This window comes from Pedobacter sp., assembly GCF_037719805.1.
Lineage (GTDB): Bacteria > Bacteroidota > Bacteroidia > Sphingobacteriales > Sphingobacteriaceae > Pedobacter.
Window position 1 is genome coordinate 634387 of record NZ_JBBJLZ010000001.1, and the last position, 57671, is coordinate 692057.

Annotated in this window: 49 protein-coding genes (2 of these 49 only partly in view); 17 read left to right on the forward strand and 32 right to left on the reverse strand. The window is 39.7% G+C overall.

All coding sequences use genetic code 11. The annotated features are described in order from the left end of the window. Positions 1-855 carry the 3' portion of a pyruvate dehydrogenase complex dihydrolipoamide acetyltransferase gene (locus WKF66_RS02905; RefSeq protein ID WP_489672901.1) on the forward strand. Its footprint begins 819 nt before the window's first position, so 855 of the gene's 1674 nt are visible here — the last part of the coding sequence; the start codon falls outside the window, past its left edge; the stop codon is at positions 853-855. 132 nt (positions 856-987) lie between these two features. Beyond that, the gene (gene hisS, locus WKF66_RS02910; protein WP_489672902.1) at positions 988-2385 is read left to right on the forward strand and encodes a histidine--tRNA ligase; all 1398 of its coding nucleotides are present in this window, start codon (positions 988-990) and stop codon (positions 2383-2385) included. Here the strand turns inward: hisS and WKF66_RS02915 are convergent. From WKF66_RS02915 to WKF66_RS02925, 3 genes are all read right to left on the reverse strand, one after another. Next, entirely contained in the window at positions 2382-2774 is a 393-nt protein-coding gene (locus tag WKF66_RS02915) for a response regulator transcription factor (protein ID WP_489672903.1), read from the reverse strand. The two genes, hisS and WKF66_RS02915, sit on opposite strands and share 4 nt — an antisense overlap. Positions 2775-2986: 212 nt before the next feature. Then, entirely contained in the window at positions 2987-4288 is a 1302-nt protein-coding gene (locus tag WKF66_RS02920; RefSeq protein WP_489672904.1) for an ABC1 kinase family protein, read from the reverse strand. A gap of 3 nt (positions 4289-4291) precedes the next feature. After that, positions 4292-4945, reverse strand: a complete 654-nt coding sequence (locus tag WKF66_RS02925) for a TetR family transcriptional regulator C-terminal domain-containing protein (RefSeq protein WP_489672905.1) — start codon at positions 4943-4945, stop codon at positions 4292-4294. Positions 4946-5500: 555 nt separating this feature from the next. On the opposite strand from WKF66_RS02925, the gene WKF66_RS02930 reads away from it, so the two are divergent. Further along, a complete protein-coding gene (locus tag WKF66_RS02930; protein WP_489672906.1) occupies positions 5501-7837 on the forward strand; it encodes a TonB-dependent receptor in 2337 nt (778 codons plus the stop codon). A 112-nt stretch (positions 7838-7949) separates the two neighbouring features. Further along, entirely contained in the window at positions 7950-8954 is a 1005-nt protein-coding gene (locus WKF66_RS02935) for an alpha/beta fold hydrolase (protein ID WP_489672907.1), read from the forward strand. Here the strand turns inward: WKF66_RS02935 and WKF66_RS02940 are convergent. Continuing rightward, positions 8940-9956: a Gfo/Idh/MocA family oxidoreductase gene (locus WKF66_RS02940; protein WP_489672908.1), complete on the reverse strand. Its 1017-nt coding sequence runs from the start codon at positions 9954-9956 to the stop codon at positions 8940-8942. The two genes, WKF66_RS02935 and WKF66_RS02940, sit on opposite strands and share 15 nt — an antisense overlap. A gap of 81 nt (positions 9957-10037) precedes the next feature. Here WKF66_RS02940 and WKF66_RS02945 point away from each other — a divergent pair, with 81 nt between their 5' ends. Then, positions 10038-10388, forward strand: coding sequence for a hypothetical protein (locus WKF66_RS02945; RefSeq protein ID WP_489672909.1), 351 nt, complete (start codon positions 10038-10040; stop codon positions 10386-10388). A gap of 59 nt (positions 10389-10447) precedes the next feature. Here WKF66_RS02945 and WKF66_RS02950 read toward each other — a convergent pair whose 3' ends face one another. From WKF66_RS02950 to WKF66_RS02980, 7 genes are read right to left on the reverse strand one after another with little or no spacing between them, the layout of a single operon-like run. Then, positions 10448-11128 (reverse strand): YiaD family glycine zipper/OmpA-like lipoprotein, encoded by a 681-nt coding sequence (locus WKF66_RS02950; RefSeq protein ID WP_489672910.1) that lies wholly within the window; start codon positions 11126-11128, stop codon positions 10448-10450. A gap of 58 nt (positions 11129-11186) precedes the next feature. Then, on the reverse strand, positions 11187-11885 hold the full coding sequence (locus tag WKF66_RS02955) for an ABC transporter ATP-binding protein (protein ID WP_489672911.1): 699 nt from the start codon (positions 11883-11885) through the stop codon (positions 11187-11189). Positions 11886-11887: 2 nt separating this feature from the next. Then, complete coding sequence (locus WKF66_RS02960; protein WP_489672912.1) at positions 11888-13360, reverse strand: DUF5687 family protein; 1473 nt, start codon at positions 13358-13360, stop codon at positions 11888-11890. A 53-nt stretch (positions 13361-13413) separates the two neighbouring features. Then, positions 13414-14694 (reverse strand): replication-associated recombination protein A, encoded by a 1281-nt coding sequence (locus WKF66_RS02965; RefSeq protein ID WP_489672913.1) that lies wholly within the window; start codon positions 14692-14694, stop codon positions 13414-13416. Positions 14695-14716: 22 nt separating this feature from the next. Next, positions 14717-15964, reverse strand: coding sequence for a DEAD/DEAH box helicase (locus WKF66_RS02970; RefSeq protein ID WP_489672914.1), 1248 nt, complete (start codon positions 15962-15964; stop codon positions 14717-14719). A 43-nt stretch (positions 15965-16007) separates the two neighbouring features. Then, on the reverse strand, positions 16008-16760 hold the full coding sequence (locus WKF66_RS02975; protein WP_489672915.1) for a DUF4197 domain-containing protein: 753 nt from the start codon (positions 16758-16760) through the stop codon (positions 16008-16010). Then, the gene (locus tag WKF66_RS02980; protein ID WP_489672916.1) at positions 16732-18696 is read right to left on the reverse strand and encodes a YfbK domain-containing protein; all 1965 of its coding nucleotides are present in this window, start codon (positions 18694-18696) and stop codon (positions 16732-16734) included. The genes WKF66_RS02975 and WKF66_RS02980 overlap by 29 nt, the downstream gene beginning before the upstream one ends. Positions 18697-18793: 97 nt before the next feature. On the opposite strand from WKF66_RS02980, the gene WKF66_RS02985 reads away from it, so the two are divergent. Further along, complete coding sequence (locus tag WKF66_RS02985; protein ID WP_489673333.1) at positions 18794-19372, forward strand: RNA polymerase sigma factor; 579 nt, start codon at positions 18794-18796, stop codon at positions 19370-19372. Beyond that, complete coding sequence (locus tag WKF66_RS02990; protein WP_489672917.1) at positions 19362-20690, forward strand: carboxypeptidase-like regulatory domain-containing protein; 1329 nt, start codon at positions 19362-19364, stop codon at positions 20688-20690. The genes WKF66_RS02985 and WKF66_RS02990 overlap by 11 nt, the downstream gene beginning before the upstream one ends. On the opposite strand, the gene WKF66_RS02995 is transcribed toward WKF66_RS02990, so the two are convergent. The 8 genes from WKF66_RS02995 to WKF66_RS03030 all read right to left on the reverse strand — a co-directional run bounded on the left by WKF66_RS02995 (position 20687) and on the right by WKF66_RS03030 (position 27909). Next, complete coding sequence (locus tag WKF66_RS02995) at positions 20687-21697, reverse strand: inorganic phosphate transporter (RefSeq protein WP_489672918.1); 1011 nt, start codon at positions 21695-21697, stop codon at positions 20687-20689. The genes WKF66_RS02990 and WKF66_RS02995 overlap by 4 nt on opposite strands. A gap of 11 nt (positions 21698-21708) precedes the next feature. Next, positions 21709-22350 carry a DUF47 domain-containing protein gene (locus WKF66_RS03000; RefSeq protein ID WP_489672919.1) on the reverse strand — a complete coding sequence of 214 codons (642 nt, stop codon included), beginning with the start codon at positions 22348-22350 and terminating at the stop codon, positions 21709-21711. 84 nt (positions 22351-22434) lie between these two features. Next, complete coding sequence (locus tag WKF66_RS03005; RefSeq protein WP_489672920.1) at positions 22435-23460, reverse strand: sensor histidine kinase; 1026 nt, start codon at positions 23458-23460, stop codon at positions 22435-22437. A 23-nt stretch (positions 23461-23483) separates the two neighbouring features. Continuing rightward, positions 23484-24248: a TIGR03915 family putative DNA repair protein gene (locus WKF66_RS03010; RefSeq protein ID WP_489672921.1), complete on the reverse strand. Its 765-nt coding sequence runs from the start codon at positions 24246-24248 to the stop codon at positions 23484-23486. Positions 24249-24255: 7 nt separating this feature from the next. Continuing rightward, a complete protein-coding gene (locus WKF66_RS03015; protein WP_489672922.1) occupies positions 24256-25512 on the reverse strand; it encodes a putative DNA modification/repair radical SAM protein in 1257 nt (418 codons plus the stop codon). Between the two features lie 51 nt (positions 25513-25563). Next, positions 25564-26217 (reverse strand): HD domain-containing protein, encoded by a 654-nt coding sequence (locus WKF66_RS03020; RefSeq protein ID WP_489672923.1) that lies wholly within the window; start codon positions 26215-26217, stop codon positions 25564-25566. Between the two features lie 88 nt (positions 26218-26305). Next, a complete protein-coding gene (locus WKF66_RS03025) occupies positions 26306-26623 on the reverse strand; it encodes a helix-turn-helix domain-containing protein (protein ID WP_489672924.1) in 318 nt (105 codons plus the stop codon). A gap of 92 nt (positions 26624-26715) precedes the next feature. Next, positions 26716-27909, reverse strand: coding sequence for a THUMP domain-containing class I SAM-dependent RNA methyltransferase (locus WKF66_RS03030; protein WP_489672925.1), 1194 nt, complete (start codon positions 27907-27909; stop codon positions 26716-26718). Between the two features lie 72 nt (positions 27910-27981). Between WKF66_RS03030 and WKF66_RS03035 the strand changes: the two genes are divergently transcribed. From WKF66_RS03035 to WKF66_RS03045, 3 genes are all read left to right on the forward strand, one after another. Next, positions 27982-28350 carry a DUF3127 domain-containing protein gene (locus WKF66_RS03035; RefSeq protein WP_489672926.1) on the forward strand — a complete coding sequence of 123 codons (369 nt, stop codon included), beginning with the start codon at positions 27982-27984 and terminating at the stop codon, positions 28348-28350. Positions 28351-28874: 524 nt separating this feature from the next. Continuing rightward, on the forward strand, positions 28875-30722 hold the full coding sequence (locus WKF66_RS03040; protein ID WP_489672927.1) for a sensor histidine kinase: 1848 nt from the start codon (positions 28875-28877) through the stop codon (positions 30720-30722). A 3-nt stretch (positions 30723-30725) separates the two neighbouring features. After that, positions 30726-31421, forward strand: a complete 696-nt coding sequence (locus WKF66_RS03045) for a response regulator transcription factor (RefSeq protein WP_489672928.1) — start codon at positions 30726-30728, stop codon at positions 31419-31421. Here the strand turns inward: WKF66_RS03045 and WKF66_RS03050 are convergent. Beyond that, positions 31418-32188 carry a GLPGLI family protein gene (locus WKF66_RS03050; RefSeq protein ID WP_489672929.1) on the reverse strand — a complete coding sequence of 257 codons (771 nt, stop codon included), beginning with the start codon at positions 32186-32188 and terminating at the stop codon, positions 31418-31420. The two genes, WKF66_RS03045 and WKF66_RS03050, sit on opposite strands and share 4 nt — an antisense overlap. Positions 32189-32195: 7 nt before the next feature. Continuing rightward, the gene (locus tag WKF66_RS03055) at positions 32196-34991 is read right to left on the reverse strand and encodes an outer membrane beta-barrel family protein (RefSeq protein WP_489672930.1); all 2796 of its coding nucleotides are present in this window, start codon (positions 34989-34991) and stop codon (positions 32196-32198) included. 86 nt (positions 34992-35077) lie between these two features. Between WKF66_RS03055 and WKF66_RS03060 the strand changes: the two genes are divergently transcribed. Then, on the forward strand, positions 35078-37372 hold the full coding sequence (locus tag WKF66_RS03060) for a helix-turn-helix domain-containing protein (protein WP_489672931.1): 2295 nt from the start codon (positions 35078-35080) through the stop codon (positions 37370-37372). A gap of 6 nt (positions 37373-37378) precedes the next feature. On the opposite strand, the gene dapF is transcribed toward WKF66_RS03060, so the two are convergent. Continuing rightward, positions 37379-38164: a diaminopimelate epimerase gene (dapF, locus tag WKF66_RS03065; RefSeq protein WP_489673334.1), complete on the reverse strand. Its 786-nt coding sequence runs from the start codon at positions 38162-38164 to the stop codon at positions 37379-37381. A gap of 184 nt (positions 38165-38348) precedes the next feature. Between dapF and WKF66_RS03070 the strand changes: the two genes are divergently transcribed. From WKF66_RS03070 to WKF66_RS03085, 4 genes are all read left to right on the forward strand, one after another. Then, positions 38349-39875, forward strand: coding sequence for a trypsin-like peptidase domain-containing protein (locus WKF66_RS03070; RefSeq protein WP_489672932.1), 1527 nt, complete (start codon positions 38349-38351; stop codon positions 39873-39875). Positions 39876-40085: 210 nt separating this feature from the next. Next, positions 40086-40766, forward strand: a complete 681-nt coding sequence (locus WKF66_RS03075) for a succinate dehydrogenase cytochrome b subunit (protein WP_489672933.1) — start codon at positions 40086-40088, stop codon at positions 40764-40766. A gap of 17 nt (positions 40767-40783) precedes the next feature. Beyond that, positions 40784-42763 (forward strand): fumarate reductase/succinate dehydrogenase flavoprotein subunit, encoded by a 1980-nt coding sequence (locus tag WKF66_RS03080; RefSeq protein WP_489672934.1) that lies wholly within the window; start codon positions 40784-40786, stop codon positions 42761-42763. A 20-nt stretch (positions 42764-42783) separates the two neighbouring features. Next, the gene (locus WKF66_RS03085; protein ID WP_489672935.1) at positions 42784-43554 is read left to right on the forward strand and encodes a succinate dehydrogenase/fumarate reductase iron-sulfur subunit; all 771 of its coding nucleotides are present in this window, start codon (positions 42784-42786) and stop codon (positions 43552-43554) included. A gap of 74 nt (positions 43555-43628) precedes the next feature. Here the strand turns inward: WKF66_RS03085 and WKF66_RS03090 are convergent, their stop codons facing one another. From WKF66_RS03090 to WKF66_RS03115, 6 genes are all read right to left on the reverse strand, one after another. Further along, the gene (locus WKF66_RS03090; RefSeq protein ID WP_489672936.1) at positions 43629-45746 is read right to left on the reverse strand and encodes a TonB family protein; all 2118 of its coding nucleotides are present in this window, start codon (positions 45744-45746) and stop codon (positions 43629-43631) included. Continuing rightward, entirely contained in the window at positions 45743-46120 is a 378-nt protein-coding gene (locus WKF66_RS03095; RefSeq protein WP_489672937.1) for a BlaI/MecI/CopY family transcriptional regulator, read from the reverse strand. Before WKF66_RS03095 ends, WKF66_RS03090 begins: the two co-directional genes overlap by 4 nt. A gap of 212 nt (positions 46121-46332) precedes the next feature. Next, the gene (locus WKF66_RS03100; protein ID WP_489672938.1) at positions 46333-47901 is read right to left on the reverse strand and encodes a M28 family metallopeptidase; all 1569 of its coding nucleotides are present in this window, start codon (positions 47899-47901) and stop codon (positions 46333-46335) included. 137 nt (positions 47902-48038) lie between these two features. After that, complete coding sequence (locus WKF66_RS03105) at positions 48039-48821, reverse strand: ABC transporter permease (protein ID WP_489672939.1); 783 nt, start codon at positions 48819-48821, stop codon at positions 48039-48041. Position 48822: 1 nt separating this feature from the next. After that, on the reverse strand, positions 48823-49728 hold the full coding sequence (locus tag WKF66_RS03110) for an ABC transporter ATP-binding protein (RefSeq protein ID WP_489672940.1): 906 nt from the start codon (positions 49726-49728) through the stop codon (positions 48823-48825). Next, entirely contained in the window at positions 49729-49905 is a 177-nt protein-coding gene (locus WKF66_RS03115) for a hypothetical protein (RefSeq protein WP_489672941.1), read from the reverse strand. It lies immediately after the preceding gene. A gap of 228 nt (positions 49906-50133) precedes the next feature. Here WKF66_RS03115 and WKF66_RS03120 point away from each other — a divergent pair, with 228 nt between their 5' ends. Further along, positions 50134-51165, forward strand: a complete 1032-nt coding sequence (locus WKF66_RS03120) for a sensor histidine kinase (RefSeq protein WP_489672942.1) — start codon at positions 50134-50136, stop codon at positions 51163-51165. Beyond that, a complete protein-coding gene (locus WKF66_RS03125) occupies positions 51162-51911 on the forward strand; it encodes a LytR/AlgR family response regulator transcription factor (protein WP_489672943.1) in 750 nt (249 codons plus the stop codon). The genes WKF66_RS03120 and WKF66_RS03125 overlap by 4 nt, the downstream gene beginning before the upstream one ends. Here the strand turns inward: WKF66_RS03125 and WKF66_RS03130 are convergent. The 4 genes from WKF66_RS03130 to WKF66_RS03145 all read right to left on the reverse strand — a co-directional run. Further along, positions 51908-52639, reverse strand: a complete 732-nt coding sequence (locus WKF66_RS03130; RefSeq protein ID WP_489672944.1) for a lysophospholipid acyltransferase family protein — start codon at positions 52637-52639, stop codon at positions 51908-51910. The genes WKF66_RS03125 and WKF66_RS03130 overlap by 4 nt on opposite strands. Positions 52640-52722: 83 nt before the next feature. After that, positions 52723-53196: an NUDIX domain-containing protein gene (locus WKF66_RS03135; RefSeq protein ID WP_489672945.1), complete on the reverse strand. Its 474-nt coding sequence runs from the start codon at positions 53194-53196 to the stop codon at positions 52723-52725. 26 nt (positions 53197-53222) lie between these two features. Continuing rightward, positions 53223-55616: a TonB-dependent receptor domain-containing protein gene (locus WKF66_RS03140; protein WP_489672946.1), complete on the reverse strand. Its 2394-nt coding sequence runs from the start codon at positions 55614-55616 to the stop codon at positions 53223-53225. Positions 55617-55627: 11 nt separating this feature from the next. Further along, positions 55628-57671 carry the 3' portion of a TonB-dependent receptor gene (locus WKF66_RS03145; RefSeq protein ID WP_489672947.1) on the reverse strand. Its footprint extends 458 nt past the window's final position, so only the last 2044 of its 2502 coding nucleotides appear in the window; its start codon lies off the right edge, out of view; the stop codon is at positions 55628-55630.

The following is a 57671-nucleotide window of genomic DNA, read 5'->3' on the forward strand; positions in this document are numbered from 1 at the left end:
GGCATTGATCTTAATCAGGTATCGGGAAGTGCAGATGGTGGACGAATCATCAAAAAAGATATAGAAAACTATAAACCTGCTGCTTCTGCTCCGGCAACTTCTAAGGAAGCCGTCCCAGTTGATCCACCTACTGCTGAAAAAGCTGCTGCTCCGCTGCCAGTTTATGTAGGCGAAGAGAAGTTTACTGAGAAGCCGGTAACACAAATGAGAAAGGTAATTGCGAAGCGCTTATCTGAGAGCTTGTTTACTGCTCCTCATTTCTACCTGACAATGAGTATTGATATGGATGGCGCTATTGCTGCCCGTACAAAAATGAATGAGTATGCTTCTATTAAGATTTCATTTAATGATCTTGTTTTAAAAGCAGTAGCTATTGCTTTGAAACAACATCCAAACGTTAATTCGTCATGGCTGGGAGATAAAATCAGATATAATGAACATGTGAATATAGGTGTAGCAGTAGCTGTTGAAGATGGGCTGTTAGTTCCTGTAGTGCGTTTTGCTGATGGCAAATCATTGTCACGCATTTCCGCAGAGGTGAAAGATTTTGCTCAACGTGCAAAAGCTAAGAAGCTACAGCCAGCTGATTGGGAAGGATCAACCTTTACTATTTCCAATCTTGGAATGTTTGGCATTGATGAGTTTACTGCAATCATTAATCCACCTGATGCCTGCATTCTTGCAATAGGTGGTATCTCGCAAGTGCCGGTTGTTAAGAACGGTGCTGTGGTACCTGGTAATGTAATGAAGGTCACCTTAAGCTGCGACCATAGAGTTGTAGATGGTGCTACTGGATCTGCATTCCTACAAACCTTAAAATCATTGCTGGAAGAACCAGTAAGGTTATTGATCTAACAAGAGAACGTTTAAAATATACTTAGGTTGTCTGCTTAGATGCAGGCAACCTTTTTTGCTTATAGCTGATTCACATCTAAAAACAATTAATGTCTCGTAACCAATACTGTTACTTTTTGTACTTTTGCCGCTATGTCAACTATCAAGCCTTCATTAGCAAAAGGAACCAGAGATTTTTCGCCACAAGAAATGGCAAAACGCAATTACATTTTTGATACCATTAAGTCGGTTTTCAAAAAGTATGGCTATGCTGAAATCCAAACACCATCTATGGAAAACTTGTCGACATTGACTGGCAAGTATGGGGATGAAGGCGATAAGCTTATTTTTAAAATACTAAACTCAGGAGATTATTTGTCAAAGGCAGATCGTGATGATTTGTCTGCTCTTGATTCCAATGCTTTAATAAAATCCATCAGCGAAAAGGCCTTGCGTTATGACCTCACTGTTCCTTTTGCGAGATATGTTGTTATGCATCAAAACGACATTCCACTACCCTTCAAACGATTCCAGGTTCAGCCAGTATGGAGGGCAGACCGGCCGCAAAAAGGTCGTTACAGAGAGTTCTACCAATGTGATGTTGATGTGGTGGGATCGGAGAGTCTGCTCAATGAGGCTGAATTCATTTTGATCTATCAGGAAGCCTTGACGAATTTGGGGATGACAGATTTCACCATTAAGATCAATAACCGCAAAATTCTTTCAGGTATAGCTGAAATAATCGGTAAGCCGGATCTGATTGTTGACATGACAGTAGCAATCGATAAGTTAGATAAAATTGGCCTTGAAGGAGTTGAAAACGAATTATTAGAACGTGGTTTTGTAGAAGCTGATATCGCCTTATTAAAGCCGGTCATTTTATTACAGGGGTCCAATGAAGAAAAGCTGCTAGCTTTAAAGGAAGTTTTGTCGTTATCGGAAATTGGCTTGAAAGGGATAGCTGAATTAGAAAAGGTTTTTGAATTTTGTGAGCAACTGCTGTCCGGAAACAGTATAAAGTATCCCAACCTTGAACTCGATATTACATTAGCCAGAGGATTAAACTATTATACCGGATGTATTTTTGAAGTGAAAACTAATGAAGTAGCTATGGGAAGTATTGGTGGAGGTGGGCGTTATGACGACTTAACGGGTATGTTTGGCTTAAAAGGCCTAACGGGTGTTGGTATTTCCTTCGGGGCAGATCGCATCTATGACGTGCTTTATGAACTTGATCTCTTCCCTATATCTGGTGCTGAAGGTACGAAGGTATTGATTAGTAACTTTGACTCTGATGCTGAAAGCTATGCTCTGCCGATGCTACAAAGACTTCGTGAACATAATATTGCTGCAGAACTCTATCCTTCCTCCGCAAAGCTTAAAAAACAAATGTCTTACGCAGATTCAAAGCTGATTCCCTATGTGATATTAATTGGTAGTGATGAGATGCGCGACGGAATCTTGACACTTAAGAAAATGGATTCTGGAGATCAGCAAAAGCTTAATATAGATTCAATAATTGCGCTTTTAAGTAAGGCGGGCGATAGCTAGTACGTTCTGCCAGCTAATATGCCTTCTATTCTATCTAATAATTCATCAATGTCAAAGGGCTTAGCTAAGAAGCCGTTTGGCTTAAATTCACCATGTTCAACATTCTCTGCTGTGTACCTCGCTGAGATCATAAGTACTGGAATGTCCTGCGTAGTTACTTCAGATCTAAGTTGTTTAAGTAATTCTCGTCCATCAGCGTCAGGTAGCATGATGTCAAGAATAATGAGATCTGGCTTAAAAGATTCAACACTGGCCATCATATCCGCACTTTTGTTAAGACCAGTCACCTTATAAGCTTCGCTTTGCAGAATCAAAGTTATTACATCTAGGATAGCATGATTGTCTTCAATAACAAGAATGTTTTTATACAACGGTATATTTTTAGCCAAAATTGATGTTTTTTAATTGAGCACAAATATATTTAAGTAGTTTCATTTGTTCATGCTTTATTTACAATTTATAAACAGATTGTTACAAAATGTCTTTAACATGAAATATAAAAAAAGATCACCAGCAAATGAAACCTTTTGTAATTATTAGAGTCATATAGATAGTTTTAGTTTTAGGTTAAAAGGGTGCGGTTGTGGCGATTGCACCCTTTTTATTTTAAATGAGGCCTGTAGTTTTGTGTGTTAACTACTGCTTTCAAATCTTGAAGTATGGTATAGAGTCCGAAATTAGTACGGTTCACGTATATAAAATGCTTTACTCCTCTGGCCTGTTTAAATTCTGGCATCTTTGCGATCTTTTCACCATAGTTATAAAGTCCAGAAAAGAACTCCGGGTTATCGAAATTAAACTCTGCGCTTGTATATGGCATAGCAAAAAGCCTGATCATCTCGAGATACATTTCATAATAGAATTCTACTTGTTTAACAGAATCTCCAGGTTGAATCATCTCTAGCTTTCTAAAGGCTTCTATAGTTTTTGCTTTATCAAATATTACATCCGATGAGATTAGAGAAAAGAAAGGATAATAAAAGTCATCTGGTAACTCTTTTATGCATCCAAAATCTATGACACCCAATTTACCGTCATGTGTAATCATAAAATTCCCTGGGTGTGGGTCTGCGTGAACTGCTCTCAATTCATGTTGCTGATAGTTGTAAAAGTCCCACAACGCCTGACCAATTTTATTTCTTAAAGACTGCGAAGGATTAGTGGCCAAAAACTCTTTCAAGTGCATCCCATCGATCCAATCCATGGTAATAATTCTAGGGCCTGACAACTCCGGATAGTATTGGGGAAACCTCAGATTTGGTATATTTTTACAAGCCTCAGAAAAAGCAATAGACCTTTTCACTTCCAGAACATAATCTGTCTCTTCCAAAAGGCGTTCTTCGACTTCTTTGACATATATGTTTAGCTCTTTTTCGCTCATCCCGAGTAAACGAAAAGCAAAGGGTTTCACAAGCTTTAGATCTGATGAAATGCTGTCTCCCACGCCCGGATATTGAATTTTCACAGCCAATTTCTTTCCATTTAGTTCTGCGGTATGCACTTGGCCAATCGATGCAGCATTGGTGGACTTCAAGTTAAACTTATCGTAAATCTGTTCAGGAGTCTTTCCGAAGTTTTTAGTAAAAGTTTTAACAATTAGTGGCCCTGAAAGAGGCGGGGCGTTGTATTGGGCCTGAGTAAATTTATCTACATATGATTTAGGAAGGATATTTTTATCCATGCTTAACATCTGTGCAATCTTAAGGGCACTTCCTTTTAGCTCACTCAAAGACTTGTAGATGTCAGTGGCATTATCTTCGTTTAATTCATCTCTGTTAAGATCCGGATTAAATAGTTTCTTTGAATAATGCTTTAAGTAATTACCGCCTATCTGAATTCCTGTCTTAACAAACTTTGCAGAACGTTCTGTTTTTGATACTGGTATACTATTTTGTTCCTTCATTAACTAAAATTTCATGTGTTCTCTAAACTTGCCATTACGAGAAAGAAACTTTCCGTAATCAAGCAAGTTGTCTATAGGAGAATGTTGAAAGAGATCAAATGTGACATTGATGCCTTTTTCGATTGCTTCATCAGTTTTCTCAAACCCAGCACTATCATCGCTTACCCAAAATCTAAGGATAAAAGCAAATTGCAACCATAAAGCGTCTTTATAACGTTTACTAAAGAACTTCCTGTCCGCCAATTCGCCGCTTTCTAAACCATCGCTAATAACATTCTCCGCGAAATTCTCAAAAATGGTCTTTGTAGCTAATAGTACTTTTGGGGTGGACAACTGGCTCCTTGACCCTTTTAAAGTGTAGATAATAAAGCTTCGTTGCTTTTTTAAGACCTCAACATAACTGTAGAAAAAAGACAGAATTTTCTCTCTTGAAGAATACTGATTCCATACTTCCTGCTGTTGAAGGGTGTCGATTGTTTCAACAGTCAATTCCACCCATATTAATTTCTCAATACTCTCAAAGGATGCAAAGAATTGATAAAAATCAATCTCGCTAATTTTAAGCTTTTTAACAAAACTGTAAACAGATTTTGGCTTCTCATCATAGGTTAGCACATAGTTGATATAGCCGGTTTTGATTTGTTCTGCTGTCGCCATTTCTTTATCTAATAAACGTTTAAATAAGATAGTTAGTTTGTTTTAAAATGTAAAGTTAGCGCAATCTTTGGTCATCAAATGTTATTAAATAACAGAAGTAAAAAAGATTATTTACTTTCGCAGTCGTTGAAAAGGAGAATAAGATATATCAATCAATTACTTGCAGCAATGTTGCTAGTCGTGTTTGCCATCGAATTAACTCCTTTCAGTACTTTTCATGATCACCATTCGCAAAGTTCCAATAAGTGTTCCAAGGGTGAAGTGAAATGTATGCACAAGCAACACATTGTTACTCATTCGGAAAACTGCCTTATTTGCTCGATGCACTTTGAGAAGACTTACACGCTACACCAATTTTCCTTACAAGTATTCTTAAAAGAAGGAAAGGTGGCAGATTATGCTTTCGAAGACAAGACTTGTTATACCAGGCTAATCCGAACTTCCCTTCGCGGACCCCCAAGTTTAAATTTAAAAGCGTCAACGTTCGTTTCAATCTGATATGGTCAATCAGGAATTCCCTGACTGAGCTATTGTCTTTTAATTTAAATCAATAACATGAAAACCTTACAAGTAACTTTAGTTGTATTATTATATACTTTTTTTTCTACTAATAGCTTTGCATCCAATTTGGCAGAGCTTAAAGGAAAAGTAACTGACGCTAGCACAGATTCGGGTCTTCCGGGCGCGACCGTATCTATTCCAGATTTACGCAAGTCTGCTTCCACAAATGAAAATGGAGAATTTACCTTAAAGAATCTTCCAGTACGTGGAAAGTTCTTGGTGCAGGTAAGCTACGTAGGTTACCAGTCACTAACCAGGGTGGTAGACTTTAGTAGTCCGGAAGCACTTAACTTCGTGCTACGGCAAAGTGTTATTGAAGGTCGGGAAGTCGTAATCACAGGCTCGCCTTCAAGTTCCGACAATCGGAAAAACAGCACCTCAGTAGCAACCTTAAGTAGAGAACAGTTGCGGTCTCACCCTTCTACAAATCTAATGGATGCCATTTCAAGATTACCTGGAGTGGCTCAGATCACAACTGGACCATCTATCTCTAAGCCTGTAATTCGAGGCTTAAGTTACAATAGAGTGGTTACGCTTAACAATGGCGTTAAACAGCAAGGGCAGCAGTGGGGTGACGAACATGGAATTGAGATCGATCAATATAGCGCCGACCATGTTGAGGTGCTTAGAGGTCCTGCAAGTCTCATGTATGGGTCTGATGCACTCGGTGGTGTAATCAACATTCTTGATGGTCTGCCTGCGAGCGAAGGTACGCTTAAGGGTGAGTTCTTAACAAACTATGCAAGCAACAATGGTTTAACCGGCAATTCCCTGATGTTGCAGGGCAATGAAAACGGTCTGATCTATAAGGTAAGGGGAACCTATAAAAATGCCTATTCTTACAAAACGCCAACGGAGTATGTTCCTAATTCCGGTTTTAGGGAAACAAATTTTGAAGGCCAGATTGGTTTAAATAAAAAATGGGGATATGCGCATTTGGACGCCTCCAGTTTCAGGAATGCCATCGGATTTTATGAGCCAGCAATAAACGAAGAAGGTCAGTTGGTTGATGAGGATGGTAACACTTACAGCGACAGCCAAAATAAAGATCGTAAACTATTGTTTCCTAAACAAGAAGTTAGGCACTACAAACTCGCTTTAAACAGTAATATCTTAATAGGTAACGGCAGTTTGAAGTCTACACTAGGTTTTCAGCGCAATTTGAGGAGAGAGCTAGAAGGGGCAGAACCAGACGGACTGGCATTGTTCTTAAACAGCCAAACTTATAGCTATGATTTCAAATACTCCTTTAGAGATTTCAATGGCTGGGCACCAGTAATCGGTCTGTCTGGTGAATTTATGCATAGTCTGAATACAACAGGAGCGGAGCAGCTGATTCCTGACTATGACTCCCAGGCATTTGGAGGTTTTGCCTTTATAAAGAAAATATGGACTAGTGATAGCTTTAATGCAGGTGCTCGATTTGATTATAGAAAGATGAATGGCAAAGCCTTTAGCGGTGATTCGGAATTTGACTCCTTCTCTAACAAATTCTCTCATTTAACAGGAGCATTGGGATACACGCACGAATTCAATGATTCATTTAATTTTAAAGCCAATGCCGGAAGTGCTTTTAGGGCACCCAATATTGCAGAGCTTGCATCTAACGGTGTTCACGAAGGGGTATTTCGTTATGAAGTTGGGAACGCTAATTTGAAGCCAGAACAAAGCTATCAATTTGATGCCTCGTTTGAGTATCAAAACCAGTATGTTAGCGGTTCCCTGGGAGGATTTGCCAATGTCCTTGATAACTATATCTACTATAATACAAGTGGAGCAACGATTGATGTTGATGACGAAGATGGAAATGTTACTCCATTTCCGGTTTATAACTTTGTTCAGGACAATGCATACCTGAGAGGTGTTGAAGCTTCTTTAACCTTACACCCTGTTAGCTTCATTCATTTTGAGAACAGCTTTTCTTACACACGCGCTACTAACCGCGCTACCAGGCAATCACTGCCCTTCATACCAGCAGCTACGTTAAGAAATGAGCTTCGTTTTGAACCAAAAATTAAGGGTACATCTAATTCATATATTGCCCTAGGAATTGATAATTTTTTCAGTCAAAACAAGATCGACAATTTTGAAACTACTTCAAGCGGCTATACCTTATTAAATGCTTCCATCGGAACTACAATAAGAGTCGGAAAGACACAGGACATCACTATTTATGCCGCAGGCAGAAACCTTCTGGATAAGGCATATTACGATCATTTAAGTCGTTTCAAACCAGGCAGACTAAGTGATGAAGACCCTAATTTAGGGATTTACAACCAGGGTCGTAACATCACTTTCGGTTTAAATATTCCTTTTACCATTAAGAAGTAGAAAGCAATTGATCCTTTAGATCCCGCCCTTTTTAGGGTGGGATTTTTACTAAATAATACCTAGCTTAGAACCTTTGCTACTTACTTAATGTTGTTATTGAAAACCGTTATTCATGCTTAGGAACCTTATCCTCCAATTCGCTTGTTCTCTTTCTCTACTTTGCTCCGCTACTGTTTGCTCATTCGCTCAACAAAAAACAGATACAATTTCAACTACTCTCGAAGGCGTTAAGTATGCGTATCCTGTAAAATATTACCCAGTTCACACTGAAGGTCAGGATTTAAGAATGGCCTACATGGATGTACCACCTACACAGCTAAATAATGGAAGAACGGTTGTATTGTTTCATGGTAAAAACTTTGGAGGCTATTATTGGACTAATGTAATTAAAGCTCTAACAGGAAGAGGGTTTAGAGTGATCGTACCTGATCAGATTGGTTTTGGAAAATCATCTAAAGCTTATATTCATTATAGCTTTCATCAGATGGCAACATGGAACAAGGGATTACTTGATACCCTGGGAATAAAGCGCGCAAATGTCCTGGGCCACTCTATGGGTGGGATGCTGGCAACTAGATTTGCACTAATGTATCCTGAAACAACTGAAAAGCTTCTATTGGAAAACCCAATTGGGTTAGAAGACTATAAAACCTTTGTACCTTTCATTACAACTGAAGAGCAGTATAAAACAGAGTTGAAAGCTACTGCTGAAAGCGTTAAAAAGTATTATCAAACCTCTTACTTCACAGTTTGGAAACCGGAATACGAAGAGCTCGTCCGCATTGCTGGTGGAATTACCAATAGTGGCGACTTTCCCAGATTCGCCAAGGTAGCAGCAATGACCTTCACTATGATTTATGAGCAGCCTGTAGCTTATGAATTTTACAACCTGAAGGTTCCAACAGTACTGTTTATTGGAAGAGAAGACAAAACTATCATAGGGAAATCACTAATAACGCCGGATCAACAAGCGATTCATGGGCAGTATAAATTACTGGGGAAACAGACAGCTGCAAAGATTCCCGGTGCAAAGATTATTGAATTTGAAGCCTGTGGACACATACCTCACATTGAAGTGCCCACAGAATTCACTGTCGCGCTACTAGGGAGCTTGTAAAATCTCCAGCTGTGCCAAGACCTGTTCTCTGCTTACAGGATAAGGAGCATTATTAACAATAGAATCGTAGATTGCGTCGAACAATGGAAGATAGTTGCCTTCCAGCGATGCGACGTGATGCACTGACTTGTTGCCTTCTTCGTCAATTAAAGTTAATTTTCCTTCATTTCCAGGAAGTTCAACACCGTATCCCTTATCTGTTAGTTTCATTCCTTTTAATAGTTGCTCTTCTTGAATATCCGAACGCTTTTTATGTAAAGATCCCAGCTCGCCATGAAGTACGAATGCGGGTAAGGCATCTAATAATAATAAGTTAGCGTGAATAAATACATTAACACTATTTTGGTAGCCAAGGTGGATAGAAAAATAATCATCTACTTTAGTCTCTTTCCTGTTCTTGCCAAGAATTTTATGGAAGGTATCTGGCTTACCGAAGATACTAATGGCCTGATCCAACAAATGGGGTCCAAGATCATACATCAATCCGCTTGCAGAAAAGGGTTCTTCTTTAAATGTTTTGGGGCCAATGACATTGCGATACCTGTCATATCTGAAGTGAACTTCATTGAGCTTACCTAAAACGCCACTTTCAATTACCTGGCGTACGGAAGAGAAGTCACTGTCCCAACGCCGGTTCTGGTAAAAAAATATCTGCCTGCCTGCTGTGTCAGCAAGCTTAAAAAGCTCTTCAGCTTCGTCTGTTGTTGCTGTAAATGGCTTTTCTACTAAGATATGCTTACCTGCCTTTAAAGCTTTGATCGCATACTCGTAATGGGTATAGTTTGGAGTATTTATAATTACAAGTTCAATGGATTGATCATTAATCAACTCATCAATGGTGTCGTAACTTATTATACCAGGGTAGTCTATTGCAGCCTGTTTTTTATTTCTCTCGGTTATCGCTTGTAATTTAAAACCTGGGTGGTTGTGAATAAATGGGACATGAAATACCTTTCCAGACATGCCGTATGCCAAAATACCTGTTATAATTTCTCTGTTCATATGGCTAAAAATACTAAAACACTTGGCTAAACACCAGAATTATTTAAACAAAAGCAGAACTGCTAATTGTATCTTTGCGTTATGAAACCAGCGGAAATACATGCGAGATGGAAAGAGCTGCAAACTAAGATTGCAGCCGAATTTGATTCAGATGTTCCAGACTTAAAGGTGATCTTGTTCCTTATTGGAGTCCAAGAGTTAGGTAAAGGGCCTGGTAAATACAGCAAACGTCAGAAAGAAGAACTGATGCACATTGCAACCTGCCGTTTGCTTAGTGAAATGGGATTTTATGAGCTGGAAGGTCTTGATCAGGACGGCTGGCCCCATTGGAAGTTAATAAAGGCTGTTCCATCGTTTGCAATGATGGAACAGGAGTTACTACTTATGTCTCTAGCCGTCCAATATTTTGATGATATTTATAGTTCAGAATAAACAAAAAGCCCGATGTAGAACTCTACAACGGGCTTTTTGTTTATATCTAACTTAAAGGATTATTTTCCTTGTTGTTGTGCTTCTTTTTTCAACGATTCGTTGGCAACAATAACAACCTCAACCCTACGGTTAGCAGTTCTGCCTGCATCAGTGGTATTGTCAGCAATTGGCTCAGAAAAACCTTTTCCTAAGGTTAATAAACGTGATGAAGGAACACCTTGAGACACTGCATATGCTTTAACAGCTGCTGCGCGTCTTTCAGACAAGCTCATGTTGTAAGCTTCGGTACCTTTGTTGTCTGTGTGCCCGATTATTTTAATGTCTGTTCCAGGATACTGATTCAATGAACTGGCTAATGATTTAACATTTGTTTTAGCCTGAGCAGTTAAATCTGCTTTATCAAAGCCAAACAAGATACCACTATCAAACTTAACGATGATACCTTCACCTTCACGAATAACTTCAGCATTAGGAATTGCATTCTGAATTTCTGCAGCTTGTTTATCCATTCTTTTACCAATGAATCCACCAGCTGTACCACCCACCGCAGCACCAATAACCGCACCTACCGCTGTGTTACCAGCTTTTTTACCTATAATAGCACCAATTACACCACCAGCTGCTGCACCAATACCTGCACCTTTCTGAGTTTTCGTTAAACTATCGCAGCCTTGAAACGCCATTGCGCTAATGGATAATGCTATACTAAATGTTGCTATTTTAAATCTCGATGTTGTCATAATATTTAATTTGTTTGTTATAACTCGTGTTACTCAAACGTAATGCCAATTTTGAAAACTATTCAGAAAAATATTCTTCCAGTTCTTTTAAGGAATTTTCATCCGTATAAAAATCTTTGATCACCAATCCTTTTTCCAGAAGAATTATGCGATCACAAACGTCAGTAACGTGATTAAGATCATGACTGGAAATAAAGGTTGTCATCCGCCGCTCGCCCTTTAAAGATTTAAGAATGCTTTTCAATCTTATTTGTGTTGTCGGATCTAGATTCGCAAATGGTTCGTCTAAAACAAGTAACTCTGGATTCTGCATCAATGCAGCGGCAATACCAACTTTATTTTGATTCCCTTTGCTAAAATCGCGAATATACTTGCCGCTGTTAAGAATTTCTCCATTAAAAAATTCAGTATACTTCAGCAGGTACGCCTGTACATCGGCTATACTTAAGTTGTGCAGGCTGCCAATAAATGTAAAATATTCTTCCGGAGTCAAGTAGTCAATTAAAAAGCCCTCATCCAAATAAGAAGCTGTATAGTTCTTCCATTGATCCGTCGACATTACATTCTCTGATTTCGATAGAATTTCACCTTCAGACGGACGGATCAGATCCAGAAGCATACGGAAAAGAGTAGTCTTACCAGCCCCATTATTTCCTACCAAGCCTACAGTCTCTCCTTGTTGAATCTGTAGATTTGCAATATTTACGACAGTCTTATCACCGTAAATCTTTTTCAGTTTATTGATTTCTAATATCATGGTTATTCTCTGTAGCCTTCAGCCATTTTATACCTCTGTAATTCTAATCTTTTTGTAAGGAAGTTCACCCAATATCCGCGCATGAGTAGCATGATCAACCCAAATAGGGCCACGGCAATCAGTCCCAGATATGGTTTACCAAACAGTCCAAAAGGAAGGTAAATCAGTATCGGTGTTAACGTATATGGAAATGCAAGAAGCCACTGCGTCGCACCCGTTCCCTGGTAATTGAAACTTGCACTTTTATTAATATCTAATCGCTTATAGTTTGAAGCACCCATGTAAAGAACGATAACAGTCCCAAATCCTATATTATAAAGATAAGCGGCCAAATGTAACAGTAAAAGTTTTGGACTTAAGAATCCATAAAAGCTTGCAAGCACAGTGATCATACTGCAGGCAATGGTGAACAATAAGAACTTGGCCTTTATATAATCTTTGAAGTTAATCTTGTTAGCTAATAGTCCGTCGAAATGTGCACTCTGCCAGGCGTAGATGAACTGGCCATAAATGATGATAGATATACCCGTCATGAAAATAGCGCCAAACATCATCTGTCCGAAGGAGTCTGTATCAATAGCTTTTTCTCTATAAAAGAAAAAACCGTAGAAGAGAAATAGAAATCCTAAAAATACACTTGAACGGGATCGTTTGTGTCTAAGTATTAGCTTCAATTCTAATGCAGCGAGCTCACCAACTTTTCCAAATCTATTTAAGAATGCGTAATCGGTACTTGCCTTCTTTTCATGAGCAGTACTTAATTCCTCCACATAAAGGTTATTGCCCAGAAATTTGGAGTTGACCTTAAAAATGCAATAAGCAGCCAGAGTTGCAACCAGACCCAAATACGGGTACATCGCGATGTGCCTGAAAATATAATCAGAAGCTGCCATCACAGAAATGATCTTCAGGTATTCAAGACCTGCAAGCGCCGCAAAGATGGACAGACCTACAACGGTGTAAGCAATGTTTGAAATTGATTTTCTCTTAATGTATAAGGCTAAGAAATTATTAAATACCGTAAGGGAAAGAATGGTAATAATGTACATCGCCGTCGCAAATCCACCATACTTGCTGGCGATTTCGATAAAACAAAAAGGTAAAAATATAAAGAAGGGCCAAAGGTTAAAAGCACTGAAGAAAGCTTTTGCGTTTAAAAAACTAATTAGCTTTCTTTTTGGTATTTTGAGATGTAAATAAGGAATGATGCTTAGTGTAGGTAATTCCTGAATCTGGATGCGCATGATAAAGTCAAACGCAAAATAATACAATATAAGGCCATTGAAGCTTGTGGTTACATCCTGAGCGGGAAACACCTGTGGCAAAAACTTGACCATACCGAAGCCTATAAATACAGCTATACCAAGAAAGTAAAGTAATAGTACGCCAAAAACTATCTCGGCCGCTATACTTCCTTTTTTGTTTCTTGAGCGCCAAAATGACTTCTGTTGGTGGCTTATAAAGGTACTGAGCATGTTAAGTATGAGTTAGTTTGTAATTTGGATACGCAGGCCTATGTTTTGTTACACTAATAATCGTATTTGTCTCCCCAGTTTGACTTAAGTTTCTCACGAAGTTTATCTTCTGCTGGATTCTTTCCCGGGTTATAAAGCTTAGTGCCGCTTAACTGTTCAGGAAAGTACTCTTGCGCAGAAAAATTACCCTCATATCCATGTGAATACTGGTAATCTTTCCCATAACCAATGTTTTTCATCAGTTTAGTAGGCGCATTTCTGATATGAAGCGGAACAGGTAAGTTACCGGTTTGCTTTACCAGGGCCTGAGCCTGATTAATTGCTTCGTAAGATGCATTGCTTTTAGGAGAGCTGGCCAGATAAGTAACACATTGTGATAGTATAATTCTTGATTCGGGAAAGCCAATTACATTTACGGCCGAAAAACAATTGTTGGCTAACAACAGGGCATTGGGGTTCGCATTGCCAATGTCTTCTGATGATAAAATTACCAGCCGCCTCGCTATAAATAGTGGATCTTCCCCACCCTCAATCATTCGCGCCAACCAATAAACCGCGGCATTTGGATCGCTACCTCTGATAGATTTAATAAAGGCAGAGATGATGTCGTAGTGTTGCTCTCCTGCTTTATCGTACAATGCAAGATTTTGTTGAGCATGGGCAAGCACGTTCTCATTTGTTAATACAAGTGTGTTGCCACCAATGCCATTAACAACGATCTCTAGTATATTTAACAGTTTACGTCCATCTCCACCAGAAAGACGAATCAGGGCTTCGTGATCTTGAATCGTTATTTTCTTTTGTTTAAGGAGTACGTCGTTTTCAATTGCAGCTTGTAATAAACCTGCCAGCTCAGTCTCATCAAGCGCTTTGAGTATATATACCTGGCATCTGGAAAGAAGAGCCGAGATCACTTCGAAAGACGGGTTTTCGGTAGTAGCGCCGATCAAAGTCACCAAACCCCTCTCCACCGCTCCGAGAAGACTGTCTTGTTGAGATTTACTAAACCGATGAATCTCATCAATAAACAAGATCGGCAAACCCAACAGGCTATTTTTGAGTAAGGCTGCCTTGTCGATAACTTCACGGATGTCTTTGACTCCCGAGTTAATCGCGCTTAAGTTAAAAAACGGCCGATCTAGGGTTTGGGAGATAATATAGGCAAGTGTGGTCTTGCCAACTCCTGGTGGCCCCCAAAATATCATTGAAGGTAATTGACCACTTTCAATAGCTTTACGCAGAACTGCCTGAGGACCTACAATGTGTTTCTGCCCAACATACTCATCCAGACTCTGTGGACGCATCCGCTCAGCTAATGGAGGTAAATTCTGCATGAAAGTAAATATACTGAAATATTTATTCTGTCTTAGGCTGACTACTAGCTGAATTCGGCTTTTTCTTCCAGAATTTCTTCTTTGGGGCGCCAGTAGGCTTAGGGCGATCAGACAAACTGGCGCTTGCTGTTTCTAATGGAGAAGCTCCTAGATCTTCCGGCATAGGAACACGGTCAATCCGCTTTTCGATCAGCTTCTCGATACTTTCCAATTTCCTTTTGTCTTTTGTATTAACCAAAGTTATTGCCGTTCCTTTGCTAGAGGCACGAGCTGTACGACCGATTCTGTGCACATAATCCTCAGCATCATGGGGCACATCAAAATTTACAACAAGGTCAATTCCTTCAACATCAATACCCCGACTTAAAACATCCGTTCCAATCAATATCGGAAGCATTCTATTTTTAAACTTTAATAGTGCTTCTTCCCTTTCTTTTTGAGTAAGATCTGAATGGAATGCTTCCGCCTTTAAACCAAGATTTCGAAAAACCTTACCTAGATTTTTTACTTTGTCTTTAGTCGACGCAAAAACAATGACGCTTTTGAAATCACCTGACTTTAGTATTCTTGTTAGCAATGGTACTTTTTGCTCATCATGAACAAGGTATATCTGCTGCAGAATGCCTTCGGCCGGTTTAGAAATAGATATGTTTATTTGCTGCGGATCTTTTAAAAGTGTGGAAGCAAGCTTCCTGATTTTCGGTGGCATGGTCGCTGAGAACAATACCGTTTGGCGAACCTTCGGTAAATAACCAACAATTTTCATGATGTCATCATAGAAGCCCATATCCAGCATCCTGTCTGCTTCGTCTAACACCAGATGCTTAAGCTGATCAAGTTTCAGTAATCCAGAAGATAGGTGTGAAATAAGTCTTCCAGGCGTGGCAATAATGATGTCCACACCTTCGCGCATTGAACTTTTTTGTTGCTCATAAGCAATACCATCCCCACCTCCATAAACAGTTAATGAACTGATATTTGTGAAGTAGGAGAGTGCCTCAACTTGTAAGTCGATCTGCTGGGCCAGTTCTCGTGTTGGTGCAAGAATTAGCGTATTATTATGTCGTTCCGGAGTTTCACTAATCATATTCATGATCGGCAAAAGGTATGCGCCCGTTTTTCCAGTGCCGGTTTGTGCACAAGCGATTAAATCTTGCTTATTAAGAATTAGTGGAATGGCTTGTTGTTGTATAGGTGTGGCATTGCGAAATCCCATTGCCAATAAACCCTCATATAAGTCAGGGTTAAAATTAAAATCTTTAAAATCCAATGTACTTTTTATTGTTAGTTTTTACTCTATAAAAGTAACCTTTTTATTTCGCTTTATTCTTATCTGCATAACCAAACACTTTCTGTAATAAAGTAGTGCTTCTTGCACCGATGTTATCGCGGATTTTCAACTCTTCCTGAGCAACCTGGATAAACATTCCATCGATTGCTTTTTGAGCAACATAAGAAGATAAGTCGGTTGAAACAGGTTTTACCAACGGAATTTTATTGTACTGGTTTGCCGCATCTCCCCAGTATTTAGTAGCACCGACTTTTGCTAAACTACTTTGAATAACGGGCCTGAATTTCTCCATAAGTTGCGCGGTAGTCACCCTTTTGAAATAAGTGGTTGCTGCATCTCTATTTCCCAGTAATATGTTTGTCGCGTCGGTTATCGTCATCTGCTTAATGGCTGAGATGAATATAGGTTTCGCTTCTTTTGCTGCATCTTCAGCCGCTCTATTGATCGTCAATATTACGTTGTCAGCTAAAGAGCCAAGGCCGATTGTACGCAATGTTTGCTCCACCTTTTGCGCTTCCGGTGGAAATAAGATCTTCACTGCCAGATTACCTAGAAATCCATCTTTAGCAGACAATTGATTCGCACCATTTGTTGTTCCAATTTCTAGCGCTTGCTTCAATCCTAATCCAATCTCTGTCGTGGTTGGATTTCCAATAGGGAGTTGCTTAATGATATTTCCAAGTTGTGCCTGACTTTGAACGTCACAGCTGCTGAAAAACATAAACACACTAAGGGCAAGGAACATACTAATAGTTCTTATCTGATTTGTTTGCATGCTCAATAGTAAGCAATTCTTTAGCCAAGAACTTTGCCGATTTTGCTAATCTTACAAATTCAGACCTGTAACCATCACTATCGTTACCTTTGGCTGCTTCTGCTGTAGTAATGACATGGTCGAAACTCGATTTCTGCGCAAAATCAGAATGTTTTAAAATTAGACCCAGCTCTGCAACCGCTGCACTGAATCTAAAATTATTACTCGTTTGACTAAATGCAATGGAATTGTCAACCACAGGTTGCTCAATTAATCTGCTCGCAGTTCCATCAGGTTCCTTATACCTTATTTTAACCGTCATTAATTCTTTTCCATTACCTTTCAAGACCAGGCGCTTCGAATCTGTTGCCTGGTATTTCAAGTCATCAATACTGCCTGAAAAACTACTTTTAATTCCAACTGGTATCACTTCATATAGTGCGGTTACCGTGTGACCTGACCCCATCTCCCCAGCATCTTTATTATCGTCGTTAAAATCTTTCGATTTAAGCATCCTGTTCTCATACCCAATGAGGCGATAAGCCTGTGTTTTTGATGGATTAAACTCTACCTGAAGCTTCACATCTTTGGCAACTGTGTATAATGTCCCTCCAAATTCAGTTACCAAAACTTTCCTTGCTTCAGAGATATTGTCTATGTAAGCATAGTTCCCATTACCCTTGTCGGCAAGTTTTTCCATTTTACTGTCCTTGTAATTTCCCATTCCATATCCGAGCACAGTTAAGAAGATATCGCTTTTACGCTTCTCTTCTATCAATTTTTCCAATGCGCCATCGCTGGAAGCACCAACGTTAAAGTCTCCATCTGTTGCAAGTATAACTCTATTGTTTCCTCCCTTAACAAAATTCTCAGTAGCAATTTTATAAGCGAGTTCAATCCCTTCACCGCCAGCCGTAGAGCCACCCGCGCTTAATTTATCCAACGCTTCTTTAATAGTTGTTTTCTCATTTCCGCGAGTAGCAGGGAGTACTGTGCCTGCATTCCCAGCATACACCACAATTGCGACTTTATCCTCTTTTCGGAGCTGGTCGGTGAGCATTTTAAAGGAGGAAACTAAGAGAGGCAATTTGTTCGCCTGGTTCATAGATCCTGAAACATCTATTAGGAATACAAGATTGGATGCAGGTAAATTGGCCGTGGAAACCTTTTTTGCCTGCAGTCCAATCATTACCAGTTTGTGGCTTGTATTCCATGGAGCATTAGAAATTTCTGTACTGATTTTAACAGGGTCATTGTCCTTCGGCTGTTCGTATTCATAGTCAAAATAGTTAACCATTTCTTCTATCCTAACGGCATCTGCCGGAGGCAAACTACCATTGTTAATAAATCTTCGAAGGTTGCTGTAGCCGGCAGCATCTACGTCAATTGAAAAGGTAGATAATGGACTTTGTATTACGTTTTTGAAATTATTCTCGGCTATTGCTGAATAACTTTCCGTATTATCCAAACTACGAACATTTAATGACCCTCTGAAACCAGGTGTCCCAGTATTGTTGGCAATTTTCAGCGGGCCCGTCCTGACTCCCTGCAGGAGCTGCTCTACATTTCCAACAGGCACATCCTGCACTTCTTTGCTGCGCTTTACATAGCCCCGGATGACCACATCTTCCCTCAAAGCGTTTTTAGTCTCTTCCAACTGTACATTGATGGTCTTCTCCTTGCCTACTTTAACCCTTACAGTAGTATAGCTGACATAAGAAAATACAAGTTCCTTTACTTCTTTTCCAATTTTTACACTGTATGACCCGTTCTGTGCAACGGAAGCCTTAACGCTTAAAATGCCGTTCTTATCCTCCGCAGATACGTACGCGCCAACCATCGGATCACCGTTCTTTTTATCAGTGACGTTTCCTTTTATGATCCTTTCCTGCGCTTTTAAAGCTTTATAAGCCGTCAGAGACAAGAGCATTGTTAAAACCAGTACTAGCTTTTTCATAACCTGTAATTTGTAAACAGGATGTATGCTTTAACCAAATTCCATAATAGTGTCAAATAATATTTTTATACTTGAGCCTGAATATCCCCTCATAAATTTGAAATTCATTAAGAACAATTCACGTATACAGGAGCAGGATGATGCAGAACTGATCAGAAGCTACAAATTAAGTGGTAATCTTGATGTGCTCGGTCAACTGTATAATAAATACATGCACCTGGTTTTTGGGGTATGTATCAATTACCTGAAGGATGAAGAGTCAAGTAAGGATGCTGTGATGCAAATTTTTGAAGAGCTGGTAGTAAAGTTAAAAGTTCATGAGGTTCAGAACTTTAAAAGCTGGCTACATGTTCTAACCAGGAATCATTGCCTCATGGCAATTCGGAAGAATTCTAAAAATGAGACTGTATCTTTAGAAGATACATTTGTGGAAAACACTGACTTTGTGCATCTGGATATTGATGATACAAAAGAAAGCAACCTTTCCATTATGGAAAAGTGTATGGAGAAACTTCCAGAGGAACAAAAAGTAACAGTGGACCTGTTTTATCTACAGGAAAAATGTTATAAGGAAGTCGCAGATATTACCGGTTATGATATGCTCAAAGTAAAAAGCTATATTCAGAACGGAAAAAGAAACTTGAAGATTTGTATAGAAAGGAATAGTGGTGAATAAGGACTGGTTAGATATAGAAGTTTTAGAGGACTACCTTGATGGTAAGTTGGATGCCAAAACGATGAACAGGGTGGAGCGGGAAGCGCTTGAAGATCCATTTGTAGCCGAAGCCCTGGCTGGCCTTACCGCTTCTCCCAAACGTGCCCTTGAATCTATCTCTTTATTGCAACAGCAACTGGCAAACCGGATTAATCAACAGCAAACTATTAAAAAGCAGTCAGTCATTACCTGGCAGCGACTTAGCATTGGCTCTGCCGCTGCAGTTCTGTTTATTACTGTTGGTATTGTTTATTGGATGAAGCAGGTCAATTATGACAAGGCTTTGAATAGCGCTAAAAAAGTTGATGTGGTGATTGCGCCCAGACAACAGCAAGACACCAATCCATCCAAATCTGTTATACCAGAAGCACTTTCTCTTCCTAAAGAAGCAATTGCTCAAAATAGGAAGGCTAAAGCAGCTGTTACCGCACCTGCTGCAATTGTTTCTCAAGATAAAGTTGCTGTCTCTCCACCGCAAGTCAACAATCAGATCGCTAGGAGTAGGGCCTCTGCAACCACTGTAGCGCTGCCTGATTCATATGGTTCAGCTATAGTTAGAGGTAAGGTTATAGATGAAGCTACTGGAAACCCAATGGTAGGCGCCTATGTTTCTGCAAAAGATTCTAAGGGAGTGCTACGAGTGATCGCTTCTGCAGATGCAAACGGTGAGTTTTCATTTAAGAAAGATGATTCAATAGTTGATTCAACACTTACTATCAGTTATGTTTCTTATGAATCAAAGGTGCTACCGTTAAAAACTGAACTGTTACTTGCAATAGCGCTTAAGGAAACCACTAACCTCCCAGGTGATCAACCAGTAATCAGAGGATATGTTAAAAGGAACAAAGAGCAGACTACAGGTTCCACATTTCTTGTCAGTGGCAAAGAAGTGAAAGATGTTCCTGTTGGCCATGTTGAACAATTAGTCCAGGGCAAGGTAGCAGGGTTAAATATTCAAAATGACACTGGTGCTCCAGGAATGAAAGGTTCCGCTAACATCAGGAGCACGGTTGTTGTACAGTCGCACCCTGTGGATGGCTGGGATCATTATTTCATGTACATTAACAATAACAGCAAGTTTAAAGGGAAGGCCAGGGTTGGTAAGTCAGTTGAACTGAGTTTCAATATTGACTCTTCAGGGCAAGCTAAAAGTGTTAAAGTAGTAGCAGGCATTAACAACAAGTACAATGAAGAGGCGATACGATTAGTTAAGGAAGGCCCAAGATGGTTACAACCCGAACCAGTAAATGCGAAAATCTCTCTGAAAATAGATTTTTAAAAGAACAGGTGAATTATCGCATAAACGATTCCTGCAAGTGTGGCTGATACTGGGATTGTTAATACCCATGCCCATAAAAGGCTTACAGTTACTCCCCAGCGAACTGCAGATACTCTCTTTAATAGCCCAACACCAACAATGGAACCTGTAATGGTATGAGTTGTCGAAACTGGAATCCCAAAATGCTCAGTAATGCCTAATGTAACTGCACCGGCAGATTCTGCTGCAACGCCTTCAAAGGCATTTACTTTAGTAATCTTAGAGCCCATTGTCTTTACAATTTTCCACCCTCCACTCATTGTGCCTAGCGCGATAGCTGCATAACAAGAGATGGGAATCCATTCTGGCATTGGATCTCCCGTGGTCAAGACATTTGAAGCTACCATCGCTACATATATAATCCCCATTACTTTTTGGGCATCATTACCTCCATGAGTAAAACTCAGTGCTGCTGATGAAACCAATTGTAATCTCTTAAACCACTTTTCAGCTACAGATGGCCTTGCATTTTTAGAAATATGGAGTATAATAATTGAAATAATTACGGAGATAACCATACCGATAACGGGGGCCAGGACAATAAAGGCAACCACTTTTAGAATGGGTGCCAGGTTGATGGCAGTCATCACATTAACCCCTAATGAAGCTGCTTTAGCCATACCTGCACCAGCAAAACCACCAATTAATGTATGTGATGAACTAGAGGGAATTCCAAACCACCAAGTAAATAAGTTCCACATGATTGCTGCGATCAAACCAGCAAGAATAACTTCTAAAGTGATGAAATTTTCAACTACTGTTTTGGCAATTGTATTTGCTACTTTATGATCGGTGAAATAGAAATAAGCAGCGAAATTGAACAAGGCTGCCCAAAGTACTGCTTGTAGTGGGGATAGGACTTTTGTAGATACGATAGTAGCAATTGAGTTGGCTGCATCATGAAAGCCGTTAATATAATCGAAAGCAATTGCCAAAACAATTACAACAACCAATAAGGTAGTTACCATTTTAAAATGTTTTAAGCGTTCTTAACCAAAATCGATTCTAATACGTTAGCCGCATCCTCGCATTTGTCTGTTGCCATCTCCAGTGTTTGAAGGAGTTCTTTTTGTTTGATCAACTCTATTGCATTTGTCTCGAATTCAAATAGGCGCGCAATTGCCAGATTACATACATAATCTGCCTGATTTTCGCCGCTATTAATCCTAACACATGCATCAGCAATGACACGGATATTCTTAAAGCTTCTTAATTCTTTAATTGCTTTTTCAAGGTCAGTACACATTTCAACCAATAGCTCGGCGAGTTTAATCATCGCATCGCCTATGTTAGTTATGTTGTACAATTCAATATTTGTGGCAGAAGCGTGAATATAATCTGCAATATCATCAACTGCACTAGCAAGTGCATGAATGTCTTCTCTATCAAATGGGGTGATGAAGTTTTTACTCAGCTCTAAAAAGATTGAATGTGTAATATCGTCCCCGACATGCTCTAAACGCTCAATCTCCTTAATGTACTCTTTTCTCTTTTCCATGTCAGATGTTGTTAGCACTAACAAAAGTGCTTCTGAAATTTTCAAGGCGTTACTTCCAGCTTGCTCAAATAGCGGTTGAAACTTTTTATCCTTTGGAGTGAAGAAATTAAAAATGCTGTTCATCTTATTGAATATATTATCGCACAAAAGTATGTGTACAATGTTAACTTAATGTTAAGTGTTAACGTTTTAATCTAGCAAATGTGTTTAATTGATCTTTTCCAATGTAAATGCAAAGGTAGTCCCGATCTGTAAAGTGCTTCTAACTGAGATTATTTGCTGGTGTGCCTCTAGAATATGCTTCACTATTGCCAGTCCGAGACCGGTACCGCCTTCTTGTCTTGACCTGTGTGAGTCGATTCGATAGAACCGCTCAAATAACCTTGCTAGATGCTTTTCTTCTATGCCTATCCCGTCATCAGTAACTTCGATAAGATATTGATCATGCAATTCAAAAATCTTAATTGCCGTAGATCCATCTTTTTTACCGTATTTTAAGGAGTTTTGTACCAGGTTAATCATTACTTGCCTGATTTTTTCACGATCTGCCTTCACATAAGCTGGAGAAGTATATTTCTCTTTGAATGAAAGCTTGATGCTCTTGCTTTTTGCATTGTCTTCCAGCCCTTCCATTACTTCTTTTGCTAACCCAACAAAGTCAAATTTTTGATAGTTAATTGGAATCTCTCCGGATTCTAACTTAGAAATGGAATCAAGATCGTTAATTAAGTAACTTAAACGGTCCACGTTATTGGCTGCCTTTTTTAGAAATTTAGTCGCCATCTCGGGGTCGTCAATCAGACAGTCTTGTAAGGTTTCAATATATCCTTGAATTGCGAATAAAGGGGTTTTGAATTCGTGCGAAACATTAGATAAGAACTCTCTTCTAAATTGTTCCTGCTTCTTCAGAACATCAATCTCCCTCTTTTTAGCGCCCGCCCACTCTTTCACTTCTTGCTCCACATCATTAATTGGATCCGAGCTCACATATTCACCCAGCGCATCCTTCAAATCTTTTCCAAGCTTTAGGTTGTGGATCATTTTGTAAATTAATACGACCTTAGAATAGATATACTTTTCCAACAAATAGTAGAAAACTATGAAACTGGTAAAGAATGAAACTCCGAATGAGATCAGCATAAAATACCAGCTGTGTTGAAAATAATAGTTTACGAGAGCGATCGATAATGCAACCGCAAAGGCCGTGACAAGGACCAATACACTTAATTTCATGCAAGCAATTTACATGTATAATATTAAACGCCCTGCTTTTCAGTAAGATATTTCCAATATCTTTTTGGTACATGTTGGGTGTGAAGTTTCATATTTTTCCTTGCAACAATATTCGTGCTTTTGAAGTAGTTTTTCCAAAGATCCGCATATACTACTTCTTTCTCAGAGATCAGCTCTTTACTTGAACAGTTTAGTCTCTTTTGATCTTCGACGCTTAGGTAAATCTCTTCTACTTTCTCTAGGTCATAAAAGATCCCATAGTGTCTCTCAAGGTCATAAATCACCCATTTTTGATCCGCGTATCGATCTTTAAAATGTTTCATTATCAGTGGCAGCACATTAAAGTCTGGATTAACAGCACAATAATAAATTCCATCCGCAGCATGTTTAAATCTAATAAACGCTTCCATTCTATGTTTTTCACGCTCTACCTTTCTAGCTATTTGTGCGATGACCAGAACATGCTCGTTGCCATAATTCTGCTCTGCACCTGGATCACTTAGAAAGAGGTAGCAGCAAAATTCAAACAAGCTTACCAGCGCCTCCGGTTTTTCGGACAAGAAAGTGCAGTAAAATTTTCTCATCCATCCTCCGTCAAGTTTCTTTTGTAATCCCTTCCAAACTCTATCGGCTTTCCTCTGATCATTGTGAATTGTTAACACTTCTTCAAATGCGTCAGGTTCAAAACTTTTAGCAGTCTTTATCATTATTTTACCGGGCTTCCTTTCGAACCATTCGTATACCGCACATAGTACGCTTTCTAAACTGCCATCAATAATATAGATCATTGTGAGGCTAGAACATAACCATTTGCTGAACGTCGTTCTTGATATACTTACTTTGGCTTTCTGCAAGTATGAAAGACTTAATCTGTGTATTTTGATAGTCTTTGAATTGAAAAGGGGTGTCAGCACATTTAATGAAATATTTTGCCCGGTTATAAGCTACGCCGATTTTTTTTAGCTGATCGATCCGCAATTTTCCGAATTTCCTTGCCTGCACTATTTTTTGTGCAGAAGTTACCCCTATACCTGGAATACGAAGAATCGTTTTATACGAAGCAACATTAATGTCAACAGGAAAAAAGTGAAGATTTCTTAACGCCCAACTTAACTTTGGATCAATGTCAATATCCAGATGTGGATTGGCATCATTCAATAATTCATTCACATGAAATCCATAAAAGCGCATGAGCCAATCTGTCTGATACAATCTGTTTTCACGAATTAGCGGGGGTTGCGTTCCAAGGACAGGTAATCGATTGTCATTGCTGATCGGGATGTAACCAGAGTAATAAACACGTTTTAAAGAAAAATCTTTATAAAAGGACGCAGCGGTTTGCATGATCTCCTGATCAGTTTCAGGAGTTGCGCCTATAACCATCTGTGTACTCTGTCCCGCAGGAACAAACTTTGGAACGCTTTTTATAAGCTTTTTTTCTTCCTTCAACTGAATAATCTGATTTTTAACGAAACGGAGAGGTTTAATAACGTCAATATGGTTTTTTTCTGGTGCCAGCAGCTTTAATCCGCTTTCTGTAGGCATCTCCAGGTTAATGCTCATTCGATCCGCATACAACCCTGCCTCCATAATCATCGCTTCACTTGCACCCGGTATGGTTTTAAGATGGATATAGCCATTGAACCTCTCTTCAAGACGAAGTTTTTTAACTACCCTTAATAGTCTTTCCATTGTAAAGTCAGCGTTCTTAAAAATTCCTGAACTCAGAAACAAACCTTCGATATAATTCCGGCGGTAGAAATTCATCGTCAACGATACTACTTCTTCTACTGAGAAGGCAGCACGCTCAATGTCATTGCTTTTCCTCGATACGCAGAAAGCACAGTCAAAAATGCAATGATTGGTAAGAAGAATCTTAAGTAAGGAAACACATCGTCCATCTTCCGTGTAGGTATGGCATATTCCAGAGGTATGGCTATTTCCAATGCCTTTGTTGTCATTTTTTCGCGTTCCACCACTCGAAGAACAAGAAACATCGTACTTAGCCGCATCGGCCAAGATGTTTAGTTTTTCTCTAATCCGTTCAGACATACTGTTTTAATTTACTAACAAATATAGTAAATAAATCTAATAATAATAGTATTAGGCGATTATTGGTTGTCCAGCTTCCTCGAAAAATTCCTTTAAATATTCAAGCATAAAGTCATGCCTTTTCTGAGCAATTTCAGACCCTGTTTGAGTCTTCATCAGATCTTTCAACAAGAGCAGCTTTTCATAAAAATGATTGATCGTTGGAGCCTTTGAATTCTTGTATTCTTCTTTCGTCTGGCCATAGGCTGGTAAAATCTCCGGGTTATACAATACCCTATTCTTAAAACCACCATACGTAAATGCCCGGGCAATGCCGATGGCTCCAATAGCATCAAGTCGATCGGCATCCTGAACAACGTCGAGTTCTTTTGAAGTAAAAGTGACATCTTCTAAACTGGATTTAAAGCTTAAATTTTTAATGATGTCCTTTACATGAGAAATAACACCCGCATCTACGCCTATCGATGCCAGGAAGTCCGAGGCTATCCTCGGGCCAATTTCCTCGTTCCCGCCATGGAATTTACTGTCTGCAATATCATGTAATAACGCAGCTAAGGATACGACAAGCAAATTCCCACCTTCTACCTCATTAATCTTAAGCGCTGATTTGTAAACCCTATCAATATGAAACCAATCATGGCCGGCCTCTGCAGTGGCCAACTCATTTTTAACAAAAGATATGGTAAGGTTGATAATGTGTTTCATAGTGATTGGATCAAGCACAAACGTACATAATAATTTTTCTGAAGGTGATATGTTCGTATTCGTTACTAAACGTAATGGGGAGCTATGTCTAAACAAGCTCCGACTGATCTAATGAAATCAATTGAAGAACTTCAACCTCCAAAACAGTACTTATCTGAAATAAGCGTTCTAAAGTAAGTTTGCTGTAACCCAGTTCAATTTTACTGTATGCATTTTGAGAAATCCCTAGTTTTGCGGCAAGATAATCTTGCGTATAGTTTCTATATTCCCTTATCTTTCTTATGTTGCCTGCTACAACTTTTATTTTAGACGCCAGTTGGTCACTCATAAACCTCCCCATTAAATTTCCTAATGAATTTAATAACGAAAAAAAAGTGCAAGCAGTTTTAAAAAAATCATCAGTCATTGCGAAGATTTTAACGGAGGTTAAACCATCATCAACTGTAACTTGATGAAATACAAGGATAACATTTGAGGGAAAGCCGTACTGGCGATTAATTACTCGGTTTTAGCTGGTAGTCTTTCTTCTTCAGGCCGTCTTGTGCCATCATACAATTCATACTCTAGCATCCGACAATCTAATTTACCATTATAAAACTCTAGTTTCCGGGTGGCTTTAAGCCCGATTTTCTTCGCTAAATCAGGATTTCCTGTGAAAATATAGCCAAAATAACCCTTACATTCCTGCTTAAGGAAGTCACCAATCCGTTTATAGGTAAGTTCTAATTTAGAGTGTACACCTAATCGTTCGCCATATTCGGGATTAAATACCACAACGCCTTTTCCATTATCAGGCACCTGTGTCTCCGCGAAATCACAAACTTCGAATGTTATAAGTGTATCAACGCCTGCTGTTTTCGCGTTTTTTCGACTCACATCAACAGCGTCTTCAGAGATATCGGTGGCAATAATTTGCAAATTGACATTTTTGATCACCTGTTCCTTTAAAATTCTTCTTTCGGCGAAAAACACTTCTTCGTCGTACCCTATGATGTGCATGAATGCATAGTTCATCCTAAACAATCCCGGTCTGCGATTCGTTGCAATCAGGGCTGCCTCTATAGCAAGTGTTCCTGACCCACACATCGGATTTACAAATGGAGACTTTTGATCCCACTGAGTGCTGAGCACAACACCTGCCGCTAAAGCCTCTAGCATAGGTGCTTTGCCAGGTATTTTGCGGTAACCATGTTTAGCCAAAGTCTCTCCGGAGGTATCTAAAAATATATCTGCATCACTGTCCTTCCAGTATAAATGGACAACAGCCTTGTTTGCATCTGAACCAGAATTTGGTCTAATGCCCTTTTTGTCTTTAATTCGATCAACTATTGCATCTTTAACTTTAAGGTTGGCAAAAAGCGGGGTAGTGATTGTCGGGTTGTCAACGTTTGACGTTACAGAGAAGTAACCTGAAAAATCGATAAGCTCTTCCCAGGGCATCTCTACCAGTTCTCTATAAAGTGCTTCAGGATCATCAGCTTTGAAGCTTTTTAAACAATAGAGAATCTGACTTGCACACCTCAAATTTAAGTTCAGCTTTATACATTCAGATAGCGTGATGTTGAGTTCAACGCCTGTCGGAAAATCCCTTTCTATGGTGTAACCAAGGGCTAAAACCTCATCTTGCAAATAAGAAGAAAGGCGTTTATTGCAGGTTATAATAACCTTGCTTTTTGTGTGGAAAACTTGCATAATTAATTGTACGAAGTTATCAATAAAAATATAGAGATTTGAACTTCGCAGTAGAATAAAATAGTATTTAATATGGAAATCAAAGGAAAAGTGCATGAAATCGGTGCATTACAACAGGTGAGTGAGACATTTAAAAAACGCGATCTTATCATCGAATATGCAGAGAACCCTACTTATCCTGAATTCATCAGGTTTGAGGCTTTACAAGATAAGACTGCATTATTCGATAGCCTAAAACAAGGTGACGATATAGAAGTTTCTTTTAACCTACGTGGTCGTCCCTGGACTGATAAAACAGGCAAGACATCTTATTTTAATAGTTTAGTAGTTTGGAGAATCAATGCACTTACAAATAGTGCAGCTGGTACCACTACTCCACAATATGCTCCACCGGCTGATTTAAGTAATGCGCCAGGAGAGGAAGATGATCTTCCATTTTAAAGATCTTTTTTAAATAAACAAATTGACCGCTATGCCGCCCTCCAAAAAGGGGCGGCATTTTTAGTTTAAGCCGGGAATTCAAAATAAAGATTGTTGTGATGCAGCTTCGTATTCGTAATGCGACCAAAGCAAGGCATTACATAAATATTGTTCATGTTCGTATGCAACCGAGTTGTATAATGCTCAATTCTTTGAAGTGGGTACAATAATATTCCTGTAAAGGCGTATATGTATGTGAGAGCGTTAATTTAGATGAGCGGGCATGGTCAGGATGATCATTCCCGCTTTTTTTATAACAGCAGTTTTTTCAAAGGTAAAAGTGCAAAGTTACATCACATCAAACCAGGTCGAGGACTTTTTAATAGTTGTTCTATAAGTTGAACGAAGTCTTTTGAGAGCGTTCATCATTGAGTTACCAGTCCATTAGTTAACTGCCAAATATAGTCGCCCGCAGGGACTTGCGTGTTAAAATATGTTAAATTGCCTGCATTCTGTAAACGCTTCATTAGTTTTGATAACCTGATATGAAGAAAAGAAGCCTTTGGCTGATAACCGCCCTGATGACTGTAGCTTTGCTCGGCGTTTTTGTGATGCAATTGTATTACATCAGGGAAGCATATAATCTTAAGTCTCAGCTTTTTGAACATGATGTTAATGAGGTATTGAACGCTGTCGTCAATAAAGTCCAAAAGCGTTATGCTGCCAACCACATTAGCAAAAAGGATACAGAAGTAAAACAAGAAAGGGAGCAGGATTTTCGAGACAAGGCGCAACAAATTGTTGACTTTAAGGAGCAGTTTAGAGCAGCGAAAGAGAAGCGGAAATTCAATCAAAAGAAAAAAATCTTTGATGATTTGAATACACGGGATAGTTTAATCCGTGTTACTTTCCTCGATCCGAGACGGATCTCGGAGGATGTTTTCTTAGATATTTCAAAAACAGACTCGAAGGGGCAATCACCCTTAAAAGTTCAAGTAGACATTTGGCGTGATGAGTTTGGCGTGATTAAAGGTGGTTCAATCAACCAGACGATTGAGCCGAGTGCGAAGCAAATACGGCCCCGTGCATTTTCATTGAATTCAAACGACCTTCCAGATAGTTTAAGATATCTGGCAATCGATCGACAAAGTTCTAGATTTATAACAATAACGCTGGAACAAGTTCGAGCGGAAATGGCGCTAAAGTTTAAAATCGAAGATAAGATTGCAGAACAAAGATACCGTGATGGGCTAAAGGAGTTGATGGATGATACCGTAGCAATCAACGGCACTAACCTTAATTTTCTTGCAGATCTTCAGAAAGAAATGCGCCAAATTTACGTTCCCATAGCCAGACGGGTTAACAAAGATGAGCTTGACACGCTTTTAAAGAAAGAGCTTCTCAACCGAAACATTACGCTTAACTACGCCTTTTGGGTAAAAACGGCAAATAAGGATTCTTTGGTTTATTGGAAAGCATCTACAGCGGTTGAAGAATCGCTACCTGGTAACACTTTTAAGACGACGCTCTTTAACAACGACATTTTTGGAGACCCTGGAGTGCTCTATGTTAATTTTCCTGATAAGAATAGCCTCATACTTGGTAATATGTGGACCACCATGGCCTCATCAGCTGGCTTATTATTAGTGCTTGTATTTATATTTTCTTACACCTTGTACGCCATTCTTCGTCAAAAGAAAATCTCCGAAATGAAGACCGATTTCATTAACAATATGACCCACGAGTTCAAAACCCCTGTTGCGACAATTATGATAGCCAGTGAAGCTTTGAAAGATCCAGAGATTGTTGAGGATAAAAAGCGAATTAGCAGACTGGCAGGTATTATATATGATGAAAATGTGAGACTTGGAAATCACATCGAACGGGTGTTAAGTATCGCAAGGCTTGAGAAAAAGGAATTGAAGCTGGAACAGGCAGAGGTAAATCTGAATGAACTTGTAATAGCAGTTTTAGACAGCATGGATCTGCAGCTACAGAAAAAGGGCGCCGAAGTTGAACTGAGTTTAGATGCTATAGATCCCATCGTTCTTGGAGACGATTTACACCTTTCCAATGTTTTATACAACCTTATTGATAATGCCAATAAATACAGTGCAGGCCAACCTAAAATTACGATTAAGACAAGAAATACTGCAAAAGGAATTATAGTAACGATTGCCGATGAGGGAATTGGAATGACGAAAGAACAAAGCAAAAGAATTTTTGATCAGTTTTACAGAGTGCCGACAGGTAATCTGCATGATGTAAAGGGCTTTGGTCTGGGATTAAATTATGTACAAGATATTATTACACAAATGGGTGGTAATATTAAAGTACACAGTGAGAAGGATAAAGGAACCGAATTTATCATAAGCCTACCCCTAATTAATTAACGCATGAAACGAATCTTATTGGTAGAAGACGATCCCAATCTGGGGCTGCTTTTGCAGGACTATTTACAACTCAAAGGAAAGTTCGATGTTGTACTTTGTGTTGACGGTGACGAAGGGTTGAGGGCCTTTACCAAACAGGATTTCGACTTGTGCATACTTGATGTGATGATGCCAAAAAAAGATGGATTCACATTAGGGAAGGAAATACGAAAGATTAATGAAAATGTTCCTATAATTTTTGCCACGGCAAAAGCAATGATGGAAGATAAGGCTTCCGCTTATGACTTAGGCGGTGACGACTATATTACTAAGCCTTTCAGGATAGAGGAATTACTGCTAAGGATAAATGCCCTACTAAAGCGGGTTCAAAGTCAAGATGGGTCTGGAACCGTTACTTCTCCAACCAATTTTGAAATTGGAGATTATGTTTTTGATTATACCACCCAACTTATTCATTTTAAAGGCCAGATACAGAAGCTGTCTACAAAAGAAGCGGAGTTGCTAAAGTTGCTATGCCTGAAAAAAAATGCGGTTCTAACCAGAGAAGAAGCCCTACTCAGTATCTGGCACGATGACAATTATTTCAACGGACGTAGCATGGACGTTTTCTTAAGCAAGCTTAGAAAATACCTGCGGGAAGATCCGAAAGTAGAGATTCTAAACGTGCACGGAAAAGGGTATAAGCTTTTAGTGAACTAAAGCATAACAGCTTTAAGTGCTGCCTGTGCATAGTCACCCCAATCCTTAAGCGCGGAGTTAATTGTCGTTCTTAATGTTTTATAGTCTGATGGTTTACCTTTTGCTGGTGCCTTGAGTTCGGTCAACGGTATTGATTTGTCGGTAACCGTCTTAGCAAACCAAGTTACATTTTCATGTGGTAGTGCAACGCCCAAAATCATTCCAGGTAGGCCATTAAAGGATTCAGGCCCTCCGGAAACAGGTATTTTGTCTGTATAAAAGGCGACTACATAAATAGAATCCAGGATAACAGCATTAGCCCGTCTGCATTCATACCCTGCAATTGTTCTCACTTCACTCGTTAGCTTCCAATTAATCTTTCTAATGCTGTCTTTCAAAAGGAAGGTTTCTTCATACACCTTCTTTTGGGCGGTAAATAAACCATTGGCGAGATCCGTATAAATTGTGCTATTTTGCTCTGACATTGGATTGTTGAAAAAGCCCCTTGGGCTCTCCGCTGGCGCTATAGGAGTGAACAGTGTCTTATCATTAGAGAAGATCAATGTGCTTTGCAATAACTTAAATTGGGGGTTATTTTTTTTATAGTTATCATATGCGTCACGTATATAGCTTTCCTTGCTGTTGTCTGCTGCTTTCTTCATCAGTGCATACACATTGATGCTTTTCTCAAATTCAATGATACCTGCAGGAGGAAACCTTACATTCTGTGCTTTCGAGCTTAAACAGCCAATGAGTAGGCTGAGCATAACAATGATTTTGTTTTTCATGGCATTATTATTTTTTGGCAGTACCGCCCATTTTGTTAAAATCCCATATGATACTTCCCATGAAGTAGCGCTGAATAGTGGTGTACCTGTTTTCAACGAACATGTTGTTGCTTGCCGATCGGTCAAAGCCGACGTTTTGATTGAGCAGGTCATTGCCAGAAATTCTGATCTGTAGGTTCTCTGACTTGAAGAACTTTTTAGCAATTGAAGCATTTATAATTGCGCGCTCAAAATCCTGATTAAAGGTCTGCGTTTTAGCAGTGTATTCGTACTGCCCGTCTGAGGAGATCTGGATTTTACCGGGAAGCTTGATATTAAAGCTGGCGTTCCCTATGGCGCCCCAACCTTGGTTGTTGGTACTGGATGGTAAAGATGACCTGATGTCGTTATAAGATGGCCCTCCTGAAAGTTTAAAATCGTACTTATCCTTATTCTGCGAGATTGATAAACTTGTGGAATAGTTGTTGGATCTCGTCGTCGCCAATACTGCATTGATCATGCTATAGTTTTTTGAACCATTTGCTGATACGTCAATACCTACACTAAGCTCAATTGCCTTAATTTTCTTAGACGTAGATCCGTTAAGGTAAAAATTAGTTGGAGTTTCGCCAAGGTTGATTGCTCTATAAGTATTGTTGCCGGCGGCATCGGTAAATGTGGTGTTGGTGATTGGATTAGTGGTAAAGTAGTAAGATCCGTAAAAATAAAGATATTGGTCAGTTAGTATCTTATAGGAATTATAGTTAACAGAGATGTTGCTGCTAAAGGATGGATCAAGGTCGGGGTTACCAATTGTCACATTCAGGGGATCTGTGTTTTCCCTGATTGGCTGGATCTGACTTATACTCGGTTGAGAAGTAGACCCATAGTATCTAACCGATAGTGATTTTTGTTGCGAGAAGCGGTATTGGTATAAAGCGCCCGGATTCCAGTTTATGAAGTTTCTGTCAAACCGTTTGTTTTGGTACAAGTCTAACTGCTTGAACTGTACCGCACTTACTTTAGCTCCAACACTAATATAGGTTTTGTTTTTTTTATAATTTACTGTTGCTCCGCCTTGGTTTGCCAATTGATTCAATTCAAAGTTATTACTAAATAAAGGATCCAGTTTGTCATAAAGGCCGGTTCCAGAGGGATTGAACGATCTTTTGTCCGACGTGCTTTTATTATAATTTAAGCCATAATTCAGTGCTAATGACGTTGCCTTAGTGATTGGTTCCGTATAAGTTAGATTGGTGTTTAATACAGAAGATAACGAATTATTAGTTTTAAATTGATTGATGTTTCTAACACTATCAGATTGCTCCGTCTCATTAAAGAACTCATTTTTGGAATTCAGAAAGCCTTCTGACTTATTTCTATTTAGAGATTGTGCCAATGTAGCAGCAATTGTTCGTCCTTTTTTCTTAAGTTTTTTTGTATAAAAGGCACTCACATTAAACAGGTCTTGATCGCCATCATTAGTGATTGTTCGATCACCGGTGTTGATCAATGAACTATCTGCTCTGGAACTATAACTCATAAATTCTTCTCTGGTCTTTGTTTCCTTCCTGGTTCCATCAATCATCAATTTTAACGTGGAGGTCGTGTCAAGTTGGAATATTAATGTAGCATCCAATTTCTGTCTGAAAGTACTATTATCAAATTGCTGACCTGAAGCACTGTTAATTGTTCTTGAAACCCCATTTGCATCCTGAGGCAGAATGTTTTGAGTAAGGTTGCTGCTTGAACCTTTAACGCCAAGTGATCCTATCTTGTAATTGGTATTTAATCCAAACTTGTCTTTATTCCATTTGTCTTCGAAGTGTAGGCCGCCGGTTTTAGTTGTAGGTATTCCTCGCCCATCGTATCGGCCGTTCCAACCTTCGAAGTCATCACCTCCGTTAATGTAATATACTCCGGCATCAAATTGCATTCCTCTGCTCCCTGAATACTTATCCCGGTCTTCCCAGCCCAAACCGGTTCTCCCTGTGTTACCAAATATTCCATAGCCTGATATTCGCCTTTTGCCTTTGAAGATATTAATCATTGCCTGCCCCTGATAGAATTTGTCCGTCGCCACGCCCAGGTCAACCTTTCCAAAATAGCCGTTTTTCTTATCTTCTTTAAGTTTAATATTTATCGTCTTGTTCTCTACACCGTCGTCCACACCGGTAAAGGCGGCCTCGTCACTCTTTTTGTCATATAGTTGAACTTTATCGACCATATCCGCGCGTATGTTTTTTGTCACCAGTGTAGGATCGTCACCAAAGAATTCTTCCCCATCAACAAGTACCTTTTTTACAGATTTCCCCTGAGCGGTAATATTGCCATCTTTATCAATCTGCATTCCAGGTAATTGTTTCAATAAGTCTTCGACTTTCGAATTGGGTTGAATGTTGTAACTGCCTGCATTAAACTCTGTCGTATCACCTTTAATTTTGATGGCAGCGGCCTTGCCCTGAATAATTACATTTTCAAGTAAGGTAGATTTAAGGAGTAGGTTTATAGCATTGAAATCTTTTGCCGGCTTAAGGCTATCTAATGCAAATTGTTCTATATAATCTGCATAGCCGGGATAAGTGATCAATAAAATGAACTTCCCGCTCCCCAGGTTGTCAATTTGAAATGTGCCTTCTTGTTTTACCCTTGAAAATTTTACAAGAGTCGAGTCTTTCTGATTGAGTATAGTAACCGTACTGTTTACCATTGAGTAAGATGCAGCGGTGTCTGTGACTTTACCCTTAATAAGATATGGGTTGCTTTGAGCAAAAGAGACGGCAACAGACAAAGAGAATAAGAGCGTTAGAGAGGCGAATTTCATGAGGGACGTTTGGGTTAGGTAAGATATAACTAAAACGTTAGTAATCAATAATCCTAAATGTTAAATTGTTTACTTTAACTTTGTCTATGTTAAATCCGGAAATGGCAGGCCCTGCAGCATTGGCCGCAAGATTTGTAAATTATACTTCCAAACACATATTTTTAACGGGTAAAGCTGGAACTGGTAAGACCACATTTTTAAAAAGTCTCACCGCTTTGACCCACAAGAAAACGGTCATTGCGGCACCCACTGGGATCGCAGCCATTAATGCTGCAGGAGTTACCATACATTCCTTGTTTCAACTGCCTTTTGGTACCTACCTACCAAAAGCACCGGCAGCAGACGGGGACCATTATAACCAACAATACAATACGGCAAAATCTATCGTCCGTAACCTGCACATGACGGCTACCAAACGGAAGGTACTAATCGACATGGAGCTACTCATCATTGATGAAGTAAGTATGCTACGCGCAGATCTTTTAGATGCCATCGACATGGTACTTCGTTATATCCGAAGAAACAACCACGAAAGTTTCGGCGGCGTCCAGGTGTTATTTATTGGAGATTTGCACCAGCTTCCACCCGTGGTAAAAAGTACCGAGTGGAATCTGATGGGCCAGTTCTACAATAGTGCGTACTTTTTCGACGCACATGTCATACAACAGAATCCTTTGGTTTACATCGAACTGGAAAAGATATACCGGCAAGCAGATGATGTATTTATTAATTTGCTAAATAATCTCCGAAACAACTCCGTTACTAAAGAAGACGTAGCTCTACTGGAAAGGCATTACCGTGCTGATTTCAAACCTGCGTTACACGAGAAGTACATCACGCTTACTACGCACAACAACAAGGCAGATGCCTTGAATAGGACGAGCCTGGATGAACTACCTGGCGCTTCCTACCTGTATCGGGCTAAAATAGAGAATGAATTTAGTGAGTATGCTTATCCTGCAGACCAGATCTTAGAGCTCAAATTAAATGCCCAGGTCATGTTTATTAAAAATGACCCAACAGGGGAGCAACGTTTTTTTAACGGTAAAATAGCTACAGTTATGGCGCTAAGACCGGATGCCATTGAAGTGCAGCCTGAGGGGAGTACGCAAAAGATCTTATTGGAGAAATACACCTGGAAAAACATAAAGTATACAACAGACAAAATCTCTGGTGAGATTGAAGAGGACTTGGTAGGCACATTTACACAATATCCACTAAAGCTAGCATGGGCAATCACGGTACATAAGAGCCAGGGATTGACATTTGATAAAGCGATTATTGATATCGGAAATGCATTTGCACCAGGGCAAATCTATGTCGCCCTATCAAGACTTCGTTCGCTCAATGGGCTGGTGCTAACGTCATTAATTTCCGGATCGGGAATAAGGCAGGACCAGAACGTATCCTTCTTTTCAAAGAACAAACTAAGTGTGGACGTACTACAGGAGCAGATTCAGATAGATACCGAGGTTTTTTTGAAAAGTTACCTGTTGCAGTGCTTTGATCTCACATCTTTAGATAACATGATTTATGAACATGTACATTCTTACACCAAAGACATCTATAAATCTGCTAAGCAAAAACATCACAAATGGGCCGAGAAGCTACTCAAGTCGATAATTGAGGTAAGAACCAATGCTTCCAAGTTTTTGGGACAGATTAACAGACTAAGCGAAGACAAATCTCCAGATGGACTCCGGGCCTTGCTAGAACGCGTAAAAGCCGCTGAAGCCTATTTTACACCCTTGTTAAATGGCTTTTCAGAACATATATTCGAAAGAATGGAGTTGGTAAAGCAAGATAAGCAGGTATTAGAGTTTTTAGCAGAATTGTTAGAAATGGAGGCTCAGTTTTATGAAAGTTTCAAAAAGATGAAAAAGGCTCCGGCTTTGCTTGCATCAATATTGGATAATAGAGATTTTAGCCGCAGAGACGTCGATAAACTTGTTAATTTGACCACCAGGTCTGAGCGTATGCTTAAAGTGTTTGCGATGGACGGAACGGATGATTTTACTCAAAAGAAGGCCTTAAAAGCAAAATCTATTAAAGCTAAGAAAGTAGGTTCTGGCGCTCCGAAAATAGACACTAAAGAGGTTACTTTAAGTATGTTCAATGATGGTAAATCTGTTACAAGGATAGCTGCCGACAGGAAAATGACTGCAGGTACTATAGAGGCACACCTCGCTCATTATGTCGCACTAGGAGAAATCTCGGGTAAAAAGGTCCTTGGCTCTCCAAAGTTGAACAAGATACTTGAAACCATTAAAGACCTCAAAAGCATTAAGCTAAATGAATTAAGAGAAAGGTTAGGACGAGACTATTCCTTCAGCGAAATTAAGATAGGGGTAGCGTCACATCTGGCGGAGGGGCAGGATTAATAACCTCTATAGTTTAATGTCGCCTTCAAAAACTTGTATCGCAGGTCCGCATAAGAAAATATTCCGGAATCTTTCTCCGTCATAATCGAATTCAATGTTTAGGTTTCCACCTAATACTGTTACAGGAGTGCTGATGTGCCCTGTTTGGTTTTTATGCTTAGCCAGGGACAATGCCACGGCCGTAACCCCTGTGCCACATGCATAGGTCTCATCTTCTACGCCACGCTCAAATGTTCTAACAAACAGATGATCTACCAGGTCTTCCACAAAGTTTACGTTTATTCCTTCAGCTTTATAAGTGTCGTTATTTCTAATACTGGAACCAGCTTCAAATACATCAAAGGTCTTTAAGTCTTGCACAAGGGTAACGTAATGCGGGGAGCCAGTATTTAATACGAAGGCTTCGCCATCATTTTCAATCGCGTCAATGTCAATCATTTGCAGATCAATCCAATTGCCTGCTTCTGAAATTTTGGCATAATGCTGGCCATCTACTGCCAGGAAGTTAGTTTCTGTGCCAATAATTCCTAAATGTTTTGCAAAGGCTACGATACAACGACCGCCATTTCCGCACATGCTTCCTGGCCTTCCATCTGAATTGAAATAGAGCATCTCAAAGTCATAACTGCTGTGATTCTGAAGCAGCATCAAACCATCTGCACCTATTCCAAACCGCCTGTCGCACAGTTGAGAAACGGTTTCCGTATGGGTTCCGTCAAACGAAAGATCACGATTATCAACCAGGACAAAATCATTACCAGCGCCTTGATACTTATAGAAATGGGTAGTCATTGTAGTTGTCATATGCATTTAACAAATTTTAACAGAATTCGTGACTTGTTACAGATGCAAATATCGCGTATATGGTATTAAATTTGACTAAGTCAATACAAAGAAAATAAGTTGATTAGGTAATATGAGACTTAAATGAATGAAAGACTGTTGAATAGTACACAAACACTAAACAAATATATAAATGAGAAGATTTGGATTAATAGCGCTGGCTGCATTTATAGGAGGTGCAGCTGCAATTGGTGGCTATAAATTATTAGAGCCATCAAGGAATGAACTTACATTAGCAGAGCAGCAGCAAGTGCTCTTTGCAAATAACCCGAAGATCTCTTCGGCGGGAACACTTGACTTTGTTGAAGCAGCAGCAGCAGTTTCGCCAGGGGTAGTACACATTAAAACGTCATACGGTTCAACAAGTGCATCTAAAGGGGAAGCTTCTCCAATGGACATGTTTGAAGATTTCTTCGGCGGAGGAGGAAACAGAAGAGGCCAGCGCCAGCCTAGAGCGGCTTCAGGTTCTGGAGTGATTTTGACCCCAGACGGTTACATCGTTACCAATAATCACGTAGTAGACAAGGCCGATAAAATTGAAGTTATTCTTTCTGATAGAAGGAAGGTGAGTGCCACAGTAATTGGTAAAGATGCCAATACCGATCTGGCCTTAATTAAAGTTGATGCAACGAATCTGCCTGTTGTAAAAATGGGTAATTCAGATAATGTTCAAATTGGAGAGTGGGTATTGGCGGTTGGTTTTCCACTGGATTTGCAAACCACTGTTACTGCTGGAATTGTAAGTGCTAAAGCACGCAGCATAGGCATTTTAAATAGAACTCAGCCGACAGAAGAACAGTTTGAAGAGTATCAAAGAACAGGTAAGGCTCCATCAAGTCCTAGCATCGAGTCTTATATACAAACCGATGCGGCTATTAATCCAGGTAACAGCGGAGGTGCCCTGGTAAACGCAAATGGAGAGCTTATTGGTATCAATGCGGCAATTGCTTCACAAACTGGTACCAACGTAGGTTACGGTTTTGCAATACCAATCAATCTTGCAAAAAAGATCCTTGATGACTTCAAAAAATATGGTGAAGTTAAACGTGGATACATCGGAGTAAGCTTTGTAGCTCTTGACGCAGACAATGCTGAAACGTATAAAGTAAAAGATGTTTCTGGATTGTATGTTAATGATGTGATTGCTAACAGTGGCGCTGCAGCTGCGGGGTTAAAGAAAGGCGACATTATCAAAAAAGTAGAAGGATCTATAATTTACGATTCGCCGGACCTGCAAGAGAAGATCGGTCGTTTAAATCCTGGAGATAAAGTACAAATCACATACTTAAGAGAAGGCCAGCTAAAAACCACAAGTATCGTTTTAAAACCTGAATCTTCAATCAAAGAAGCCCAACCGGCTTTAGCAGCTAAATCCGGAGCTAGCATTGAGAAGCTAGGGGCAACATTTTCAGCGCTATCTCCTCAGGCTAAGATTAAATTGGGCTTAAAAAATGGGGTTGTCGTTACTAAAACTAACACCTCTGGCTTGTTCTACCAGTACGACCTGACACCAGGTACGGTAATTACAAGCATTAATGATGTTCCGTTGAATACGACAGCTGACGTTACGGCGGCGTTAGCGAAGTCATCCGATAAAATAAAAGTAGTAGGTATTCTTCCAGACGGAGGGAAGATGTCCTGGATGTTCAGCACAAGATAGGCGCTGAGCTTTTGTCCTAATCTTTATAGCGGGAGGCAACGTAAGTTGTCTCCCGTTTTTTAATACCCGAACTATTAGCTAACCTGACAGTTTTTATAAAGTCTTAGAACGTTTCTAAATAGTTTATTTATGGGTATTTTGTGTTGGCAGTAAAGGAATTAATTCTTTTATTAAATACTTTTGCAATCAAAACTAAAATATAATTTCATAATGGCTAGTTTCGGAAACGCTTTTTCCTCTTCAATAGGAAAAAAACTAATAATGGGTATTACCGGCCTGTTCCTTATTTTATTCCTTATTGTGCATTGTTTTGTCAATGCATTGATCTTTTTCAACGATGGAGGTTTAACCTTTAATATTGGTGCACATTTCATGTCTGGCAACTGGGTAATCAGGGCAGGTGAAATTGTATTATTTATTGGGCTTCTTGCTCATATTTACCAGGGTTATAGGCTTAAGTACTTAAACAATAAGGCTAGGCCGATTAAGTATGCTGCTTTTCAGGGAAGCGCCAATAGTAAATGGTATAGCAGATCAATGGGCTTGTTAGGCACGCTGTTACTCATCTTTCTGATTGTTCATTTAGCTAACTTTTGGGTAGTGTCACGTTTCACGGGGATCCCGACGGTCGATGCTAACGGCCACGAGGATTTGTATGCAGTAATGATTCAAACCTTTCAGGAGCTTTGGGTTGTTGTGCTATACACGCTGGCAATGGCCTCACTTTGCTACCATCTCCTGCATGGTTTTGCTTCCGCATTTCAAACATTAGGTTGGAACCATAAAAAGTACAATGCTATCACTAAAAACGTTGGTATATGGTATTCAATCATCATCTCCGTTGTTTTCGCTGCAATGCCAATTGCAATTTACGCAGGTTGGATTAGATAATTTTAGAACGTAAGAATATGTCAGAGTTGAATTCAAACATACCAGAAGGCGAATTAACAGGGAAATGGACTAAGTTTCGTTCTTCTGTTCCTTTGGTTAATCCTTCAAATAAAAGAAGTATAGAAATAATTATAGTAGGCACAGGTTTAGCAGGTGCTTCGGCAGCAGCTACTTTGGCTGAAATGGGATATAAAGTTAAATGTTTCTGTTTCCAGGATTCTCCAAGACGAGCGCATTCTATTGCCGCTCAAGGTGGAATTAATGCTGCGAAAAACTATCAAAATGACGGAGATAGTACCTATCGCCTGTTTTACGATACTATAAAAGGGGGTGATTACAGATCGCGTGAAGCAAACGTTCATCGTTTAGCTGAGGTAAGTTCTAATATCATAGATCAGTGTGTTGCTCAAGGTGTTCCTTTGGCACGTGAATACGGTGGCTTATTAGATAATCGTTCATTCGGTGGTACACAGGTTCAACGTACTTTTTATGCAGCAGGACAAACTGGTCAACAGTTACTTCTTGGTGCGTATTCAGCCTTAGAGCGCCAGATTGGCATGGGTAAGGTTGAGATGTATACTCGTCATGAGATGCTCGAAGTAGTTACCATTGAAGGTAAGGCTCGCGGTATTATTGCACGAAACCTGATTACTGGTGAGTTGGAACGCCATTTTGGTCATGCGGTCGTTTTAGGCACAGGTGGTTACGGAAACGTATTCTATCTTTCAACAAATGCAATGGGCAGTAATGTAACTGCAGCATGGAAGGCGCATAAGCAAGGAGCTTTTTTTGCAAATCCTTGTTATACTCAAATTCACCCGACCTGTATTCCAGTTTCAGGAGATCACCAAAGTAAATTAACCCTGATGTCTGAGTCGTTACGTAACGATGGAAGAATCTGGGTACCTAAGAAGAAAGATGACACCCGTAAGGCCTCAGAAATCCCTGAAGACGAGAGGGATTATTACCTGGAGCGCCGTTACCCTGCTTTTGGTAACCTTGTACCGCGTGACGTAGCATCAAGAGCAGCAAAAGAACGTTGTGATGCCGGCTATGGTGTGGGTAATTCTAAGTTAGCTGTATACCTTGATTTCAAAGCGAATACAGAGCGATATGGTAAAATTGAAGCGTCTAAGATGGGCCTTCACAATCCGGATCAAGCGACTTGTATGCGTCTTGGTACTGACGTAATTAAAGAAAAATATGGTAACCTGTTTGATATGTATGCGCAGATCACAGGGGAAAATCCATATGAATTACCAATGAGGATTTATCCTGCAGTGCATTATACCATGGGCGGATTATGGGTTGATTATAACCTGATGACTAACGTACCTGGATTATATTGTACTGGTGAAGCTAACTTTTCAGATCACGGTGCAAATCGTTTAGGCGCGTCCGCATTGATGCAGGGTCTAGCTGATGGATACTTTGTGTTGCCATATACAATTGGTAAGTATCTCTCAAATGAGATCTCTGTTAAAGCTATTCCATTAGATCACCCGGCTTTCGTAGAAGCTGAGGGAAGAGCTAAAGGAATTCTGGATAAACTGATCAGCATCAAGGGAACTAAATCAGTGGATCATTTCCACAAGCGTTTAGGTCACATTATGTGGGAAAAGTGCGGAATGTCCCGTAATGCAAAAGGACTAACCGAAGCAATTGCAGACATCAAAGCGCTACGTGCAGAGTTTTGGTCGGAAGTTAAAATTCCCGGAACTGCGGAAGAATTAAATCCTGAGCTTGAGAAAGCAGGAAGGGTTGCAGATTTTATCGAACTGGGCGAATTGATGTGTATCGATGCCTTAAATAGAAACGAGAGCTGCGGCGGTCACTTCAGAGAAGAATACCAGACAGAAGAGGGTGAAGCACTTCGTGATGATGAAAACTACGCTTATGTAGCAGCCTGGGAATTTAAAGAGGGTGTTAACTTTGAGCTTCATAAGGAAGAATTGAAGTTTGAGAACATTAAAGTGGCACAAAGAAGTTATAAATAGCGGTACTAAATCTCAATATTATGAGTACAGGAAATATGAACTTAACGCTGAAAGTTTGGCGTCAAAAGAATAGCAAAGCCAAAGGTGCTTTGGTGGATTATAAATTAGCTGATATCTCACCTGACATGTCATTCTTAGAGATGTTTGATGTTTTAAACGAAGAGTTGATTAACAAGAACGATGAGCCTATTGTGTTTGATCACGATTGTCGTGAAGGTATTTGCGGAAGCTGTGCGATGTTTATTAACGGTCGCCCTCACGGGCCTAAAGACTTGGTTACGACTTGTCAGCTTCACATGCGTTCGTTTAAAGATGGCGATACCATCGTAGTTGAGCCTTGGAGAGCTGCTGCTTTTCCAGTCATTAAGGATTTGATGGTTGACAGAACAGCCTTGGATAGAATTGTTGCAGCTGGAGGCTTCATCTCAGTGAACACAGGGAATGCTCAGGACGCTAACGCCTTGCCGATTCCAAAGAAGCAGGCTGACTCTGCGTTTGAGGCTGCCGCATGTATTGGATGTGGTGCTTGTGTGGCAACATGTGTCAATGCATCTGCAATGCTATATACCTCTGCTAAGATATCGCAGCTAGCTCAACTACCTCAAGGACAACCTGAAAGGTACCGCAGGGTACAAAGTATGGTCGCTCAGATGGATGCGGAGGGCTTTGGTAACTGTACCAACACAGGAGCTTGTGAGGCAGAGTGTCCTAAAGGTATATCGCTAGAAAATATCGCCAGGATGAACAGAGATTTTTATTCTGCAAAATTTGTATCTGAAGAAGATATTTAATAGATTTATACAACGAGACAAGGTATTATGCGCAAAACCCCGGCTATTTAGCTGGGGTTTTGTGTTAGTGAAATTTACTTTGAGAGACTAAATGTTAATGGCAGATTATATTTAACTCTGACCGGTTTTTTATCTACCATACCCGGTATCCAATGAGGAGATTCGTTCAGTACTCGAATTGCTTCCTCATCTATTCCCGAACCAAGACCTTTATCAACTTTAATGTTAGTGAGCTTGCCGTTCTTCTCGACAACGAAACTTGTGAAAACTTTCCCTTGAATATTTTTTTCCTGCGCCTCTTTAGGATATTTCGTCGCTTTTCCAAGGTAAACGTAGAACTGTTTGATTCCCCCAGGAAATGTTGGTGCTACATCAAGAGCAGTAAAATCAAGTACTTTTTCTTCTTGTGTAGGCGATGCAGCAAAGTTACTAATCTGCTTTGCTACTAAGTTCATATGATCCACTGCCGAACCCAATGTTGCTGGCGAAGAATTTAGAGAAAAACTTATAGGGATATTGTACTTAACGCGCACTACATTTCCATTTTGAACCCCCGGATTCCAATTAGGACTCGCTGTAAGAACCCGAACCGCTTCTTCATCGGTACCTCCACCGAGTTTACGATCAACTTTGATGTCCATGAGGCTCCCGTCCTTTTCCACAATGAAAGAAAGAAATACCTTTCCTTCCACTTTGTTAGCTTTCGCCTCTGCTGGATACTTCACATTCTGTTTCAAATAATTGTAGAAGTTAGCCATTCCACCAGGGAAAGTCGGCTGTGCTTCCAAGGATACAAAATCGTAGACCTTTATATCCGCAGGATCATTTTTAGTATTGGTTGTTTTTGGAAGGTAACTACGAATGACAATTTCTCCGATGTAACTGTAACCCTCTGGCTGATCTATTTCTGTATTCTTCTTTACTTCTGTGGCGCCTGCGATTGTGAAAGTTGTTTTAAGCGTATATTTTCCATCTGGAACGCCCTTGAAATCTGCATAAGATAATATTTTGCTCATCACTTCTGCATCTGTCCCCGCGCCAAGGGAAGGACCGCCCAAACTTACCCCCTCAGGTTCACCACCTTTGACGCTAAACTTAATGAGTGTAGAACCTTGGGTCTGATTTAAAATTGCCGCTGTAGGATATCTAATACTCCTCTTTAAATGATCCGTCAGGCCCGACCAATTTATCGTAGATAGGTTTCCAGCTTCTTGAGCAGCTAACCTCGCAGTTGATGTATTCGCATGTACCGTGGCCAATAAAGCATTTGACCCTAAATTTTCAGCCGTCACGCTAATTGCCGCCTCTTTTATCATTTCAAGGGGTTCAGTCAAAGGAATCTTTTCGGCTATAGCCAGAATCTTTTCATTTTTACGAATCGTTGCGGATGACATCACCAAAGCGATGGCAAATAGTGGCAAAAACAGACCGTATTTCAATACGGCAGTTTTCTGAGATCTTTGTTTGTGTAGCATGTAAATTCTTTTTTTAATAAGTGATTTGTTAAAAAAACTATTAGTTAGATTACTTGGAGTAACTCCAAATGCACTGCTCAACAACAATAAAGCATACTGTTCTTTGTCACCCTGAAATCTGGCAGCTTCTTCATCTGCCAAAAATTCGTGAATGTTTTTTATGCTATGCTTATAAAAATAGATAACAGGATTAAACCAGGTTAGAATGCCCAGAACCTCAAAGAAAATTACGTCAAGAGAATGTAGCTGCTTAATATGAAGTTCCTCATGACTGTTGATCGTCCTGAACTCAGGGAGAGTTACATCAATGACTTTCTTGCCGAAGAAAGAGAAAGCAAAGCCTTTATTCTTTTCTCTAAGTATAACCTTAACGGAAATTAACTGGATAATGAGCCGAACTACGAAAAATATTACCCCCGTGACGTATAGAAAAGCCAATACATTTCCAAGCGTCAGTTTACTCACATCTTCGTCCACGATCGCACCAGTGATAAAGTCGTTCATCTGGCCAACGCTTGAATACATTGGCTGGGCCAAAGGCTGCGTGATAAACCATTCAAACCTCAGAAAGGGTAGCGCAGCTGAAAGCGTGCCCGCAGACAAGAGATAAAGCCTATTCAGTATAAAGTAAGTCTCCCTGTCCAACAAGAGTTTATAGAAGCCGTAAAATACAATTAAGTAGATGTTGACCTGAAGGATGTAGTGTGCCCAACTCATTTCTCTTTATTTTTAAGTTTACTGATCATTTTAAGAATCTCATCAACATCATTCAATTCCAGCTTTTCCTCTTTTACAAAGAACGAGAACATGCTCTCTACAGAGTTTTCAAAGTAGTTTCCTAACAATTTTTCCGTTGCGTGACGTTTATAATCTTCTTTGCTAACGATAGGATAATATTTATGAGCCTTTCCGAAAGTCTCGTGAGCAATAAATCCTTTTACTTCGAGAATCCGAATAATAGTGGATACCGTATTGTAAGCGGGCTTAGGCTCAGGGAGAAAATCCATTACGTCTTTAACGAATCCTTTTTCTATCTGCCATACAATTTGCATGATCTGTTCCTCTGCCTTTGTTAAATCCTTTAATTCCATATCTGCTTTTAATATTATTGTTGCCAGTTCAGTTATCAGCATACTGCGCATTACCTGTTATAACTAAGAACTTAGTATAAACTTAAAACTAATAATTTAGTTTTCAAAATGATTTTACATTTATTTCTATCATACAAGTAGTTAGAATAAAATAAATCCCTTAAAACAAGAAAAGCCCCCTATTATGGAGGCTTTTCAATTAGAAGTATGATCTACAGTTTCGCTGCTTCAGGTGCTTTAGGTAACTCTTTCCTTGGAATTTGTTGTACTCGTTCGGATGTATGGTAAACAAAAGAGGCAACAATGGTGGCAGATCTTTTCAGATCTTCCTCTACAAGCCTGTCATAAGTATCTTCATTACTATGGTGTGTACGTGTATTGTAATCCATCGGATCCTGAATAAACTGGAATCCAGGAATACCTACAGCATCAAATGCCTGGTGATCTGTACCTCCCGTGTTACTAATCGTCACTGTTTTTGCGCCGATGTCGCTGAACGGAGTCAACCAGTCCTTAAATATTGAGCGTGCAGCTTCATTGCCTTGAAGATAAATACCCCTGATCGCGCCTGTTCCATTATCCAGATTATAATACGCACTGATTTTCTTTTGATCTGGAGTCAGGACCATCGTCTTTGGATCGCCATAGTGTTTGGCAACATATCCTCTCGATCCGAAAAGCCCTTGCTCCTCAGAACTCCACAAGGCAATTCTGATGGTTCTTTTTGGTTTGAAGTTGATGTCCTTAAGAATTCTCATTGCTTCCATCATTACCGCAGAACCTGCAGCGTTGTCCGTTGCACCTGTTGCAGAATGCCAGGAATCATAATGACCGCCGATCATTACAACTTCGTCTTTAAGCTTTTTATCCGTACCTGGAATCTCCGCAATCACATTGTAGCCTTCTGGATCCTGGTCAAAGAAGGATGTTTTAATATCTGCCTCCATTTCTACAGGCTTTCCAGCACGAAGTAATCTTAAAATATGCAGGTAGTCTTCAGACGAAACCTCCAGCTCCGGAGAGACAGGCTTCGCATCCAGTGCATACGACGCACCGTTACTGGTGAAGAACGTACCATAACTGCCTCTTGCGTACGTTAAGATCAAGCCGACCTTCTCCTCGAGCAACATAGTAATCATTGCAGCTCTCGTCTCCCTCATCTTTAACATTTGGGCCATCATGTTATTGTTGCCCGCAGGACGTTGCGGCCTTTGACTTTGGGCAGAGGCTTGCTCCATCCTGGTTAGCACAGAGTCAGCATGTCTCACCGCATCTGGCTTATAAGTATTTTGTAAAGGTTGTAGCATCGTCTGATCGAACATTACAATCTTCCCTGCAAGCTTTCCTTTATACTTATCGAGATCCGTTATAGTATCTGCTTTTATTAGAATAACCTCCGATTTGATCAGGCCATTGGTCCCCGGTGTCCAGGCCTTAGGCGAGGCAATGATTGCATGATAATAGGGAAGGGTAGTAGCAGCATAGTATTTATCAATTTGCCAACCTTTACCGAATTTCCCCCATGATTCCAAATGAACATTTTTTAGTCCCCATTCCGTAAACTGCTTAACCGCCCAGTCTTGAGCTCGTTTCAATCCTGGTGAATTTGATAATCTTGGTCCCGCAACATCAGTAATTTGAAAGGCAATATCCATTACTTTGGAATTATCAAGTCCCTCTTTGCGGATTTTTTGCACGATATCTATATTTACTTTCTCCTGGGAGAAAGCGGACAAGACTAATCCTAGTGTAAGTGTAGTTAGTGTAAGTTTTTTCATCATAATCAGGTTGTTGTTTAGATAAATCTAAGATACTATCTTAAATAATTAATATGTCCACTAACATTTTTACATGATTGCCCTTAAATAAGAAATGACGAAGTAATACCCCGCCATTTTCTAACTAAAACTAACTAAAATTATTTTACACTTTTCCGTGCAACAATAAAATAACCTATAATGAAAAATACGACGGCGTAAATCAGACTACTATAAATTTCTCTAGAGAAAATCTCTGCAGCACCCTTACTTTTACTTAAACTTAAGGTTAGGAATGGGTGACTATAGGGTACCATATAAGCATATTCCCATCCTTTACTCGCCACGATTATTCCCATAATCACGCCTATAAATCCAATTCCCATTGGCTTTAAAAAATCGCCCCAAATTAAACTGATGATAAACTGAACAGATAGGATCCCCAACGACGATAAGAACACTTTGAGATATAACTTAGTCAGCATCTCGACAGGCGAAAATTCATTAAACTTTAGTTCGCTATTTAACATATACAGCAGGTAGCCAAAGACGAGCGTTAGTATAGCGAAAAGAGATAAGCTAAGAAAAATGAGCAGAACTGCATATAGATATTTAGCGGCATAAATTGAGAACTTATTTAGTGGTTGCGCGAAAAGGGTTTTCCAGGTGTCATTTTTATGCTCGATATTGTTGACGGAAAAAGCCATAAAGATCACATAGAATGGAAGGATCAACATTCCCATTATTCCAAGAGCGGTACCACTATATATACCCCATAAGGCCTCTGGCGGATAATTCCTTGCTATAACCTTTTCTGCGTTGCTGAAAAAGCCGGCTGCGATTAATCCACAGATAACCAGGGGTAATAATATTGCTGCCCAGAAGGCAAGTGTCTTTCTTGATTTGAAAAATTCAGATTGGAGAGATATGATCAATGAGTGCATCTTAATTGTTTTTTGTAATATCGAGAAATAAGTGCTCCAGATCTTTACGTACAGGGCAGATACTTGAAACATGATATCCGTTATTCACCAGTAGTGCATTTATTCTGGCGCTATCTTCGGCAGAAGTGAACAACATGCTTAACTTCGATTCTTCAACCGTCGAAACATAACCATTTGCAGTTAGAAGTGCAGACGCTCCGGCAACGTTTGAAGTTTCGATTTCAAGCGTCGGTTTACTCAAATTGTGGAGTTCGGCTATTGTTCCCTGGAACAATAACTTTCCTTTATTTATGATACCAACGTGGGAAGCTATCTTCTCTATTTCACTGAGTAGGTGACTTGATACCAGAATTGTTTTTCCATGATTTGTGGCTAGATCCATCATAAGGTTACGAATTTCAATAATTCCGTTGGGATCCAGGCCATTTGTAGGCTCGTCAAGCAATAACAATTCAGGATCAGATAAAAGGGCAAGGGCAATGCCCAAACGCTGTTTCATTCCAAGCGAGTAGTTAGATGCTTTTTTATTTGCAGCTTCTGTTAAACCAACAAGCTGAAGTAATTCTGTGGCTTTAGACTTTTGAAGTCCTAATAATATACATCTGTTTATTAGATTTTCTTTCCCGGTTAAGTGGGCATATATTGCTGGCTGCTCTACGAGAGCACCAAGGCGTTTCAAACTTTCAATGCGATGGGAATTGATTTCCTTTCCAAAAAGAAAAACGGTGTCTGCCGGAGATTTCAGCAGGTTAAGAAGTATTTTAATTGTGGTGGTTTTGCCAGCTCCATTAGGGCCAAGGAAGCCGTAAATACTTCCTTTCGCAACTTGTAACGAAAGATTATCTACTACCCTTTGGGTTCCAAAGTTGTAAGTCAATCCCCGGGTTTCAATGATCAGCTCGCTCATTTATTTAGAGAAAGGATTGCTGATCTTTATTATTGAAATCTTTGAAGTTGAAGATTTTAAAGCAATCTCATCATCGTTTTGGTTACTATTAGCGTTAGGCGTCAGTGCAAATAACATGATGACGAATACTGGTACTAAAAGAAGTATAAAAGGCGATACGTTTGATAACTTTTTCATAATTGTTTCGTTTTGATGAAACAAATAGAATCATTAAAAGAATTCTGCTAAAATGTTTTAGACAAAGCGCAGATTATTCTAGATAAACGCCGCAAATTGAATGTTAACAGATTATATCGGTAATCCAGGCTATTCGTAGAAAAAAAATGCCTGTTCGTCGAAAGTGAGGCATTTTAACACAGATCATTTGCTATTTTGGACCTTTAAATTTAGTGTTATAAAGGATTAATGAAGAGCAAAGCGCCTTTTACCGTTCACCTGATTTTTTGGCTGATTGTTAGTTCCATTTTATTTTTTGAAGTATTTGTAACTAAAGAACCAGTAACGTTATCCTCTTTTGCTATTGAACACGGCTATTCAGGACTAATAAACATCTCCATTTTCTATATTAACTATACGCTTCTTATCCCTTTGCTTGTCAAAGACACCAAGCGATATGGGCTTTATGTGATCAGTATAACACTTTTGATCTTGTTCATGACCCTAATTAAGGTTGTCATTGATAGTTTTTATTCTAATTTCTTCCTTGCTGCTCTGGATCAGGCTGTAAAAGGCAAGTATATTGATGTAGCAAAACACGTTGTCTTTCATATTTTCATATCAGGATTTTTCATCGTTGCCAGCTCGCTGATTAAGTTTGCGGCCGATTGGTTCGGTAATGAAACAGCACAAAGAAATCTGATTCGTGAAAGAAAAGAGATGGAGCTGCAGTTTTTGAAATCACAGCTAAACCCTCATTTCCTTTTCAACTCCCTCAATAACATCTATTCTTTAGCCTACCAGAAATCTGATAAGACTGCGGATGCCATATTGAAGCTTTCAGAAATTATGCGGTACATGATCTATGAAAGTAACGATAGCTGGGTATCCCTGAGTAAAGAGATTGAATACGTACAAAGTTTTATAGAGCTTCAGAAACTAAGATTCAAAGATGGCGCAGCCGTAGAATTTACCCAGAACGGTGAGATTGACGATCAGCAAATTGTGCCACTGATTTTGATCTCATTTGTAGAAAATGCGTTTAAACATGGTATTGCTAACGATCCACAAAATCCGATAAGAATCAATATTATTGCGAACCAAAAAATCTTGCACTTTAGTGTAAGTAACAAAAAGAACAGTTACAATAAAGACCAGATGGGGGGAGTAGGCCTGCACAATGTAGAACGCCGTTTACAATTACTTTATCCGGAACGGTATAAATTAAATATTGTAAATTCGGATACCCATTATACCAGTGAATTAATGCTTGATATATGACAAAATTAAAATGTATTGCTGTTGATGATGAGCCTTTGGCCCTCGATATTATAGAAGACTATGTATCTAAAGTACCTTTTCTAGAGCTTGTTAAAAGAACTGAAAATGCAATAGAAGCACTTCAACTGGTCCAGGCGGGTGGCATCGATCTGGTATTTTTAGATATTCAAATGCCGGAACTTACCGGAATTCAATTTCTTAAAATAGCCAATAACAAAGCCAGCTATATTTTAACAACTGCCTATTCTCAATACGCCTTAGAAAGTTACGATCTTAACGTATCTGATTACCTTTTAAAGCCAATCGCTTTCGATCGCTTCTACAAGGCTGTCGAGAAGGTGCACAATCTCAACAAACCTGCCGAACCCGTTGCCGTAGCGCAGCCCCTTCCTGTATCTGCTGCCTCTGCTGCGACAAATCATAGTGTGCAGGATTTCATTTTTGTAAAGACTGAGCATAAGATCCAAAAGATACAGCTTGACGATATTCTCTACATTGAAGGGCTTAAAGACTACATCTCGATCTTTACTAAAGCCGAACGTGTCATTACCTTACAGAACATGAAAAAGATGGAGGAGACGTTACCTAAAGGCCAGTTTGTAAGGGTTCATAAGTCATATATTATCTCTCTGGATAAGATAGAAAGTATTGAACGCAGCAGGATCGCTATTAATGGTAAAGTGATTCCGATAGGGGACACCTATAGGGATGAATTTTTTAAGCACATTGACAATAAAAACATTTAGTTTACCACTTTCTTAATTGCCAATTCTACCTCCTGTACAACATCTTCAGGCTTATTACCATTAGGTTCTATAGGTTTTAGGACTGTCCACCGAAGCCGCTCTCCAACACGAAGCGGATAGGTACCATATTTCACGATTTTCCAGGAGTTCTCAATGGCAACAGGCACTATAAGTGCATTTGGAACGACTTTGAGAAGTGTAGCGATGCCACCGACCTGGAAAGGCTTCAAATGGCCATCTTTAGATCTGGTTCCCTCTGGAAAAATCAGGGTTGACCAGGTGTTATCGCTCATTCGTCTTCCTAACTTGATAATCTCAGAGACAGCTTGCTTGCTATCCTTACGGTCAATATTTGCGCCTCCACCATACTTAAGATTGAAAGAAATTGACGGTATACCCTTAGTAAGCTCAATTTTGGAAATAAACTTTATATGGTGCTTTCTTAAAAACCAGATCAAAGCAGGGATGTCGTACATGCTTTGGTGGTTTGCAACAAAGATGATGGGACGGTCTGTAGGGAGCTCTTGATTGTTATTAAAAGTTACAGAAGACAGTAAAAATAAATCTGAATAGGTGAGAAAGAAATTAAGAATATCCACAGATATCTTATGGGCTCTATAACCAAAGAACCGATAACAAACCCATTGAATGGGATGAAATATCACTAAAGAGAGGAAAAAAGCAAAGTAAAATAACGGACTAAACACATAGCCAAGCAGCTTGTTCATAAATATTACTTAGACTTAAAAGAATAGAATTTTCGTTTTCAAAATTGCCGCAATACTCATGCTGTCAGTAATTTTACCATCCATCACCATTTGGTAAGCTTCGTCAAAGGGGGCTTACGCAGTATCAGCTGCTCAGTTTCCTCCGGTTCAGCCACTCCCATCGTTAGTCCTTTGGCTACGTAAATGACAGCAAGTTCATCACTAACAGAATTTGACAGATACATGCGCTGTATTTCGGTCCAGTCTGTTGCTATTAGTCCGGTCTCTTCCAACAATTCTCGCTTTGCACCATCAAGCGGGTCTAATCCCAGAGGACCGCCCCCTTCCGGAATCTCCCAACTATAGGCGTCTAATGGATAACGGTATTGTCCAACCAACCAGGTGTTGTTTTCTTCATCCAAAGGAAGCACGCCTATTGCTACATTTTTAAAGTGAACAACCCCGTATATTCCTGAACCGCCTGAAGGGTTAATTACCTGATGCTCGTTAACATTGATCCACTTATTATCATAAACTTCTTTTCGCTCCAGCGTCGTCCATGGGTTGTTTTCTTCCATGGCTGCAATATACAAAATTACAGAATCTAAGGCGTAGCAGTATTGGTTGGAGGTGGTACTTTTGCTTTAGTGACTCTGGCAAAGCGATAGTTAAGGCTCAACGTAACATTGCTTGAATTATTGGTGTTGAAGTTTTGTACCCTGAAATTAGCCCCTTCACTATACGATGAGTTGTTGGCACGGCCAAAGGGATCACTGATGTTGACTCTCGCATTCAACTTATTTTTCATAAATACTTTCCTGGCACCCATCCAGGTCGTAATTGATCCTTTATTTCTGCCTTGTGCAGAAATGTTATTGTAGTAATTGAAGTTGCCTTCAAAGGCTGTTTTGAATGGCAACTGCATGGATATCCCAATATTGCCACTCAGGTTTTTCCCGGTCCGGTTCAGCGCACTGTTTAAATCAGATTGGTAGGAGGTCTGACTAAAAACAAAGTTAGCATTAGTGGAGATCGTCTTATGTGGGCGATAGTTGCCAGAAAGAACAATTCCATACTGCTGGTTGGCAGATACATTGTCAAAACTGGTTTCAGAAACTCCAGTCTGATCTACTGATCTGAAGCGCTCAATTACTGCACTGCGGCTGGCATAAGTGAGCTTCGGGTTGAAGCTCCATCGCATTCCCCAGGCATTTAAACCAATATCCATTTGGTGCGTAAGCTCCGGATTAAGGTTTGGATTGCCATAATTTATGTTTAGGGGATCTATATTATTTATCTGAGGGTTTAAAGTGTTTTCCCTTGGCCGGTTAACCCTGACACTATAGGAAGAAGTCAAATTAAATTTTTTAAAGTTTCTGCTGATACTTGCAGTAGGGAATAAATTGAGGTAGGGGTCTATGTTATAGTTCTCACCAGAGGAAAGATCGAAATGAACAGCAGTTAATTCAGCACGTAATCCGGCCTTCGCTCCCCAGTTTTTAAGTCGAAGATTGTAGGAGGCATAACCGGCAAAAATGTCTTCCTTGTAAAGAAACCTGGTGCTTTGTGGTTCATTGATCACAAATTGCTGACTGGCCATGTCAAAATACTGATTGCGTTGATCTTTGTCATTATTACGGTAAGTATACTGAAGGCCTAGTTCAATATTGTCTCTTTTCTTCAAAACGGGCTTATCAAAATCTGCTTTAAACGTCAGCCCATTATTGCCGATGTTGTCTACATTATTCTGCAATTGTTGCGCACGGTTGGCAGGAGCAAATGTTCTATCTATAATGCGATTGGTAAGGTCATTATTATCATTGTACGTCAACCCCAAGGTAACTAAGCCACCTGTCGTGTCAATTTTTAATTCATAGTCCGCATCTGCCACGAAGGTTGCTCGCTTAATCTTTCCCGTATTTACGGTAGTTCTTAGGGAACGCTCCACGAGTTCTTCATCGAGAGAATAGTTATATCCTCCGCCAATACTATTACTACTGTTATTATTGTAATTGGTTGAAATGCGAAGGCTTTGCTTTTTTGTGATGTTCCAGTCGAAGTTTGCCCTATAGTTCCCGCCATCACCGGAGTCCCTATAGTCGTTTAAATTATTCTGATAAAAAGTTGTATCTGTTAAAAAATTCTCCCTATAACTGGTGTTCGTTGTTTTCCGTAAGTTGTATTGATAGGCACCTCCACCATTAATGGAATAGTTCTTCGCTTTATACGAAGCATTGGCGTTAACATTTGTCTTGCCAGTAAGACCTGCTGAACCACCTGCATTGCCTCCAAGACCGATCTTGAAATTTTTCTTAAGTACAATATTAATGATGCCTTCGCCATCTCCCGAATATCTTGCTGGGGGATTAGTCATCACCTCGATTTTCTCAATGGCGTCAGAAGGTAAAACGCTTAGAAGGTCGGCAATATTAGAAGTCATATAGTCCGAGGGCTTCCCATCAATGAATATTCGCGTATTCCGCTTACCAGAGATACTTGCGTTTCCATCGAGGTCAACTTCCACCATCGGCACATTTCTAAGAATATCACTTGCTGTGCTACCTTCCGCTAGTATTGACTGCCCAACGTTGTAAGTCATCATGTCAGCAGCATACTGAATCAATGGTTTTTCCGCAGCAATAGTGACTTCCTGAAGATTGGTTTGATCGGCTACTAACTTCAGCGTTCCTACTCGTTTCTCAGGATCTTTGTCGTTTAATACAATGTCGTCTATGACTAACGGAATAAAGCCGACATAATTCACTTTAATCCGGTAGGCGCCATACTTTAAGGAGCCGATTTTAAAGATTCCGTTTTCATCAGTCGGCGCAGACACGATTGGCTGATCTGAACCTGCAGCATAAACCGCTACTACTGCTGAGGGTATAGGTAAAGCACCCACCTGCTCAACAACCTTTCCTGAAATTATCCCTTTATCTGCTGCCAGCAGCTGAAATGAAATTATTAACAAAGAAAAGCTGATGAACGTCGCTTTCATTTTATCATGTATTAGAAGGATTCCTCGTCAGAACGGTTCTCCTGTTGTGTAGGTTTCTTCTTGGCATTGTTAAACAATGTTTTACCAAAACGGTAAGAGTAGGTTAAGTTAGCCATTGTTCCCTGCATTCTGCGACTAAAATCAATTTCAGTTGTATTGGTATTAGTAGTCATAGTCCATCTTCTGCTATTGAACACATCTCTCACATTTAAGCTTAACGATGATTTCTTGTCTTTGAAATCATATTTAGCGCCTGCATCCATTCCAAAATTTGCATTTCTTGTGCCTTGAGCCATTACTTCAGCAGCACTATATTCTGCCCGTATTTGCAGCGTGATGCTATAAGGCAACACAAAGTTGTTGGTCACATTCGCATTCCAGCTAAAACCCGAGTTTTCAATCACACCAAAAGCAGGTACTCCCTCAATCTTGCTTTGGTATAAGTTGACATTACCCGTAAAGTTCCACGCCTTAACTACATCAACCCGGCCTATTAACTCAACGCCGCTGTTAACACTCTTAGTTAAATTTTGAGGCGTAGTAATTGTAATTCCTTCTGCATTAGGATCAGTCCTTACCCTTTGAATGACATCATTGGTCTGACGTAAGTAGGCACTTGAAGTAAAAGTTACTGCTTTCCAGAATTTGCTATAGCTAAGTTCAAATGCATGAACATCTTCTGGCTGTAAGTTAGGATTACCTTGTCGGTAGTTCAAAGGGTCAGAGACATCCAAAAATGGATTGGTATCCCATCCTCTTGGTCTGTTAACTCTCCGGCTATAACTCAACTGAACCTGTTGATCTCCTTTAAATTTTTCAGTTAAGAAAACGCTCGGATAAAGCCTTGTATAAGCAACCTTCCCTGGAGTGTAAGCCAATTGACCGTTTTGCTGATAGGTCCCAAGACGTGTATCTAGTTTCGCATCTTCACCCCTTAAACCTACTTGATAGCCAAAGTTTTTAATCTGATTCTGGTAGTTGAAGTATAAGGCATGCACCTGATCCTTGCTGTTAAACAAATTACTCAGTCCCAAATTCGTAATGTACTCGCCAGTTAAAACGTCAGAATTCTTGGCAATCTGGTTGCTTTCAGAAAATCTGATCTGGCTTCTGTATCCAGCCTCTATTTTACCGAACTCTCCTAAAGGCAAGGTGTAATCGGTCTGAGCGTTATAGTTTTTGTTGTAACCAAAATTATCATTATCCTGAATGTTAAGGAACGAATTAACTGGAAGGCCGTTCACATTATAAACGTCAGTATTATAGATCTGATTATTGTCGTTGTCTCCCTCTGAGAAACTAAAGTTGAAAGTTAGTTCTTCTCTCGGTTTAGTAAATTTTAAACTGTAGTCAAGGTTTAAGTCGTAACTACCCCCGGTTCCAACATTACTGTTGTTTCTGTTGCTCAACTGAAGCGGACTTCTGTCCGTATACAATCTGTTTATTGCAAGCAGTTCACTTCTGTCATTATCCCTGACATTGAATCCGCCTGAAAAACTCAAAACACTTTTATCGGTTATATAGTAATCTATCCCAGCCTTCGCATTGTGACCTTTGTCCAGCGATCTCGAATCCGTGATCTGATCTGCGTATCCTGTCGGAACTCTTAACGCAGAACCATTCAGGTAAGTAATGTTATTGTAGCCCCCCCCTAAGCGATTGCCATACCTGTAGCTATAATTTCCGTAAAGATTAATCTTACTGTTCTGGAAGCTCAAATTTGTGTTGGCATTATAGTTATCACGATTGCCTGCAGTCAATGCTACAGAGCCATTAAGACCTAGCTTCTTGTTTTTCTTTAAAACGATGTTGATTATTCCGGACTGACCTTCTGCATCATATTTGGCAGATGGATTGGTGATGAGCTCTACACTTTCAATCGAACTGGCCGGAATAGATTGAAGTATCTGAGCAACGTTTCCACCTGCTATCAATGAAGGCTTTCCATCTATCAATACCCTTACACCACTTGATCCTCTCAAACTTACATTTCCCTCAATGTCTGTTTGTACAGATGGGACGTTTTGAAGCAGGTCAGACGCTGATCCACCCTCA

What these genes read in the sequence shown, in the direction of transcription:
- hisS (WP_489672902.1), top strand. Translation starts at nt 988, where the DNA reads ATGTCAACTATCAAGCCTTCATTAGCAAAAGGAACCAGAGATTTTTCG.
- WKF66_RS02920 (WP_489672904.1), bottom strand. Translation starts at nt 4,288, where the DNA reads ATGAAGGAACAAAATAGTATACCAGTATCAAAAACAGAACGTTCTGCA.
- WKF66_RS02925 (WP_489672905.1), bottom strand. Translation starts at nt 4,945, where the DNA reads ATGGCGACAGCAGAACAAATCAAAACCGGCTATATCAACTATGTGCTA.
- WKF66_RS02930 (WP_489672906.1), top strand. Translation starts at nt 5,501, where the DNA reads ATGAAAACCTTACAAGTAACTTTAGTTGTATTATTATATACTTTTTTT.
- WKF66_RS02935 (WP_489672907.1), top strand. Translation starts at nt 7,950, where the DNA reads ATGCTTAGGAACCTTATCCTCCAATTCGCTTGTTCTCTTTCTCTACTT.
- WKF66_RS02940 (WP_489672908.1), bottom strand. Translation starts at nt 9,956, where the DNA reads ATGAACAGAGAAATTATAACAGGTATTTTGGCATACGGCATGTCTGGA.
- WKF66_RS02945 (WP_489672909.1), top strand. Translation starts at nt 10,038, where the DNA reads ATGAAACCAGCGGAAATACATGCGAGATGGAAAGAGCTGCAAACTAAG.
- WKF66_RS02950 (WP_489672910.1), bottom strand. Translation starts at nt 11,128, where the DNA reads ATGACAACATCGAGATTTAAAATAGCAACATTTAGTATAGCATTATCC.
- WKF66_RS02955 (WP_489672911.1), bottom strand. Translation starts at nt 11,885, where the DNA reads ATGATATTAGAAATCAATAAACTGAAAAAGATTTACGGTGATAAGACT.
- WKF66_RS02960 (WP_489672912.1), bottom strand. Translation starts at nt 13,360, where the DNA reads ATGCTCAGTACCTTTATAAGCCACCAACAGAAGTCATTTTGGCGCTCA.
- WKF66_RS02965 (WP_489672913.1), bottom strand. Translation starts at nt 14,694, where the DNA reads ATGCAGAATTTACCTCCATTAGCTGAGCGGATGCGTCCACAGAGTCTG.
- WKF66_RS02975 (WP_489672915.1), bottom strand. Translation starts at nt 16,760, where the DNA reads ATGCAAACAAATCAGATAAGAACTATTAGTATGTTCCTTGCCCTTAGT.
- WKF66_RS02980 (WP_489672916.1), bottom strand. Translation starts at nt 18,696, where the DNA reads ATGAAAAAGCTAGTACTGGTTTTAACAATGCTCTTGTCTCTGACGGCT.
- WKF66_RS02995 (WP_489672918.1), bottom strand. Translation starts at nt 21,697, where the DNA reads ATGGTAACTACCTTATTGGTTGTTGTAATTGTTTTGGCAATTGCTTTC.
- WKF66_RS03000 (WP_489672919.1), bottom strand. Translation starts at nt 22,350, where the DNA reads ATGAACAGCATTTTTAATTTCTTCACTCCAAAGGATAAAAAGTTTCAA.
- WKF66_RS03005 (WP_489672920.1), bottom strand. Translation starts at nt 23,460, where the DNA reads ATGAAATTAAGTGTATTGGTCCTTGTCACGGCCTTTGCGGTTGCATTA.
- WKF66_RS03010 (WP_489672921.1), bottom strand. Translation starts at nt 24,248, where the DNA reads ATGATCTATATTATTGATGGCAGTTTAGAAAGCGTACTATGTGCGGTA.
- WKF66_RS03015 (WP_489672922.1), bottom strand. Translation starts at nt 25,512, where the DNA reads ATGTCTGAACGGATTAGAGAAAAACTAAACATCTTGGCCGATGCGGCT.
- WKF66_RS03020 (WP_489672923.1), bottom strand. Translation starts at nt 26,217, where the DNA reads ATGAAACACATTATCAACCTTACCATATCTTTTGTTAAAAATGAGTTG.
- WKF66_RS03025 (WP_489672924.1), bottom strand. Translation starts at nt 26,623, where the DNA reads ATGACTGATGATTTTTTTAAAACTGCTTGCACTTTTTTTTCGTTATTA.
- WKF66_RS03030 (WP_489672925.1), bottom strand. Translation starts at nt 27,909, where the DNA reads ATGCAAGTTTTCCACACAAAAAGCAAGGTTATTATAACCTGCAATAAA.
- WKF66_RS03035 (WP_489672926.1), top strand. Translation starts at nt 27,982, where the DNA reads ATGGAAATCAAAGGAAAAGTGCATGAAATCGGTGCATTACAACAGGTG.
- WKF66_RS03040 (WP_489672927.1), top strand. Translation starts at nt 28,875, where the DNA reads ATGAAGAAAAGAAGCCTTTGGCTGATAACCGCCCTGATGACTGTAGCT.
- WKF66_RS03045 (WP_489672928.1), top strand. Translation starts at nt 30,726, where the DNA reads ATGAAACGAATCTTATTGGTAGAAGACGATCCCAATCTGGGGCTGCTT.
- WKF66_RS03050 (WP_489672929.1), bottom strand. Translation starts at nt 32,188, where the DNA reads ATGAAAAACAAAATCATTGTTATGCTCAGCCTACTCATTGGCTGTTTA.
- WKF66_RS03055 (WP_489672930.1), bottom strand. Translation starts at nt 34,991, where the DNA reads ATGAAATTCGCCTCTCTAACGCTCTTATTCTCTTTGTCTGTTGCCGTC.
- WKF66_RS03060 (WP_489672931.1), top strand. Translation starts at nt 35,078, where the DNA reads ATGTTAAATCCGGAAATGGCAGGCCCTGCAGCATTGGCCGCAAGATTT.
- dapF (WP_489673334.1), bottom strand. Translation starts at nt 38,164, where the DNA reads ATGACTACCCATTTCTATAAGTATCAAGGCGCTGGTAATGATTTTGTC.
- WKF66_RS03070 (WP_489672932.1), top strand. Translation starts at nt 38,349, where the DNA reads ATGAGAAGATTTGGATTAATAGCGCTGGCTGCATTTATAGGAGGTGCA.
- WKF66_RS03075 (WP_489672933.1), top strand. Translation starts at nt 40,086, where the DNA reads ATGGCTAGTTTCGGAAACGCTTTTTCCTCTTCAATAGGAAAAAAACTA.
- WKF66_RS03080 (WP_489672934.1), top strand. Translation starts at nt 40,784, where the DNA reads ATGTCAGAGTTGAATTCAAACATACCAGAAGGCGAATTAACAGGGAAA.
- WKF66_RS03085 (WP_489672935.1), top strand. Translation starts at nt 42,784, where the DNA reads ATGAGTACAGGAAATATGAACTTAACGCTGAAAGTTTGGCGTCAAAAG.
- WKF66_RS03090 (WP_489672936.1), bottom strand. Translation starts at nt 45,746, where the DNA reads ATGAGTTGGGCACACTACATCCTTCAGGTCAACATCTACTTAATTGTA.
- WKF66_RS03095 (WP_489672937.1), bottom strand. Translation starts at nt 46,120, where the DNA reads ATGGAATTAAAGGATTTAACAAAGGCAGAGGAACAGATCATGCAAATT.
- WKF66_RS03100 (WP_489672938.1), bottom strand. Translation starts at nt 47,901, where the DNA reads ATGATGAAAAAACTTACACTAACTACACTTACACTAGGATTAGTCTTG.
- WKF66_RS03105 (WP_489672939.1), bottom strand. Translation starts at nt 48,821, where the DNA reads ATGCACTCATTGATCATATCTCTCCAATCTGAATTTTTCAAATCAAGA.
- WKF66_RS03110 (WP_489672940.1), bottom strand. Translation starts at nt 49,728, where the DNA reads ATGAGCGAGCTGATCATTGAAACCCGGGGATTGACTTACAACTTTGGA.
- WKF66_RS03115 (WP_489672941.1), bottom strand. Translation starts at nt 49,905, where the DNA reads ATGAAAAAGTTATCAAACGTATCGCCTTTTATACTTCTTTTAGTACCA.
- WKF66_RS03120 (WP_489672942.1), top strand. Translation starts at nt 50,134, where the DNA reads ATGAAGAGCAAAGCGCCTTTTACCGTTCACCTGATTTTTTGGCTGATT.
- WKF66_RS03125 (WP_489672943.1), top strand. Translation starts at nt 51,162, where the DNA reads ATGACAAAATTAAAATGTATTGCTGTTGATGATGAGCCTTTGGCCCTC.
- WKF66_RS03130 (WP_489672944.1), bottom strand. Translation starts at nt 52,639, where the DNA reads ATGAACAAGCTGCTTGGCTATGTGTTTAGTCCGTTATTTTACTTTGCT.
- WKF66_RS03135 (WP_489672945.1), bottom strand. Translation starts at nt 53,196, where the DNA reads ATGGAAGAAAACAACCCATGGACGACGCTGGAGCGAAAAGAAGTTTAT.
- WKF66_RS03140 (WP_489672946.1), bottom strand. Translation starts at nt 55,616, where the DNA reads ATGAAAGCGACGTTCATCAGCTTTTCTTTGTTAATAATTTCATTTCAG.